The sequence below is a fragment of the Methyloglobulus sp. genome (assembly GCF_964779595.1).
Window position 1 is genome coordinate 1 of record NZ_CBAROL010000007.1, and the last position, 56,702, is coordinate 56,702.

Genomic DNA, 56,702 nt, shown 5'->3' on the forward strand with positions numbered 1-56,702 from the left:
ATCAATTTCCTGTTGACTACAACGGCATAATCGCGTCTAATGGCGCTCTTTTGTACAGCCGCCCAGGTAGCTCAGTCGGTAGAGCAAAGGATTGAAAATCCTTGTGTCGACGGTTCGATTCCGCCCCTGGGCACCATTGTATGATTCAACGAAATACATCAAACCCGCATGTTGCAAGACATAGCGGGTTTTTTATTGTTCTAATAATGTCTATTAGTAAGTAGGCAGCTAATGTGCAAACTGCTAAATCCAAATTTATTGCACTTTTATTGTCAAAGCCTCGCCATTAAAACGAATACCTTCCCAACCATAGCGCATAAAAGTTCTGATGTTTTGGTGGTCTGTGCCGCTGGGGTTAGGCAATACATCTGTGCGGTAATAATCACCAAACAGGTTTAGGGTTTGTTGCTGATTAAGATGGTGGAGTTTTGCAAAGGCAAAGATTTTACAAGAACCTTCATTCGTGCCAGCAGGGTTAACCACCAGGTCGTCATTTAATCCATTACTGAATTCAGTGGGTTGGTAGTGGTAGTTTTCGGTGATAACAATAATGGTTTCATGAAAACTGATAAGTTCGCCGTGTAAGGCTTTTTCAATAAATTTTTTTAATGTCATAAGCAACTATTTGGTTTTGTTGATTTAGCCGTGCTTCATGATGCGACCTTTCTCGCGTTGCCAGTCGCGGTCTTTGGAGGCGGCGCGTTTGTCGTGTAGCTGTTTGCCTTTTGCCAAGCCGATTTCGATTTTAGCGCGACCATTTTTCCAATACATAGACAGCGGAATGATGGTATAGCCTTTGCGCTCGACAGCACCAATCAACTTATTAATTTCATGGCGATTGAGCAGTAGTTTCTTGTTGCGGATAGCATCGGGATTAACATGGGTTGATGCCGACAATAATGGCGAAATATGGGCGCGGGATAACCAGGTTTCACCTCGTTTTATAACCACATAGCTTTCTTTAAGCTGGATTTTGCCATCTCGCAGGCTTTTGACCTCCCAACCTTCCAAAACTAGCCCTGCTTCAAAGCGTTCTTCGATATGGTATTCATGCGTTGCCTGACGGTTGACGGCAATGGTTGCATTCTGTGGCGGTTTTTTCTTGTTGGGCTTTTTATCGGCCATAATGGGATAGCGAAATTATTTTCCGGTGTATACAGTATAATCTTGCCATTTTACTCGATATACTAACGATAATGGCTATTTATTAAGGGCTTCAAACACATGGCAGACGAAAAAAAATCACAACACGGAGAATGGTCTTCGCGGTTTGCGTTTATTCTGGCGGCGACGGGTTCGGCGGTTGGTTTAGGCAATATTTGGAAGTTTCCTTATATTACCGGTGAGAATGGTGGCGGGGCATTCGTGCTGGTGTATTTGCTGTGTGTGCTGTTGATTGGCATTCCCCTGATGATGGCAGAAACTCTGTTAGGTCGGCGTAGCAAGGAAAATCCGATACACACGATGGAGATTCTGACCAAAGAGGCGGGTGCTGATAAAAACTGGCATTATCTTGGTTGGTTAGGCGTAGCTGCCGGATTTTTAATTCTGTCTTATTACAGTGTGATCGCGGGCTGGGCTTCAGCTTACGTGGTCAAAGCCTTTTTTGGCAGTTTTTCCGGTGCTAATCCCAGTGAAATCAAGGCAATATTCGACAATTTTGTCGCCAGCCCTATGCAATTAATCTTCTGGCACAGCCTGTTCATGTTGGCAACCATGTTGATTGTGGCGAGGGGGATTGAGAAAGGTTTTGAGAAATCAGTCAGATTTTTATTGCCGTGGTTGTTTGCCTTGATGATTTTGATGGTCGGTTATGCGATGACCACAGAGGGTTATTTTAAAGGGCTTAACTTCCTGTTCAGACCTGATTTCAGCAAGTTGACCGCCGATTCCATCCTCGTCGCAATGGGTCAGGCGTTTTTCAGCTTGAGCTTGGGCATGGGTTCCATCATGGTTTACGGCGCGTATCTGCCCAAAGAGGTATCCATAACCAAAGCATCAATGATAATTGCCGGAGCAGATACGATTATCGCTTTGCTAGCAGGCATCATCATCTTTCCTATTGTGTTCAGCAATGGCTTGCATCCCAATTCCGGCCCAGGCTTGGTGTTTGAGACTTTGCCGATTGCGTTTGGCAACATGTTTGGCGGTTGGCTGGTTGGGGTGTTGTTTTTTGTCGCTTTGGTGTTTGCGGCCTTATCTTCCTCCATTGCTTTGATTGAACCGGCGGTGGCTTGGTTGATTGAGAATAAGGGCTTTACGCGTGAAAAAGCCTGTTTGTGGGCGGGTTTAGTGGCATGGGTATTGGGTTTTGCCACTATTTTTTCATTCAATGTTTGGGCTAACGTTAAGCTGTTTGAACGCAATCTATTTGAATTGATTGATTATTTAACCGCCAATTTGATGTTGCCTATTGGCGGATTCTGCATTGCCGTGTTTGCAGGCTGGATCATGAAGCAGGAACACAGCAAACAGGAATTGGATTGTCCTGACGACTTAAGCTATCAAGTCTGGCACTTCTTGGTTAGGTATATTGCCCCTGCTGCCGTGTTTTTAGTATTTTTGAATGTAGTCGGGGTGCTTTAAGGCATGACGCTTGTCCAAAAAAGTGCATTGGTAAAATATTCTGCACAACAAATGTTTGATTTAGTTAATGATATTGAAGCGTATCCGCAGTTTTTGCCTTGGTGTTCAGGCAGTCGTATTATCAAGCGCGAAGACGATGTCGTCGAAGCGGAATTGATGATTTCCAAAGGTGGCTTTAAAAAGTCTTTTTCCACACGGAACACTATTGATATGGGTGGAAAAATTACCGTGTCTTTATTAGATGGGCCTTTTTCCCGTCTCGACGGCGTGTGGAATTTTATACCGCTGCGCGAAGATGCCAGCAAAATCTCCCTGGATTTGGAATTTGAAATGTCCAGCGTATTGGCAAACCTTGCCTTTGGCGCGGTGTTCAACCAGATTTGCAATACGATGGTGGCTTCTTTTACCAGTCGCGCTAAGGAAGTTTATGGTTAGAGAAGTGCTGAACAAGTTGATTCCGCGCATAGTTCGACCGTTCGACAAGCTCACGGCTCACCATGAACGGAATCAACCCATTGCCGTTCGTCCTGAGCTTGTCGAAGGACTTATTCAGAGATTCTTTCGAGATGGGTGACAACGACGAGACCTTGATTGAAATCGAAGTTGCTTATGCCACACCGGAAGAGCAGGTTATTGTTACGATTAACGTATTGCTAGGCACGACGATAGAACAAGCGGTAGAACTATCGGGTTTGCTGATGCGTTTTCCTGAAATAAGCAATTCAGAATTGAAAATTGGCGTTTTTGGGGGTTCATGCAAGCCAGATCAGTTTGTGAAACAAGGCGATAGGGTTGAAATCTATCGACCTTTAATTCACGATCCCAAAGAAGCAAGGCGGCAACGGGCGCTAAAGAACTGAGTCGCATTAAACCTTGTAGCTACGTTCACAACGGTGTCTTAATCTGCGATCCACTATCCGCAGGTTTCGCATCAGGGTCTTTCTTTGGTGCATCATCAATATTATCAAAGCCGAATAAGCCTTTAATCTTTTGCCACATGGTCAGTTCAATATCCCGTTTAGGGACATCGACCGTGGTTTCCTCGGACGGCTTGACGACGGGCGTTGAATTGGGTTTGAAGTCGCCTTGAATCCCAGAAACTAAGCCATCCGCATTAAACAGCACGGAAACCTTTTTTTGCTGGCGGTCTTCGCCGCTGGGCTGGTTGGAATACAGGTAATCCCAGCTTTTTTGGTGAAAAGTATTCACCAACATGGGCGATCCCAAAATGTACAAGACTTGCCGTTCTGTCATGTTAGGACGAAGTTGGTCGATCATCGCTTGGTCAACGATATTGCCTTGTTGGATGGGTATGGTATACACGCCCGGCAAGTTGTTGAGTATGTACGAACAGGAGGCGAGCAACAAGCTACTCACCAGGGTAATACAGAAAAAAACGCTTCTCATAGTCTAACGGGATAGAATCAAAAGTCAGAATCATACAGGATGTCAACCAATTATCCTAAATACAGTCATGCGCCAACTGCCAAAAACAGGCTACAATGTGCCAAACCCCACCCCGATTGTTTAACCGTTGCTTAAAGGAGATAACTGTGGAAACTCATGATCTACGGAACGCGGGTCTGAAAGTGACTTTGCCTAGGGTTAAAATCCTGCAAATCCTGGAAAATCAGGCTACCGACCGCCATCTTACCGCAGAACAAGTGTACAAAATCCTGCTCAGTGAAGATGAAGAAATCGGCTTGGCAACTGTGTATCGCGTGTTAACTCAGTTTGAAGCGGCGGGGTTGGTTACTCGGCATCATTTCGAGGGCGGTAATTCTGTGTTTGAACTGTCAGACGGCGATCATCACGACCACATCATGTGCATCAAATGCGGTAAAGTTGATGAATTTACGGATGAAATCATCGAAACCCAACAAAAGAAGATTGCTCACCGCTTAGACTACGAGTTAACCGCGCACGGTTTATATTTATACGGCTATTGCCCCAACTGCAAAAAATCCTGATCTTTCATTAACTTAAGTTCTTCATGTTTAAACCCCTAATTTTTTACATTGGCCTGCGCTACACGAGGGCAAAACGCCGCACCCAATTCATTTCCTTCATTACTTTAACCTCCGTCATGGGCATCGCGCTGGGTGTGACAGCACTGATTACCGTACTGTCGGTGATGAACGGCTTTGAAGCGGAATTGCGGGAACGTATTCTTGGTATGACATCCCACGCGACCTTGACGGGCAAATACGGACAGTTAGAAAACTGGCCGGAAGCTGAAAATCGCATCAAAAATCAGCCGCACATTCAGGGTTCAGCACCGTTCATTAGCGGTCAGGTCATGATAAATGCTGACCGCCGCGTGAGCGGCACCATGCTCAATGGCGTAATGCCAGAAAACGAACCCAAGGTGTCGGAGGTGGGTAATCGCATGGTTGAGGGCAAGCTGGCTGCTCTAGTGCCAGGTGAATACGGCATTATTTTAGGTGCAGAATTGGCTAAATACCTCGGCACTTTCATGGGTGACAAGATCACTATCATCAGTCCACAGGTCAATTCCACCCCAGCGGGTATCGTTCCCAGGATGCGTCGGTTTACCGTTGTGGGTATTTTCAAGGTTGGCATGTACGAGTATGATCGCAACATGGCACTCATCCATATCGACGATGCAGCCAAGCTATTCAGGCTGGAGTCGGCGGTTTCCGGCTTGCGGATAAAGCTGGATGACGTGTTCAACGCCCCCAAAATAACCCAAACGCTGAGTTCGCAGTTGTCTGACGAGTATCTGGTCAGCGACTGGACAATGGCGCACGAAAATTTCTTCAAGGCTATCAAGACCGAAAAAATGGTCATGTTCATCATTTTGCTGCTAATCGTCGCTGTTGCAGCCTTCAATATCGTCTCCACGTTGGTGATGGTGGTCACCGATAAGCGCGGCGACATTGCCATCCTTAAGACACAGGGGCTGACATCAGGCTCGGTGATGGGCATATTTATGGTGTTAGGTACGATAATCGGTGTGGTTGGCACAATCTTAGGAGCGATAGGCGGGATTTTGCTCGCACTCAATGCTGGGCATATCGTCAGCGACTTGGAGAAATTATTTAAAACCCGCTTTTTACCCGCAGATGTCTATTACATCAGTGACTTACCTTCAAAACTGATCTGGTCTGATGTTTACATGATAGCTGGAGTTGCTTTTGTATTATCTTTGCTTGCGACCATTTACCCCGCGTGGCAAGCCTCAAAAATCAACCCTGCGGAAGTGTTGCGCTATGAATAACGCCAGTATTTTGCAGTGCGAAAACCTGACTATGCGCTATGCCCAGGGCGGTCTGGATGTCGAGGTATTGAAAGGCGTTAATTTCAACATCAATAAGGGCGAATGTGTCGCCATCATGGGCGCATCAGGTTCTGGTAAAAGCACCTTATTGCATTTATTGGGCGGACTTGAGAAGCCTACAGGCGGTAAAGTATTACTGGATGGTATCGACTTGAATGATGTCAGCGGTAAACAATTAGCCAGCTTAAGAAACCGTTCCCTGGGTTTTATCTACCAATTCCACCATCTATTAGGCGAGTTCACCGTGCTGGAAAATGTCGCTATGCCTTTATTGATTGGCGGTCACTCGGTTGAAGAAGCTCGGCATCATGCGACAAAACTTTTGCAACGGGTTGGTCTAGGTCATCGAGTTGAACACAAACCCGGCGAAATATCCGGTGGTGAGCGGCAGCGGGCAGCAGTCGCCCGGGCGTTAATCAATAAACCGAGCGTGGTTTTGGCCGACGAGCCGACCGGAAACCTAGACAGCAAAACCGCCGAAGATGTCTTTCAGTTGATGTTGGAATTGAATCAGGAGCTGAATGTCAGCTTCCTCATCGTCACCCACGATCACGAACTGGCAGGAAAAATGGGCAGGGTATTGCACATGGAAGATGGGGTGATTGTTTGATTTTGTGTAGGAATTATTAAAAGTCCTTCGACAGGCTCAGGACTAACGGAATCAACCCGATACCTCTCGTCCTGAGTCCTTCGGCTTCGCTCAGGAGCGCCTTGCCGAAGGACTTGTTTAACAGTGCCTTAAAAAATATCATAATGAACCAAACTATAAAATTCTGGGCAGTCGTACCCGCCGCTGGCGTAGGCAAACGAATGAACGCCGACAGACCGAAACAATACCTGGAATTGGCTGGGTTTATGGTCATTGAGCAGACCTTAGGTCGTTTACTGCAAGCGGATGTTTTTTCCAAAATTGCGGTTGCCATTTCGGTCGAAGACCCTTACTGGCCTGAACTTGGCATTGCTAATCATGAGCTTATCATCACTGCACCGGGCGGAAAGGAGAGGGCGGATTCGGTGTTGTCGGGTTTAAAGTCGATACGCGATCAAGCTAACGATGACGATTGGGTGCTGGTACATGATGCCGCGCGGCCTTGCCTGACTGCCAGCGACATTCGGTTATTGATTGATACGCTGATTAATGATGATGTTGGCGGTATTTTGGCGCTATCTTCGCACGATACTTTAAAAAGCGTTCAGGATGGGAACATTCTTGATACCTTAGATAGACGCACAATATGGAAGGCGTTAACGCCACAAATGTTCCGTTACGGGATGTTAAAATCTGCACTGGAAGATACCGCTGGCAACCTTAGAGTCACCGACGAAGCCAGCGCATTGGAGTTAATGGGATTTACCCCGAAAATCGTCGAAGGTCGTCCAGACAATATCAAAATCACCCGACCTGAAGACTTAGCATTAGCGCAATTTTATATGGAGCAACAGTGATACGAGTAGGTCAAGGTTACGATGTACACCGCTTTAACGATGGCGAGCATATCATTTTAGGCGGCGTAACAATACCTTACGAACAAGGCTTGGAAGCGCATTCAGACGGTGATGTGGTGCTGCACGCGCTTTGCGATGCGTTGCTGGGTGCGGCGGCATTGGGTGATATTGGTAAACATTTTCCTGATACCGATCCTGAATTCAAGGGTGCGGATAGCCGTGTGTTATTGCGGCATGTCTATAGCATCGTCCAAGAACAAGGCTACAGCCTAGGTAACGCGGACATTACGATAGTCGCCCAAGCCCCCAAAATGGCACCATATATCGCCGACATGTGCGGGAATATTGCGGCTGATTTGCAAGTCGAAATCAACCAGGTCAACGTAAAAGCCACCACCACCGAAAAACTGGGTTTTGAAGGCCGCAAAGAAGGCATTGCCGTACATGCCATTGTGATAATCGAAAAATAACACGTCAGCGCGATATTCACCACCGCTTATATATCTGACTGATACATTAGTCGGATGCCGTTTTTATCTTTCTTCACTTGGTATGTACGACTAATGGATTCCGCATTAGCTAATGTGCCAATATTTCCGGCAGAAAAAATTCACTCACTAACATAGGTCGCTTTTGGATGGCGTAGACGGTTCGTCGTCCCCAGATATTTTGGTTGATGTGTGCTTTTTTTTGTGTTTGTGCCGTCCAATCAGTTGGGCTTATTGAAGTTAAATCCATCGTTACCCTTTCCAAATCAGGATACGAAAAAATCACTTCACCTAATGGACGAGTACCTAAATGCGCGAGGTTGCGGTGGGCGACCTTGATGGTTTCTTCAGGAATAATGGTTCTTGCCAGCAGCAATGGTTTACCTTTTAACTGTAACGCAACTTCGCGGATCAAGCAGTATCGGGATAACGGCAAATGGAGTTGCCTGCGCTCACTCAAGAACGGTGTGCGCCACTGGTGGAAAAGGATGTTCACGGTGATAGTGTTGCCATAATAGTCGCGTAGTCGCTGGGTCAACGAACCGGCTTCGTAAGTCCAGGACTGGACGGATTCGGGCAGGGTGTGATGGCTGCCTCGTCTGTGTTCATGCCAATCGGGTTCATGGTCGAACAAAATACTTTTGGTGGTCAATGGGGTTTAAACCTCGGAATAATCGGGATTGTGGCCTAACCAGCGGTCAATTAATGGCACTATGGCTTCGGGCATATCAACAAAAAGAGAATCGGCGATGGTCGGGATATTATCCAGCAAATCGGCATCCCTGACCAAATCGGCAACCCTAAAATTCACTTGTCCAGTCTGGCGGGTACCCATGACCTCACCTGGGCCACGTAACTGCAAATCCTTTTCGGCGATCAAGAAGCCGTCGTTGCTGTCCCGCAGGATACCTAATCGCTGACGGGCATTATCGGACAAGGGCGATTGGTACATTAGCAGGCAAAAACTGTCGTCATTGCCTCGCCCTACTCGTCCCCGTAATTGGTGCAGTTGTGACAAGCCTAGTCGTTCGGGATTTTCGATTATCATCAAGCTGGCGTTAGGCACATCAACGCCCACTTCTATGACGGTGGTGGCGACTAACAGGTCAATTTCATGGTTTTTGAAAGCCAGCATGATAGATTCTTTTTCTGATGCTTTCAGCCGTCCATGTAAGAGTGCGATACGTACGTCAGGCAAGGCCGCCGTTAATTTTTGTGCCGTTTTTTCGGCGGCTTCGCATTGGAGCATTTCCGATTCTTCGATCAGCGTACACACCCAATAGGCCTGCTTTTTGCTGTCTATCCAGTTATTGATCCGGCTAATGACCTCGTTGCGTCGTTCTCCCGGAATCACGCTGGTGGTGACTGGCTTCCTGCCGGGGGGTAGTTCATCAATGATAGAAATGTCCAGATCGGAATACTGCAACATCGCTAAGGTACGCGGGATAGGCGTGGCAGTCATCACCAATTGATGCGGTCTGATACTACCTTGCTGACCTTTAGCCCTTAATGCCAGTCGTTGATGCACACCGAAACGGTGCTGTTCGTCGATGATGATTAAGCCTAAGCGATGGAAAAATACCTCGTCCTGAAATAAGGCATGGGTGCCGATGATGATGCCTGCCGAGCCATTTTCCAACGTCAGTAAAATTTCTTTGCGTGGATTGCCTTTTACTTGCCCAGTGAGCAGAACGATTTGGGTACTGAAATCGTTAAACCATGCACTGAAATTGCGGTAATGCTGCTCTGCCAGTAATTCTGTTGGGGCCATGACGGCGACCTGATAATCAGCAGCCAAAGCCAGCAAGGCTGCATAAGCGGCGACTATGGTTTTACCGGAACCAACATCGCCTTGCACCAAGCGCATCATAGGATGGGGCTGTGTGCAATCTGCTGTAATTTCTACCATTACCCTAAGTTGGGCTTCGGTCAATTTGAAAGGCAATGCGTCAATGAATGGTTTTGTGGCAACGGAGTCGGTAGCAAAAAGAGGCGCTTGCCAGGCTTTTGCCTTATGTTTTGAGAGTTTGAGGCTTAGATGATGAGCTAACAGCTCTTCAAATGCCAACCGTTTAAGTGCGGGGACGCTGCCGTTTTGCAGGGCTTCGGTGGTTATTGTTGCATCTGGCGCATGTAAGGTCTTAATCGCTCCCGCTAATGACGGGTAATGGTGCTGCTTAAGGACGACATCGGGAAGCCAGTCCCTTAACGCTTGGGCTTTATCATCGCAAATGGCTAGTGCTTGCTTGACTGCTTTTCTGACAACATTCTGGTTAAGCCCTTCTGTTAATGGGTATACAGGGGTTAAATGGGATTCAGTGATTGCCTTGTTAGGTGATGAAATGACCGTGTATTCAGGATGAACCATTTCCAATCCAGCATAGCCAAACCTGACTTCCCCAAAGCAACTAATCGCTGCTCCCGGCTTGAGCGTATTGTGTTGCTGGGCGGTAAAATGGAAAAACCGTAGGTCGATAAAGCCCGTGCCATCGTTAATCCGGCAGATTAGGTTTTTGCGGCCTCGTGGTAGCACATCTATAAATTCAACCTTACCGCTGATGAGTGCAGACATTCCAGCCGAAAGTTTAGCTATTGGGTAAGTGCGGGTCCGGTCTTCGTAACGGATGGGCAGGTGAAACAACAGGTCTTGGATAATTGTTATTCCAAGTTTTTCCAGGTTAGCCGCAGTTCGGCTGCCTATTCCCGTCAAGGTTGTAACGGATTGCCTAAGAGTGTCCGGCACATTCATGATCGGCTACCAGATTCTTGCAAGAATAATGTTTGAACGGACGTTATATTTTATCAGTTTGAAAAATCTTGCTGATTGAGTACCATGATAGCATCCATTTCCACCTGTGCAGCTTTGGGTAAAGCAGCAACGCCAACGGCGGCACGCGCCGGGTAAGGTGCTTGAAAAAAGCCCCCCATGATCTCATTGACGATGGGGAAATGCGCTAAATCCACCAAAAAAACATTCAGTTTTACAATATCGGATAGATTGCCACCGGCGGCTTCTGCAACGGAATTCAAGTTGTTGAAAACTTGGGTAATTTGCGCGGAAATATCACCTTCAATCAACACCATTGTTTCAGGTACTAAAGGAATTTGCCCTGATAAATAAACCGTATCATTAACTTTAATTGCTTGAGAATACGTACCTATGGCTTGGGGAGCTAGTTCGGTATTGATGATGGTTTTAGTCATGTTAGCGTGGCACTAGGGTGGCGGGTATGTCGATTAAGTAGCAGACACGTAAGCATAGAAGGATTTAGGTTACGCTTTTACCCGTGTAATTTTTATCACAATCGGCAGTTCTTTCAGCTTCCGCATGATTTTAGCAAGATGAACACGATCTTTTACGCTGACGGTGATTAAATCGACGGAAAGGCGGGAATCTTGCTCGATTACGGTGACATTTTCAATATTGGAATCATGTTCTGAGATTGTGGATGCCACAGTTGCCAGCGATCCGCGCTGATTTAGGACTTCAAGCCGAAGTTCAGCCGGAAATTCGCCTGTTGCATCTTGACTCCATTCCACATCTAACCAACTGGTTTGTTTTTTCCTTACTTCATTGCTATTGCGGCATTCGTGATGATGCACGACGATGCCTTTGCCAGGATTAAAAAAACCAATAATGGAATCGCCAGGAATAGGACGGCAACATTTTGCCAAGGTTATTACCATACCTTCCGTACCTTTGATAACCAAGGGTGATCTCTGGATTTGATCGTTATCTTCCAGGCGTACCGCCGCGTTTACATCAGACTGGGTCAGTCGTTTGGCAATCAAGAATGGCATTTTATTGCCTAAGCCAATATCTTCTAGCAATTCATTCAAGGTCTGTTTGTCGCTAATTTTGAGTAAAGCGTTAATTCGAGACTTGTCGATATTTTCAAGCTGCACGTTCATGGCTTGCAACTCTTTATCTAATAGGTTACGACCTAAGCTGATGGCTTCTTGTTGTTTGAAATTTTTCAGATAATTACGAATGCCAGACCGCGCCTTGGCGGTGGTGACATAATTAAGCCACAGCGGATTTGGCCGTGCCCAAATTGCGGTAATAACTTCCACCGTCACCCCATTTTCGAGTTTGGTTTGCAATGGCACCAGTTTTCGATCAACTCTGGCAGAAACACAAGCATTACCAATATCCGTATGCACAGCGTAAGCAAAATCAATAATGCTTGCGCCTCTAGGCATTTTGATAATCTCGCCTTTGGGCGTAAACACGAAAACTTCCTGCGGGAACAGGTCGATCTTTAAGTTGTCGATGAACTCCAGAGAATCGCCAGCCGTTTGCTGGAGTTCCAGTAAATCGCGCAGCCATTCGTTAGCACGGTCTTGAAACTTATCATTTTTGTCATCATCAGATTTGTACAGCCAGTGCGCTGCAATACCGGATTCCGCCATGCGGTGCATTTCGTGCGTCCTAATCTGAATTTCGATAGGAAAGCCATAAGGTCCGATCAAGATGGTGTGTAAAGACTGATAACCATTGGCTTTGGGTAGGGCAATATAATCCTTGAATTTACCTGGTATCGGTTTATACAGGTTATGAACGATACCTAGAATGCGGTAGCAATCATCGACGGTATTACAGAAAATACGGAACGCATAGACATCAAAAACATCGGTAAGGGAAACTTTTTTGTGCAGCATTTTTTGATAAATGCTGTAGAGATTTTTTTCTCGACCCGATACGTCACAGCTTAAACTGTCTTGTGAAATGCGGCTTTTTAACGTGCTTTCGATAACATCAATAACTTTACGACGGTTACCACGGGCTTTTTTTAGGGCATTTTCTAGGATGTTATAGCGCCGTGGATACATCGCCTGAAAGCTCAATGCTTCCAGTTTATGTCGGATGTTGTTCATACCCAGCCGATTGGCAATCGGGGCGTAAATATCCAGGGTTTCCTTGGCGATACGACGTTTGGTTTCGGCTGGCATCGCCCCTAGGGTTTGCATGTTATGCAGCCGGTCAGCAAGCTTGACCATGATAACGCGCAAATCTTTGCCCATTGCCAGGAACATTTTGCGGACATTTTCGGCCTGCGTTTCGGCGTGGGATTTGCTGTCGATCTTAGTCAGCTTGGTGACGGCATCGACCAATTCAGCAACTTCAGGGTTAAAGATTTTTGCTATTTCTTTTTTACTTACCCCTGTGTCTTCGATGACATCATGCAAGATAGCCGCCATAATGCCGTTTGCATCCATCCGCATTTCAGCAAGGCTGATAGCAACTGCGACCGGATGGCAGATATAAGCTTCGCCGCTTTTGCGAAATTGACCGGAGTGGGCTTTTGCACCAAATTCGTAGGCGCGAACACAATCGTCAATCTGGGCTTTGTCCAGATAGTCGGACAATGTCGAACACAAGCGCCGTACCAGTTTGTCCTGGGGGCGTTCAAGTTCGATAGTGTCAGCGACTTCTAGCATGGTTACATTTAGAACATAGGGGGCTTATCGATTACTTCACCAGTACGGTGCAGTAGATTGATGTTTGCTTCAGTAACATGACCTTCTGCAATTTCGCGTAAGGCAAGCACGGTGTCTTTATCCTTGTTGCGCGGCAAAAATTCGGTTGCACCATGACTTAACTGGCGCGCCCTTGTGCCTGCCAGTAAAACCAATTTAAAACGGTTTTCTACATGTTCTAAACAATCTTCGATAGTGACTCTTGCCATTTTGTTTCCTTATATTTTGGGTAATGATGCTAAGACCATAGCTATGGTCAGTTGGTTCTAATCTAACACGTTTATCATTAAATCAACTAAAAAACAACGGTTTGTTAGGAGTAGCTTTAAATAAAAACCGTATTTTATTGATTATACTGCTAACTTCTCGATTCTAATATGGCAACCGCCGGCAACTCCTTGCCTTCCAGGAATTCGAGAAATGCCCCGCCACCGGTCGAGGTATAAGACACCTTATCCTCAATGTCATATTTGTCGATAGCGGCAAGGGTATCACCGCCGCCTGCAATTGAAAATGCAGGGCTTTCAGCAATCGCCATCGATAAGGTTTTAGTGCCGTTGCCGAATTGGTCGATTTCAAATACGCCGACTGGGCCGTTCCAGACTATCGTTCCGGCAGATTTCAGGATGTCAGCATACTGCTTGGCAGTATCGGGGCCGATGTCGAGTATCAAATCATCGGCTTCAACGTCGGCAACTTGTTTAACAGTAGCCACCGCATTTTCCGAAAATTCTTTTGCACAGACGACATCGGTAGGGATGGGGATATCAGAACCAGCACTTTTTGCAGCGGCTATCAAACGCTTGGCTTCTTCAATCAAGTCGGGTTCGTAAAGCGACTTTCCGACTGGAAAACCCATTGCTGCGATAAAAGTGTTGGCAATTCCGCCGCCGACAATGAGCTGATCGACCTTTTCTGACAAGGATTTAAGCACTGTCAATTTAGTGCTGACCTTAGAGCCTCCGACAATTGCAACCAGCGGTTTGGTTGGAGTTTCCAGCGCCTTACCTAAAGCATCGAGTTCGTTGCCAAGCAAAGGGCCAGCACATGCAATAGGGGCAAATTTGGCGACGCTGTGCGTGGATGCTTGTGCTCGGTGTGCAGTTCCGAAAGCATCCATAACAAACACATCACATAAAGCGGCCATTTTTTTGCCTAACTCATCGCTGTTTTTTTCTTCGCCAACATTAAAGCGTACGTTTTCGCACAACACGACTTCACCTGGATTGACAGTAATGCCGTCCAGCCAGTCGCGTTCGAGACGAACAGGTTTGCCCAGCAAGCTGGACAGACGTTCAGCGACGGGTTTCAATGAAGATTCTTCATCAAACTGTCCTTCAACCGGACGACCTAAATGGGACATCACCATCACAGCAGCACCCGCTGCCAAGGCTTTTTCAATGGTTGGCACGCTGGCCTGGATGCGAATATCGCTAGTCACTTTACCGTTTTTGACAGGCACGTTCAGGTCTTGACGGATCAATACCCGCTTGCCGGACAAATCCAGGTCAACCATTCTTTTTATCGACATATTTCTTACTCTCGTTTTTGTGTTGTTAAAGTGTTATTGGTTTGCGTCTTCTTTCCATTTGATTGAGCAGCCGAGACTTGCGATTTGATCTTGTGGGCCATGACCGGAATGAGCAACCAGTTTCATGGCTTCAAACAGGTCACGCCGCGTGCCATCGGGTGCGGTATCTTTGCGGCTGGCATCCAGACGACCACGGTATTGCAATTCAAAATCTGCGTTATATCCAAAGAAATCGGGGGTGCAAACTGCGCCATAAGCTTTAGCGACTTCCTGGGTTTCATCTATTAAATAAGGAAACGGGTAATTGTATTCCGCCGAGATAAGTTTCATATTTTCATAAGAATCTTCAGGATAGTTGACTGTGTCATTGGACATTATCGCAACCGATTCAATGCCATAGCCCTTTAATTCAAGGGCATCACGGAGGATACGTCCATGCACGGCTTTTACATAAGGGCAATGGTTGCAGATAAACATGACCAACAAGCCGTTCCTACCCATACAATCCTGTAAAGTCCAGGTTTTGCCGTCAACACCAAGTAGGTTGAAATCCGGTGCTTGCACGCCAAAATCGCAGACAGGGGGGTTAAGAGATACCATGATCGTTCCTCATTGATTAATAATGATTGGTTTTGTTGCGTTCTAATGCTGCTAATGTACTACAAAATAAGGCTATTTTATAGTAATAGCGGTATTGTGGTTTGCGGGTAAATAAGGAATTCCAACAAGATGCCGACTAATATTTTAACGGATTGACAACTAGATCTAACTTTCCTAGCGCATTAAAATCGCCAAACTAATCAAAATAGCACCAATGTAAATAGACCATAAGGTATTACGGTGCTGCATTTCCATTTGTTGGCGGAGTAGCACCAATTCACGTTGCTGGTTTTCTGCCCGTTTCTGGGCATTGGCGGCATTATCCAAGGTTTTAAACAGCAAGGTGGGGATTTCTGGGAAGTGTTCGGCGACTTCGGGAAATTGTTTGAATAACTTGGTGATTTTAGCTTTCGGACTCATCCGTTCCTTAAACCATTTTTCCAAGAAGGGCTTGGCGGTTTGCCACAAATCCAAATCAGGATAAAGCTGCCGCCCTAAACCTTCGATATTGAGCAAAGTCTTTTGCAGCAAAACCAGTTGCGGTTGTACGTGCATGTCAAAACGACGGGCGGTTTGGAACAGCCGCAGCAACAATTGCCCGAAGCTGATGTCTTTCAGCGGCTTTTCAAAAATCGGCTCACAGACGCTACGGATTGCGGATTCAAATTCCTCAATCCGGGTGGAACTGCCAACCCAGCCGGATTCGACGTGCATTTGCGCGACTTTCCGGTAATCTCGGTTGAAGAATGCCAGGAAGTTTTCCGCCAGATAATGCTGGTCAGTCAGTGACAAAGAACCGACAATGCCGAAATCGACTGCGATATATTTGGCTGGCAACTCGACAAAAATATTGCCTGGGTGCATGTCGGCATGGAAAAAATTGTCCCTGAACACCTGGGTAAAGAATATCTCCACGCCGCGTTCTGCCAATAATTTGAAATCCGCGCCTTCTTTCCTCAATCGCTCGATTTCGCCGATGGGGATGCCATGAATCCGCTCCATGACCATAATCTTGCGACGGGAAAAATCCCAATATATTTCAGGCACATAAAGAATGTCTGAATTCTCAAAATTACGGCGGAGTTTAGCCGCGTTGGCAGCTTCACGGAGTAGGTCAAGTTCATCTAACGTACTGCGTTCAAATTCCGCAACCACTTCCATAGGCCGCAACCGCCTTGCATCTGCCCAAAACTTTTCTGCAATCCGTGCCAATTCGTACAGTAAACCAATGTCGGATTGTATGCCTTCTTCTATATCTGGGCGTAATACTTTGACGATAACTTGTTTACCGTTATGTAATTCAGCAGCATGGACTTGCGCGACCGAAGCCGATGCCATCGGTTCGGACTCAAACTTGGCAAATGCCTGGGAAATACTCATGCCCAGCTCAGATTCAATGATTTTACGGGCGGTTTCGGCTGCGAACGGGGGAACCCTATCCTGTAGCTTGACCAGTTCGTCGGCAATATCTTCTGGCAGCAAGTCCTTCCGTGTCGATAAGGCTTGACCGAATTTTACATAGATAGGACCAAGATCTTCCAAAGCCCGCCTGATCCTTACCGCGCGAGGTTCGGTTTTGGGCTTAAGCCAATAACCAGGGGAAAGCACCGCAAAATAGCGTACTGGGCGGAACAAATGCGTTTTAAAAACGATTTCATCCAGGCCGTGGGAAACCAGCACCCAGTTGATGTGGATGAGGCGAAATATGATTCTCGGATAGAACACGGTTGACCTTTATTGTTAGTTGGTGCTGATGAAAAGCATTAGTCAATATTAATAGTATCTACAGATATTATTAGACTTGCATAAAACAGCTAGAATAGCCGCGATGCCGTTACTATTAAAAAACAATACATCAAGCCAAACCAATATATGGATAATGACAATGAGCCAAAAAATTACTTGAAAAGATGTTTTTTTATTTTTATGCCGAATAACGCGCTGAGTGATTAAAGCGCCAGGCCAGCCACCCAGTAATTCAAATAGATGCATCGTTTGTTCTGGAGTTCGCCATTCATTCTTATGTGCCTTAGTTTTATCGACAGCGTAAACAAAGAATGTTAGTAAACTCATGAGAAGATAAACAAAAAATGGATAAAAGATTTGTTTTTGTTGAATAAGAAGAGTAGAAGCTACAAATGGAAGAGCCGCTATTAGCAATATCGCCTTCATTCCTAACCGATCTTCCCGTTTTACATGAGTTTTAGGCTGATTTTTATCAAAGCTCTTTGTTCTAATTTGCTGACGGGTTATTTCTTGCCCTTTTATAAAAGCATCGTAAGCTCTTATTTTGCCATCCTTATCAGCAACAACCTTAAAGCAAACATTATCTCCTGTTTGGGGTTGATAATTTGAATGCTTTAAATCACGAATGTGAATAAATATATCTTTTCCTCCGCCATTAGGTTGGATAAAACCAAAACCTTTATCTATTTTCCACGATTTAATAATGCCTTCGTATAATTGCATAAACGATTTTCGGTAAACTTATAGAAGTTTTTCCAACCGTTCAATCCTACTTTCCACGCGGTCAGAAGCGTTTCGTAGCTCGTCAACTTGTTGATAAAAAATATCGACTTCCGGTTTGGCGGGTAAATCGCGGGTTTCTTCTTGCAGAAATTCGGCGGTGTTGAGTTTGAATGTCTCGATGGTTTCTTTGCCCCACTCTTGTCCAGAGCGAAAGAATTGGCTGATACGGCTTGCCAAGTCGTCCCCTGCGTATTGGGCAAGCAAGCCTTCAAGGTCAATATCCAATTTTTTGAACACCGCCTGAAATTGCTTTCCGGTCTGGACGTCGCCCTCGATTTTAATCTCGCCAGAAAACACCGAACGCATCGGGTTGGCACTTATGCCCATCAACCCTAATGCCCATACCGAACCACTGATGGTTGTATCAGGCTGGCCAGTAATTTGGTCGATTATCTGGATGGAATCGCTGGCTGGGCAAAGATAAAGAGTTTCATTAAAGGGCTGAATAGTCAGTGCGATGATTTTGCCTTTTAATGGGATAAGCAAATCTTCTTTGTTGTTATCCAGTGCCAGGTACCGATTGAGAGCGGTTTCTAGGGTGGCGATTAGGAGGGGTTTTATGAGCATGTAATGAAGAATACTTACTATTCGAATGGTACGTCTTTTTGACCATCCAAACGGAATGCGCTGGGGTTAAAACTGTCAACCAATTTTATTGCCCTAATATTCGAGCCACCAGAAACCCGCAGACGTTCGCAATATTTGTAAAGAGTAGCGGCATCTTCGGTAAGAATGAATGGGATGGCCTCATGAGAAGCTTGTGCCATGAGCTTTACGTCATCACGAACAACCGCTCGATTATCGCTGCTATCATGCTTGCCCAACAAATTCCATAACCGCGCAGCTTCTATTGAATGCGGTATGTTGAATGGGATAGCTCGAAAATTTTTGAGAGGTAAATCTGTAATCGGTTGCTTTATAGCAAACTCTGCCGCTACGATGGCTGAGAAATATAGGGGGTGCTGCTGTTCAAGTGACAGCTTGTAGTAACGCGCCGCAACTTCATGATTTGGTCTATTACGGTCAACCAAGGAAATCAGAAAGCTAGTGTCCAATAAAACAGATACTGTCATGCTTGTACACCTCGCAGTGTTTCCAACCAAGCTGTTGCATCAGGAACATCCATCCATGCCTTACTTCCTCGTTCTACCATGCGGTTAAATTCATCTTCGTCAAAAATGGGCTTATGCGCCTCAAACGCTAGCAGGCTCAAATTTTGCAACTCTCCGGTCAATAGATTCTCTTCTGCTGTGACATGCAGTAAGGCAGGTCGATATAAGCGGTTCTGTTCTTCTTGTGCCAACAAATCCTGAGTGGAAGCAATGGTCAATACTCCACCGCTTTCCAATTTAAGGTGAACATTGGCTTTAGAACTACCGCCAAGGTCAACCACGGTGCCATACAGATATTTTTCTACATGCGTCCAAGCATCTTCCTGTTTGCGGTAATTGCTTGTTGAATCCACCAAAAACGAAACTTGACCTGATGGGTCTGCAACCAAATATCGCCTATTGGAGTTTTTTAAGGCGGTTGTTTGCCAGCGTTCCACCACGCTAGCCCGTTTTGAGTCAATCAAATTTAGGGTATCTGCTGATTTCAAATGCTCGACATCAGTCCAAAGTGTACTTGCTGCGAGCAAGCCACTTGCCACCAATGCAAGCGAACCGTCTTCTAAAGACACCGAAATCTTACCTAGATCAACTTCACGGCTAGTTCCTTTTAAAAAATCGGCCACATCCTTTTGGAATTCGCCCAACAGCCCTAAAGAAACGTGCGACAGACTGACTTCCACATCATTAATGCGGTCACTGACAGCGAAACGTAACTGGTTGATGGTGTTCATGACTTATTAAACCTCAATTTAACCATTTATCTCTCATGATATTACATGACGGGCGTTCTTTGATATGCACTTGTAAAATTTAGAGTTTATATCCTCGATGCACCGCCACAATCCCCTGCGTCATATTAAAGTATTCACACCGCTCAAAGCCTGCCGTTTGCATCATGGTTTTCAGTTCATCCTGTTTGGGGTGCATACGGATGGATTCGGCCAGATAGCGGTAACTTTCTTCATCTTTTGCGACCCATTTGCCAATTTTTGGCAATAGATTAAACGAGTAAAAATCGTAAACTTTCTCGGTAATCGGGTCGATAGGGTGGGAGAATTCCAGCACAATGGCACGACCGCCAGGTTTTAAAACCCGGTACATGGAGTTCAAAGCCGCATCCTTGTCGGTTACGTTGCGCAAGCCAAACGCAATGCACACGCAATCGAAGGAGTCATCGGCAAACGGCAGACATTCGGCATTCACTTGGGTGTATTGCACATTGCCGATCAGGCCACGGTCGATCAAGCGGTTACGGCCCGTGCGTAACATTTGGGCGTTAATGTCGGCCAGGACAACATTGCCTTCTTCACCAACCCGTTTTTCAAATAAGGTGGTGAGGTCGCCCGTGCCGCCAGCTAGGTCAAGCACTTGCTCGCCTTTGCGGACGTTGCTCAATTGCACGGCAATCCGTTTCCAGATGCGGTGTACGCCCATCGACATCAGATCATTCATGATGTCGTAATGTTCCGCAACCGAATCAAATACGCCGCGCACCATACTGGCTTTTTCTTCGGCTGCGACGCGTTTAAAGCCGAAATGGGTGGTGTTTTCTGTCCTGCTGTTTTCTATCATGGCGATACCGTGTTGTCTGTAGGTTTGCGTTGATGTCCTGCCAGTTCAAGCCTGTGCAGATAATCTGCCCAAAGAGTTGGATATTCCGATCCCAGCTTATAAAGCAGATCCCAACTGTAAATGCCTGTGTTATGCTCATCGCTAAAAACAAATGCGACGGCGTAATTGCCGATGGGCTTGATTTCGTTAATCGTAACATTTTCTTTATCGACCTGGAGGATTTCCTGCCCAGCCCCATGACCTAGTGCTTCTGCCGACGGCGTATAAACCCGCAGGTATTCGCAGGGCAAGTTGAAGGCTTCACCATTATCAAAGTGGATTTCAAGGATGCCGGAAACTTGATGCAGCTTGATGTCGGTGGGCAAGGTGTTGCAGGGCTCAATTTTTAAGCGCATTTTTTGGCTTTAGTTTTCAAGGCTATTCAAGCGGTTTCTGGTAATGATAACCGATTTTCTCAAAGCCTTCCTGCTCCCAAAAGGTATTGCCCGTTTCATTGCTGACATAACAGTTGAGTTCGCTGGCGATACAGCCTTGTGATTTGCCGTATTCTTGCACCCATTCCAATAACTGTTTGCCAAAACCTAGGCGGCGGTATTTAGGCAAGATAAAGACATTATCCGGCTCGATATGTTTGCCGACGTAGAATTTGGTCATCATCCAAAACCCGCAAATGCCAATTAGACGGTCGGCAAGATACAATCCAGCGCATTGATAGCCTTGGACAACCATTTCCTCAAGCCGAGTTTTAAGCGTGGTCTCGGAGAGAGAAGGGTTAAGTTGTTGGATGATGGGGATGATTGAGATCAGATTATCGGATTGGATGAGTTTGATTTCCGTTGCCATTGCTAGGGTGATCGCTTTAGAAAACATGAACACGGGTGAGTATGCTTATCCCCAACAATTATAACTTCGAAGCGTTGGGCTACTTTATCCTCAACTAGGCTAAAATTTGTTCGGTTGGGGATAGTGTTTACAACATACCCTCTTCCAACAACTCCAAATACACAAATTCAGGTGCTTTCACACCGGCTTGTTTCCTGATTTCAACTAACTTATCCGATTCAAAAAATGCTTTGGCATCAGCAATAGATGTCCATTTAGAAAAATGGACGATCTTTTTGGCGTTATTGTCGTATTTTAAAACCTGATAGCTCAATTCACCTGCGTTTTTTCTGATAGCCTCAGCGTTATCAAATACGGCTTTCCAGGCTTTATAGTCTTCAACTTCATGGATGATGAGTACGTGTTCCATAAACAAAATATAACGGCGACTATAAGATATAGCGGCTCAAATCCTCATCTTCCACAAACTCCGCCAGATGATTGTCTACATAAGCCGCATCTATGACGATGGATTTATCCATCAGGTCTGGCGCATTGTAGGAAATATCTTCTAGCAAGCGTTCCAAAATGGTATGCAAGCGCCGTGCGCCGATGTTTTCGGTTTTTTCGTTCACCTGCCAGCCCATCTCGGCAATGCGCTTAATGCCATCTGTGGAAAAGCTCAGGTTAACGCCCTCAGTTGCCATCAAGGCGACATATTGTTCTGTCAGTGAGGCATTGGGTTCGGTCAGGATGCGGACAAAATCGTCTGCCGATAAGGCACTGAGTTCGACGCGGATAGGGAAACGGCCTTGCAGCTCCGGGATTAAGTCAGACGGCTTGGTCAGGTGAAACGCGCCTGAAGCAATAAATAAGATGTGGTCGGTCTTGATAACACCATATTTGGTGCTGACGATACTGCCTTCTACGATAGGCAATAAGTCACGCTGTACGCCTTCGCGCGAGACTTCGCCGCCACTGCCGTGATCGGATCGCTTGCAGATTTTGTCGATCTCGTCCAGGAAGACAATGCCGTTTTGCTCGACGGCTTCCACGGCCTTAACCTTAATGTCTTCATCATTGACCAGTTTAGCGGCTTCTTCTTCCTGCAAGACTTTCATGGCTTTCGCTATCTTCATCTTGCGGGGCTTGGTGCGCCCAGAACCCATGTTCTGGAACATGCCTTGTAATTGGCTGGTCATTTCTTCCATGCCCGGCGGTGCCATAATCTCAACGCCCATCGGCATCATGTTGACATCGACCTCGATTTCCTTGTCATCCAGATTGCCTTCACGCAATTTTTTACGCATCTTTTGGCGGGTGGACTGTGCGGTATCCGACATCATGCCGCCATCCGCTTCGGGCAGCAGAATGTCGAGGATTCGGTCTTCGGCGGCATCAAAAGCGCGGGTTTGGACTTTTTCCATTTCCGACATACGCATCATTTTGACTGCGGTATCGGCAAGATCGCGGATTATCGACTCGACATCGCGGCCCACATAGCCGACTTCGGTAAACTTGGTGGCTTCTATCTTAATGAACGGAGCATTCGCCAAACGCGCCAAACGACGGGCTATTTCAGTTTTACCTACACCCGTTGGGCCTATCAACAAGATATTTTTCGGCGTGATTTCGTCACGCATGGACGGGTCAACGTGTTGCCTGCGCCAGCGGTTTCTGAGGGCGATAGCCACAGAGCGTTTGGCATCGGCCTGACCAACAATGTGTTTATCCAGTTCGCTAACTATTTCTTTAGGGGTCATTGGGTTCATGCGCTTACTCGTTGGGTTCCGTGTCTAATTCTTCAATCCGTAGATTATGGTTGGTGTAAATGCAGATGTCGGCGGCTATCCTTAAGGATCGTTCGACGATTTCGCGTGCGCTAAGATCGGTGTTTTCCAATAACGCCCGTGCGGCGGCTTGGGCAAACGAGCCACCTGAGCCTATCGCCATCAAGTCAAACTCAGGTTCGATAACGTCGCCGGTTCCGGAAATAATGAGCGAGGTTTTGGCATCGGCAATAGTAAGCAGGGCTTCCAGTTTGCGTAACGCACGGTCAGTGCGCCAGTCTTTAGCCATTTCTACGGCGGCGCGGGTCAGGTTGCCCCTATGCTTTTCCAGTTTGCCTTCAAAGTGTTCAAATAAGGTAAAGGCATCGGCGGTTGCGCCAGCAAATCCGGCGATGACCTTGTCATGGTAAAGACGGCGCACCTTACGCGCGTTGCCTTTCATCACGGTATTACCCATGGTGACTTGACCGTCACCGCCGATGACGACCTTATCGCCACGGCGAACAGAGAGTATGGTTGTTCCTCTAAACACTTTATTTTCCTGCTAATTTTGCTTGATGGTTTAATTTTACCTTGTCTCCCTACATAATGTGGGAAAAAATCGAAAAGACAAGGGTGGTTTACAAGTTTTAATTATTTGCGAATTAGCCATGGTCGATGAATATTTGTAACTTACAACTTAGGACTGTTTGTGATGACCGTAAATCCCATAGAAGTTGATGTTCTTTGTGTAGGTCACGCCTCGTATGATCTCGTTTACTCTGTGCCACATCATCCCCGCGAAGATGAAAAAATGGTTGCTGATAGTTTTTTGAGTTGTGGCGGTGGGCCAGCAGCAAATGCGGCGGTAATGGTTGCAAAACTGGGTTTAAAGTCGGCTTTCGTAGGTTATTTAGGGTGTGATATTTATGGTGAAATACACCAGCAAGAGTTGATAGATCATTCAGTCAATGTAGAAAAAATCGTGCGGGGGACATCGCCAACACCGCAGTCAATGGTATTGGTGAAACCTGACGGCAAACGGGTGTTAATCAATTATAAAGGTGAAACTAAGGCGTTACCTGAAGCTGCGGTGGATTGCTCCACACTTAAAACTAAAGTTATCTTGTTCGATGGTCATGAACCACACATTTCTATACCACTTGCCAGATATGCGAAAGCACAGGGCATCCCGACGGTGCTGGATGCAGGTTCGGTGCATGAAGGCACTCTCGCCTTAATGGATAAGGTCGATTATCTGGTGTGCTCAGAAAAATTTGCCTTACAATTACACAATGACACTGAAATTGCTCTCAGCCAACTGGCAGAAATATCGTCCAATGTGGTAATAACACTGGGTGATATAGGTTTAATCTGGCAACAGGGGAGTACTCGCGGGGCGTTACCCGCATTTCCTGTTGATGTCGTCGATACGACGGGTGCAGGCGATGCCTTTCACGGCGCATTTGCGGCGGCAGTGGCGCTAGAGATGTCGTGGGATGAGATATTGCGCTATGCCAGCGTTGCTGGGACACTTTGTTGTACGAAAGTGGGAGCAAGGTTGGGCTTGCCATCATCTCAAGAGCATTGGGCGTTTTTTAAGCGAGATAAGTAGGCTGGGACGATGCTTTTCGTATTCCCACAAATCAAACCGGTGCTACGCGTGGTTAGAACGTGTTCAAGATCGTCACGAGCCGCAGCCAGTTGTGGGCGATTGGTGCGCGTCAACCGGAGTTTACTTGAAGTAAATGAGGATTTCGAGTACCGCCCAGCCGCAAATGGCGGTGGCGCAGTAGATATTGAACAGGTTCTTAGCAAAACCAACTGTCCATGAAGATAGTGTGCGTATCAGGCGACTGAGTTGATTTAGTTCAGCAACTTCAACGCTTCTGTTACCGCGCGAATATCTTGCATAACCCACGTCGGCTGGTATTCCGATGTTTTCAGGTCGGCTTCTGTCGAGACCCCGCCCAATACCATCAAGCTACGTATCCCAGTGCGTACAGCACCTAAAATGTCGGTTTCCAGTTTATCGCCGATGGCGATGGTTTCAGCTAAATCAGCACCTAATCGGCTTATTGCTTGCTGGTACATGATAGGTTCGGGCTTGCCGATAATCGTCGGGCTAACGCCGCTTGCGGTTTGCAATGCCGCCAGAATTGCACCATTACCATGTATCAAACCGAGTTCCGTGGGCAACGTGTTATCCCCATTAGTGCCGTAAAACTTCGCGCCAGCACGGAGATTAAGCGTCGCCGTCGCCAGTTTATCCCAGCTTATCGAATGATCCTTACCACAGACGACCACGTCAGCGCCTGTGCTGGTTGCACTATTGATTTCGTACAATCCGGTTAGGATAAAGCCTTGTTCTTGCAGCGCTTGGGTCGCACCGTCTTCACCCACCACAAAAACACGGGTTTGGGTGGGATCCATGATTTCAGCCAGATACATCGCCGTTGCCATTGCGGAGGTCATCACTTCTTTAAGATCAACGGTAACACCCATGCAGGCGAGTTTTTGCACATACTGCTGCGGCGTATGGCTGGCATTGTTGGTTGCCAGGATAAAACGGAGGTTTTTATCGCGCAAGGTTTGAAAAAACTCAGTTAATCCTGCGATTGCTTGGTTGCCATGCCACAACACGCCGTCCATGTCGATAATAAGGGCGCGGATATTGGTAAACGGGTTATTCATAGAGTGATTTTCCTAAAAGGGGTTTGTCGAAGTAACTGGGTTTAGCTTAAGAGCTATTAAGCACAAAAGTAACTGAAAACAGTGTGCGTTATAAACCAATACGGTCAACTATGGGTAACAATTGACCTTAATACGTTCAGCGTAGTGATGTTTTTTAGAAAAAACAACCGAGCGATAGCGCAACGGTAACAAATATTAAATTCATTATTTCCTATTCTTGTTAAATAAGGCAGAATAGTGCCTGAGTATACCGCCTGAAATTCCCCCGCTTATTTCCCGCCTATTACTTTAAGACAAAACTGTTTTCAGTTTTTATACTTATTTTAGGAATAGGATAACGCTAACCATGATTTTTATAGTTAATTTGCAGATTACGCGATTAAATCGTCGTTTTGGACAGCCATTGCACCCGATAAAGCCTAGCCACGTACACGCAACTCCAGGTTTTACGAATGTCACAGAAATTTAGCAGTCTCGAAGCCATGTCACCAAGCACTGAACAAAGCCAACCTAATCGAAAAGACCTGATCCAGGCTTTATCAATCTACGCACAACCGGATTATCGCAAGGCGTTAGTCCAAATATCCAATACCTTCATACCTTATGTTGGCTTATGGGCGTTGATGATATATACCGTCGTACAAGGCTTTTCTATTTGGATAACCTTATTAATATCAATAGCAGCATCGGCGTTTTTAGTGCGGCTGTTCGTGCTGTTCCATGATTGCTGTCACGGTGCTTTTTTGCCTTGGCGATTGGGTAATCGCTTGTTCGGCTATATTGCTGGGGTTTTAACTTTCACACCGTACGAAGATTGGCAGCGCAACCATGTCATTCATCATGCCAATTCTGGGGATTTGGATAATCGGGGAATAGGTGATGTTTGGACATTAACCGTGGCAGAATATTTGGCTGCACCCAGACCTAAACGTTTTGCTTATCGGATTTTTCGTAATCCCTTGGTATTGTTCAGTATTACGCCGCTTGTCTTGTTTGTGATTGTCCATCGCTTCCCCAGTTCGGGTGCTAAAAAGCGCGAAAATCACAGTGTCATGTTAACCAATGTCGCCCTTGCTACACTGATACTGGTGATGAGTTTGACGGTAGGATTCCAAAATTATCTTTTGATGCAGTTTCCGATTATCTTGTTGGCGGCAAGTATTGGTACGTGGTTGTTTTATGTTCAGCATCAATATGAAGATGTGTATTGGTCACGGAATGACAGTTGGGATTTGACCCGTTCTGGTTTGGAAGGCAGTTCGTACTATCAATTACCTGTGGTATTGCAGTGGATAGTCGGCAATATTGGCTTGCATCATATCCACCACGTCAGAGCCAATATCCCCAATTACAATCTGCAACGTTGTTTCAATGAAATACCGGCATTGCAAGCAGTCGCTCCGCTGACTTTACGGAAAAGTATGCAATCGCTTTGGCTAAACTTATGGGATGAAGACGCGCAAAAACTGGTGAGCTTCAAGTCGATAAAAGCCATGCCGCGTGTTAACAAATAGAACTACAGCTTCTTACGGGCAACGATAACGCCGTCACGGGTAGGATTAATGTAGCTATCAAAATCGGGATCGGCAAATATTTGCTCATTATGATCACGAATAGCTTCTGTCCAGCCTGGTACGACATCTTCGAACTCGACCATAGCCACGCGACCATGCCACAACACATTATCAGCAATGTATAGTCCGCCAGGGCGAATGCGGTCTTTTGCTATCTGCCAGATTTCAGGATAATCGCCCTTATCGACATCGTTATAACAGATGTCGAACACCCCATCGGTCTGTGCAAAAAGGGTTTGTGCTATTCCAGTGTGGAAATCAACTCTATCCCATAAATTAGCTTCGCTAAGAAATTGCTCGGCTTGCTCTTTATTGAGCGGATCGCCATCCGTGCATATCACTTGTCCTTGTTCGCCCACCGCCTTTGCAAACCAGTAGGCAGAGTATCCATATCCACTACCAAATTCAAAAATCCGCTTGGCATTGATAGATCTTGCTTGAGTTTCAAGAAAAGCACCGACCAAGCGGTCAACGATGGGGAAGTTACGCTCTCGCGCTAAGTTTTCCATTACAGTTAATATGGGATGATCGGTTTTACCAAGCAAGCCGCGCATATAACTCTCAATGGCGGGATTAACCGGAATAAGCAAAGTGGGATTAGGCAGGGTAGGGGATTGGATGTCAGTCATTTTGATATTCCTATTGGGGTTAAGCAGATGCCAAGGCAAGAAGCTAACAAAGATTGTTATAATGAAGAGAGTGTAAGCTCTAAAAAGTTTCTTACAACCTACTAAACGCCATTCAAGGAGTGCGTGCTTGACAGAAGTACAGGATATTACCAGCCCGATGACGGCATCGGAACGCCGGGCAACCTGGTCTTTAGCCAGTATTTATGCTTTGCGGATGTTGGGTTTGTTTTTGATTATGCCAGTAATGTCGCTATTTGCCGAGCAGATGGTGGGTTCTACGCCGTCGTTGATCGGATTGGCGATTGGCATTTATGGTATGAGTCAAGCCTTGTTGCAAATCCCTTTCGGTTTGGTGTCTGACCGAGTCGGGCGAAAAAAAATTATTGTTTTTGGGTTGCTGCTGTTTTGTTTAGGTAGCGTGATTGCCGCGCTTTCCACCAGTATTTACGGGGTTATTTTTGGTCGTGCCGTGCAAGGTTCCGGGGCAATTGCGGCTCCGGTGATGGCGTTGTTGGCTGATCTGACGCAGGAAGTGCATCGCACCAAGGCTATGGCCTTAATCGGTGCGAGTATTGGCGTATCCTTTGGCGTGGCGATTGCGGCAGGGCCTATTATTGCTGGATTCATCGGCATACATGGCATATTCTGGTTGATTGCCGTGCTGTCATTATTGGCGATTCTGGTGATTATCTTCTTAGTGCCGCAGCCGCAACAATCGAAAAAACACCGAGATGCCGAGCTGGATTCAGGTTCATTTTTTCAAGTATTAAAAAAACCTGAACTGCTACGATTAAATTACGGCATTTTTGTGTTACATGCCATCCTAATGGCAAGCTTTGTCGTCGTGCCGTTATTGATGCGTGATGCGGGTTTATTACCTGCCGAGCATTGGAAAGTTTATTTGCCAGTATTTGTCGCCTCGTTTGCAGTAATCATTCCGTTTGTGATCTTGGCGGAAAAAAAGCGCAAAATGAAGTCGGTATTTCTATCTGCGATCCTGATTTTGTTACTGGCAGAGTTGGGTTTAATGCAGTTTAGCACCTCATTATTTGGCATCATCGGTTTTCTGTGCTTATTTTTTAGCGGCTTTAATTTGCTGGAAGCCACACTGCCGTCCTTGATTTCCAAAACCGCGCCTGGCGATTTGCGAGGAACGGCGATGGGTATTTATTCGACCTTCCAGTTTTTGGGTGCTGGTATCGGTGGTAGTTTGGGTGGTTGGTGTTATGGCGAATATGGTGCAAAGGGCGTGTTCTTGTTTTGTGCTTTAGCCGCCCTAAGCTGGTTGATACTGTCATTTAGCATGACACCGCCGCGCTATTGGGCAAATCTGCTGATTTCACTGCAATCCGTTACTGAACAACGAGCGGATGAATTTGCCTCAGAAATGCTTAAACTTAAAGGTGTTGAGGACGTAACGCTACATTACCAGGAAGGAGTGGCTTATTTGAAGGTCGATAATCAGCAATTGGATCGACAGGAATTACAAGCGATGATTACAAAATATACCCATGTTTGAAATCAATAAATGAGGAAAACACATGCTAAATAAAGTCACGTTGATAGGAAACCTCGGTGCAGATCCCGAAGTTCGTTTGATGCCCAGTGGTGGTTCTATAACCAGCATCAGGCTCGCCACGACAAGTCGCTGGAAAGATAAACAATCGGGGGAGCGCAAAGAGGCAACAGAATGGCATAGGATTGTTTTTTTCAATCGTTTAGCGGAAATCGCCGGCGAATATTTGAAGAAAGGTAGCCAGGTCTATGTCGAAGGTCGTTTGCAAACCCGTAAATGGCAAGGACAAGATGGACAAGACCGTTACACGACCGAAATTTTAGCCCAAGAACTGCACATGTTGGGTAGCCGTAGCGGCGGAACAGGCAATTTTGGGGCTGAACAAGGGCAAAATACCAACTATCCTCCCGCTGCGGCACCGGCGAGTAATCCATATCAACCAGCAGCACCACAAAATAACCCAAGTGCAATGCCGTCGCCTCCACCGCCGGATTACGATGATTTTGACGACGATATTCCTTTCTAATATGTTGTAATATAAAGTATTAATATTGCCACCAGACATAAGTGGCTGTGCTTATCCCCGCAGTAAAACCGCTCTATACCTAAGCCTGTTTCAGTTAATGAATTGAAACAGGCCAGATTTGTTTCCTAAAGCTCTGCGCCACGCCGCCACATACTTGGACAAAAAAAGTCTTGTCCAAGTATGTGGCGATATAAATCCCTTTTCTTCACCTAACAATACACACAAAATAATTTTTTTTGAGAAACTCTCATGAAATCCATAAATATATTCTCAAGTAAAATCAATAGCTAATAAAATTTCTATCGGGGAAAATTGGTATTGTCTATGTTTTGTATAAATATTGTTTGACAACGATAAATAATGTCGATAATATTTACCTCGAATTCGAAATTAGTACTGCTTCAGAAAACTTATAAAACTAATACATTAATAACTTGTCCTAGCAAGGTGGTGATTAATCCATTTGTTTTTATATGATTTTCCGACGCAAATTTGACTACTCATGTTTGATATAAACAATGTTTGCGAGGATTTGGTGTCATGATACTATTAACTGAATATATGTCTGTACCGGAAGTCAACGGCACTGTTGTTGCTAACAACAATCCAGTTGATAAGAAGCCTGCATTAAGCAATAAAGAGGTAGAAAGTACCGAGAATAGAAACTTACAGCTTGCTCGGCGGGTTGAAGAGCAAAAAACTAAGTTAATAAACACGCTGTCCAAGTTTCCTATCACCGCGTTGTGGGTGCTTAACAAATATGAACAACAATGTGACAAAGCCGAACAAGAAGATGACGGTGCTGCTGTTGCGTCAACCGAATTTAGCGATTTCTTAAAAGATGTAAAAAAACATTATCAATTCGTTAGTCAGACGGCTGCTGAGAATGCTCAAAATGAAGAGGTTTACAGCAATGCAAAACGTCGATTAACCTTCGCTGTCCAGCAATTTCCTTTTGCTTTTGAAGATCTTGTGAAGCTGGTTGACATCGTTACCTACGCGTTCAAATTAAGAGGTCTCTCCGTTCAGGCAAGATCGCAAGAAAAGAAAGACTATGAAATCATCCTAAAACGCTTACATGGCGCTAGCCGCCGCGATACGCCAAGTATGGCCGATCAATTCAAAGCGATGGCCTTGCACGAGCATGAAGAACAGTTCTTGTTTTTATCTACTGAAGACATGAGCCAACTGCTGGCTGACGTGGTTTTGTCAGAACATTTCTGGTTAACGCACAGGCAACAACTCGCCACAGTCAATGCAAAGCTTGTGTTGTTTATCGCTAACCAATACAAAGGTAACTTCATGGACTTTGAAGATCTAGTCCAAGAAGGTCATACCGGTTTACTTAAGGCGGTAGATAGATTTAAGTATCGTTTGGGCTTCCAATTTTCAACTTATGCGGGTTATTGGATCAGGCAAGCTATTTCCCGCTCTTTGTCGCGCTCAGAACGCGTGGTACGGATACCTTGTGGGCAAATCGCTACTATTAATAAAGTGTTCCGTACCAAAGATGCGATCACACTGAAAACCGGTACAGAACCCAGCACTAAAGAGTTAGCTGAGCAAACTCAGTTATCTCAAGACGAAGTCAATACGCTGCTTTCCATATCGCAAAGCGCTGTTTCTTTGGAAGCTTTTGATGATGATGAAGATGAGCAATCTTTTGCACCAATCAATTTTATAGCGCAAAACGTTTTCCCGCATTCATACAATATGATTGCCGAATCTGAGCTGCAAGGTTTGGTTAAAAACGCCATCAAGACCTTAAACCCAAGAGAAGCAAAAATTCTATGTTCGCATTTTGGGGTAGGAACAGACCAGCAAATGACTTTGCAAGAAATTGGTTCGGAGCTTAATTTAACCAGGGAAAGAGTAAGACAGATTCAAGTAGTGGCATTGAATAAGATAAAAATGCGCTATGGCGATCAATTATTGAGTTTCTTGTAAGCCAAGATGCTGAAAAAATGACATTTTTTTACAGAGTAAAAGCTTAAAAAGTAAACGGTTTTGTAAAATATTAAGATAAGTGTTTATAAAAGCAATTAAAATGACAAGCTTTTTTGTATTTAGTGATGGGTTAACTCTAAAAGCATTAGGACAGCAATACGGCTAGGGTTTTACGGTTATTGGATATAGGTTTCAAAAAAGAACGGCGCAAATCAAAACTATAGACTTCAGTCAAATGGGGTCAGGAGAAAAGTAATCATGAAAAGATATATATTGAACACATTGCTCTGGAGTGTTGTGTTTACTGGCGCGTTTTTAATATACAACAGGATAAATGCAACCCCGCCTATACAAGACTCGCTTGCCTATTCGGAATTTATTGCCAAAGTTAAAGGTGGTCAGGTTGATCGGGTTGAGATTGCCGGAACATCAATCAAAGTTCGTACCTCTGATGGTCAAAACCTACAGACATTTAATCCTGGTGACAATCACTTGATTGATGATTTGTTAAGTGCCGACGTTCAAATCAGAACCACACCACCTGCACAACAGTCGATGGCAATGCAGATATTCATTGCTTGGTTTCCTATGTTCCTGCTGATTATCGTCTGGATAGTTTACATGCGTAGAACGCAAGGCGCGGGTGGTGCAGGTCAGTTCGGCAAAAGCAAAGCCAAAATGCTTGAAGAAGACAAGATGACGGTTAAATTTGCTGACGTTGCAGGTTGTGAAGAAGCCAAAGAAGAAGTCTCAGAATTAGTTGATTTTCTAAGGGATCCACAAAAATTCCAACGACTGGGCGGCATGATACCACGCGGTATTTTGATGGTAGGACCTCCAGGTACGGGTAAAACCCTGTTAGCGCGAGCCATCGCAGGTGAAGCAGGTGTTAAATTCTTTACTATTTCAGGTTCAGATTTCGTCGAAATGTTCGTCGGTGTCGGTGCATCGAGAGTACGGGATATGTTTGCACAGGCTAAAGAACATGCGCCTTGCATCATCTTTATCGACGAAATTGACGCAGTAGGTCGCCAAAGAGGTGGTGCTGGCATGGGCGGCGGCAATGACGAACGTGAACAAACACTTAACGCATTATTGGTAGAAATGGACGGTTTTACGGGTAACGAAGGTGTCATCATTATCGCTGCAACCAACCGCGCTGACGTACTTGATAAAGCCTTGCTACGTCCAGGTCGTTTTGATCGTCAAGTAACTGTCGGTTTACCTGATGTGAAAGGTAGAGAGCAAATCTTAAATGTCCACATCAAAAAAGTCCCAGTAAGTGATGATGTTGAATTGAAAAACATCGCTAGAGGTACCCCCGGATTTTCCGGTGCTGATCTAGCTAACATCATTAATGAAGCGGCACTGTTGGCGGCACGTACCAATAAGCTGAAAGTTGGCATGAACGAGCTGGAAAAAGCCAAAGACAAGATCTTGATGGGTGCTGAAAAGCACACGATGGTCATGACAGAAGACGACAAAAGGCTCACCGCCTATCATGAAGCAGGTCACTGTATTGTAGGACAAATGTCACCCGATCACGATCCCGTGTATAAAGTCAGCATCATGCCAAGAGGTAGGGCATTAGGTATCACCATGTTCTTGCCAGAACGCGATCAGTACAGTGCTAGCAAACGTAAATTGGAAAGCCAAATAGCCAGTTTGTTTGGTGGACGTATTGCTGAATTGATGATTTACGGTGGAGATCGTGTAACCACCGGTGCGTCTAACGACATCGAACGGGCAACCGAATTAGCACGTAACATGGTAACGCGTTGGGGCTTTTCCGACATCATGGGGCCGTTGGTCTACGGCGAAGAAGGTGGTCAACCGTTCATGGGTTACTCGGCTTCAGGTAGCAAAGTATCAAATGGCGTTCAAGACAAGATTGACGAAGAAATTCGGGCAGTCATCGACAAAAACTACAAAAGGGCTGAAAGCTTATTGCAAGATAACATCAGTATCTTACATAAAATGGCGGATGCCCTGATGAAATGGGAAACCATTGATAAAGCTCAAATTGATGATTTGATGGCTGGTAAAGATCCAAAGCCACCTGTTGATAGCAACGATTCATCAAACAAACCCGATATAACACCCAAGCAGGATACAACAATAACATCTGATTTCAAAAAACCTGCCGGACAAGTTTGAGGTGCGCTCATTAGGGGAGCTTCGGCTCCCCCTTTTTTTGCCTAAAATTTAGTGTGCCATATCAATACGTAGTTTTTTGTATTGCAATGGTGGTTTACACCCAAAGCTATTCACCATCAATTCCTTGCACAAATCTTCAATCGTTTATAATCCAGACTTAACAGCTTGTTGGTTTTTGAATAACGGCTTTATGAACTGTTCAAACTTATTTGGAGCTTAACCATGCTTATCGGTCTTCCCAAAGAAATCAAAGACGGCGAATTTCGTGTTGGCTTAACGCCGAGTGCAGTCAAAGCGTTAACTGCTAAAGGCCATCAGGTTTTGGTAGAAGCTGGAGCGGGGCAGGGTAGCTTCATCAGTGACGAAGAATATCATGTAGTGGGTGCACAAATTGTTGCTGATGCAGAAGCGACTTGGGCGGCGGATTTAGTCGTTAAAGTTAAAGAACCGATAATCTCAGAATATCCATATTTGCGGCAAGAGCTGATCTTGTTTACCTACCTGCATCTTGCTTCCAATGCAGCATTGACCAAGGCATTGCTCGCCAGCGGCACAACAGCAATTGCGTACGAAACCGTGCAGAATCAAGCAGGGCAATTGCCGCTATTAATACCGATGAGTGAAGTGGCTGGGCGCATGGCGACGCAAGTCGGAGCTGCCAATCTGCAAAAGCATCAAGGTGGACGCGGTGTGCTAATGGGCGGTGTTCCTGGTGTTGCACCCGCCGATGTCACTATTTTAGGCGGTGGCACTGTGGGTTTAAATGCGGCGCGTATCGCCGTCGGTATGGGCGCACAGGTGACGGTGTTAGATGTTAGCCATGATCGGCTGGCGTATTTTGACGACATTTATCATGGACGTATCCAAACCCGCAAAAGCAATCAGCATTCCATTGAAGAAGCCGTCTACCAAGCGGATTTGGTGATTGGTGCGGTGTTGATTCCAGGTGGCAAAGCACCGTGGTTGATAAGCCGTGACATGCTTGCCAGTATGCGTAAAGGCGCAGTGATTGTCGATGTCGCCGTCGATCAAGGCGGCTGCATAGAAACCACAAAGCCGACTACGCATAGCAATCCAACCTACGAAATTGATAGCATCGTCCATTACTGCGTCGCCAACATGCCCGGTGCAGTCCCACGCACCAGCACGTTTGCGCTCAATAATCAGACCACTGATTATGTTCTGCTACTCGCTAATCAAGGATTAAATGCGTTAATTGAAAATTCGGCATTGCAATCAGGCTTGAATACCTACCACGGACAAGTCACGCATCCAGGTGTTGCAGAGGCTTTCGGATTGGCGCATATAATGCCATTGAAAGTTCTATAAGTTAAAAGCCCATCAGGAAATTAGTGGATATTCAATATCCTGAAAATAAAGTGTTGAGGCTGCATTCGTTTAGCTTATTAAAACGGTTGCGAATTCAAGCAAAATATTCGATACTCCAGCACTTGTTATAGATTGTGTTTGCTGGATTTTACTAACGACGATTGGAGAATAAGTTTTTATGAATAAATCAATTATCCTAGGCCTAGCTGTTTGCGCTATTTCTTTGAATGCCATCAATACTTTGGCAGCGAGTGATGAAAAATATCCTGCTTCAAATTTTGAGCCTAGCGTGACCTATATCGATGAAAGTGCTGCTCAGTCGCAATCATCCGCTGCGGATGACAAGTATCCCGCCTCAAATTTTCAGCCTAAAGTGACATATATTGATGAGGACGCTGCGGGGCAAACGCAATTATCGAAAGCCCCCGTGATTGACGAGAAATATCCTGCGGCTAATTTTGAGTCAAAAGTGATTTATTCGGATGAAAGTGCAAATAGCCCATCATCAACAGTCGCACAAGAACAACCGGATCAGTTTGATCCCAATTATCCTGCGGCTTATTTTAAGCCCAAGGTTATTTATCCTTAAGCAAACCTTGATAAATCCTTCGACAAGACTCCTGAGTACGCTACCTGCCATTCTGAACGAACGGTAACTCGTTGATTATGTTAATTCAGCTTAAAAATCGCAATGGTGGGGTGTTTAACTGATTGTCCGTGGTTAGCTTGTCGAACCATTGATTTGTGAAGGCAGTATTTCCAAATATTTTGACAGGCAGGTGTTTTTATAACCAACTGAAAACATAGGGTAAGTGATTTAAGATTGCCGTAAAACATCGACCTTGATGTTAACCATGAGGATAGAAAACGCCATGTCCCAATTAAACTACACCATCAACGGTAACGATTTACAGTACATCAAGATTATCTTAGAGCCAGGTCAGGAAGCCATTGCCGAGCAAGGGGCAATGATGTACGTGGACAAGCACATTGTTGTCGATACGATCTTGGGCGATGGCAGTTCTTCACGGATGGGCGGAATTGGTCGGTTTTGGAATGCGCTCAAGCGATCATTCACAGGCGAGTCAATGTTCAGTTCCGTGTACCGGAATACCTCAAATAAGCCACAAACCATTGCCATTGCCGCACCTAGCCCTGGGGAAATCATCCCAATCAACTTATCAGAACACGGCGGCATGATTATTTGCCAGAAAGGGGCTTATATCGCGGGTGAGCTTGGGCAACGGATACAACTGGCATTCCAAAAACGCCTGCGGGTCGGTTTTTTCGGCGGTGAAGGCTTTATCATGCAGAAAATCAGTGGTCAGGGGGTCGTGTTTATTCATGCTTCTGGCACACTTAAAGAAGTCGTTTTAATGCCTGATGACGAACTCAAAATTGACACAGGCTGCTTGGTCGGCATGTCATCGACGGTTCGTTACGACATCAAATATACAGGTAAGCTGAAAAATAGCCTGTTTGGCGGTGAAGGTTTGTTTTACGCCACCGTTTCCGGCCCTGGTAAGGTGTGGATACAGTCCTTGCCCATGAATCGTTTAAGCAAAGTGTTGATGAGTGCGGCCTTAACCGGAAGCAGTAGCCGTTCATCCTGGATGGGCAAGTTTTACCTGCTCGCCGTGATTCTCGTTGCGATTGCCACTGTCTACAACAAACCTTGATATGAATAATGGTGTCAGCATTCTCCTGTTTGGTCCGGAACTGCCTAGTGCGGGAGAATTGACGACTTGCCTGATTGAGCAAGACCGGATTTATCTGCCCGCTTATAAGCAAAACGTCAACTTTTCCGAACTGGAAGCCAGGGTCGGCAGTTTCGACCACAACCAATTGCAATTGTTCTGGCAACATCAAGATCAAGGCTGGTTATTGATGCCTGCGAATCCAGACGCACAAAAAACACTGGTCAAGCTATTGCCTAAAAAAGAAGTAGCCGGATTGGGCAAGTGGAAACGTGCTACCTTAGGCCAAAGTCTGGTCTGGAAATCCATCGCTTATTCCTTATGCAGCCTTGCGTTGCTGGCGGTCTTGGTTATCTGGCAATATGATACTGCAGTTTCCTGGGTGGCTGGGCGCGTACCGCTGGCGACGGAATACAAGATTGGGGAATCGGTGTTGACCAGCTTGAAAACCCAAACTTCTCTAATTGACAAGGGTGTTGCAGTTGATGCCGTCAAAAAAATCGGCGACCGCCTGACTAATGGTTCACCTTATAAATACCAATGGCACCTCTCAAATGACCCGGCCATCAATGCCTTTGCCTTGCCGGGTGGTATAGTCATCGTCAATAAAGGCTTACTGGAGAAGGCGGATTCCGCTAATGAAGTGGCGGGCGTATTGGCGCATGAAATCCAACACGTCGAACAACGCCATGCTTTAAAGAACATGATTACCAGTTCCGGCATTGCGGCAGCGGTGTTGTTAGTGTTGGGCGATGCCAATGCCGTTATGATGATTATGGCGCATCAAGTGTCCGCCCAGTATTTCAGCCGTCAGGCCGAGTCCGATGCTGATATGAAAGGAATTGCCTTGCTGAATAAAAGCAAAATTGACACGCAAGGCATGGTCACTTTTTTCAAAAAAATGCAGGAAGCCTTTAAAGGCAAAGCAAATGGGCCTGAATGGATGTCATCTCATCCCGATACCGCCAACCGTATACAAGCGATTGAAAATTACATCAAAGATCATCCTTGTACAGATTGCGATAGGTTGAAATGGGATAAGAAAGTGATTTTGGCGAGTTTGGAGAAAAAAAAGCCAAGGTGAAATAGGCTTGCAATATGCAGATGTGTAGCCTGGATGCAGCGCAGTGGAATCCGGGGTTTCGCGGCTTTGATTTTCCGCATTACGTTTTACTTCATACAGGCTACGGTAATATTTCGGAAAATTATTGAATAACGCCCCTATAAATAGACTAACCTAGCCTAGTCAACTATTGAGGTATTCATGATGAAAACGGTTAACTTATTTCACGTAAAAACCCATCTGTCCAAGCTGGTCGACCAAATTGTATCTGTGGAAGAAAGCGAATTTGTGATTTCGCGTAACGGTAAGCCAGTTGCGCGGATGACGCCTATCATCCAGAAAAAAGATGTTTCGTGCCGCATCGGTATTGCCGAAGGCGAATTTACCGTGCCGGAAAATATCGATTCCGCTAACGATGAAATAACTAGGCTGTATTACGGGAATTCGTAAGGCGGGTCTCGACCCGCCCTACCGTGCTTGACTACTATCCATAACGACCCTTTCGACCGGTTGCTCGTTGCTCAAACCTTAAGCGAACCGATGCGTTTGGTGACCCATGACCGTGTTGTGGCAGGATATAATGACAGTACTATTTTGGTTTGAGATATTTTTTATGCCAGACTACTCGTTAGATATATATAATCAACAAACATTAATACTAATGTAGCAATGAAAAAAAAGATACACCAAATAGATGACTGAGTACATACCTGTTAATGGTGAAGTGTTGCGCTGGGCAAGGGAAACCGCGGGGCTTAGTGTTGATGATGTAATTGGGAAGCTTGATCGCAAAAGCATCACTTATGAAACTGTTTTAGCATGGGAAACTGAAATAGAGTCACCTACATTCGCGCAACTAGAGCGTTTGGCTTATGAAGTATATAAGCGTCCTCTTGCGCTGTTTTTTTTTCCTGAGCCGCCAGAAGAAAAAACACCTAAACAATCATTTCGTACTCTTCCTGATTATGAGATAGAAATAATGCCGCCAGCGATGAGAATGTTGCTGAGGAAGGCCAGTGCATTTCAATTAAATTTATATGAGCTTTACGAAAATGTAAATCCTGCTACGAAACCGATAGTTCAAGACCTATCGTTTGCCACAAATGTATCGGCAGTCGATATGGCAACAACTGTCAGAAGCTATTTATCTGTAACAATAGAGCAACAAAGCTTATTGAACAACACCGACAAGGCACTTAAGTTTTGGCGTACAAAATTGGAAGCACATGGCATTTTTGTTTTTAAGGATGCTTTCCATGCCGATCAATTTTCAGGCTTTTGCTTATATGATGAGTTTTTTCCCGTTATTTACGTAAATAATAGCAAGCCATTCACGCGGCAAATATTTACTCTTTTCCATGAGTTAGCGCATCTGTTATTTAAAACGGGTGGAATAGATACTCATATAGATGATTACATTGATTACCTAGAAGGCGATAGCAAAAAAATAGAAATTCTTTGTAACAAATTTGCTGGTGAGTTTTTAGTCCCTACCGAAGATTTTAATTTAAGACTTAAAAATGCACTTATTGATGAATCCAAGATTGAAGAACTTGCTAGATTTTATCATGTGAGCAGAGAAGTAATATTGAGGAAAGCTTTTGATAATAAATTAATTGACCAAAAATATTATGATGAGAAAGTATTCTCTTGGAAACGGGAGTCAGCCGCCAATAATTCAAGCAGCAAAGGTAGTGGCGGTAATTACTATCTGACTCAAGGAGTCTATTTAGGTGGGAAGTATATTGAAAAAGCTTTTAGTAGCTATTATCAACAACGAATAACTAGCGAGAGGCTAGCTGATTATCTAGGAGTTAAAGTGAAAAATCTAAGTGGCATGGAGTCTTTGTTATACAGCAAAGATAATGCCGCGTGAGGTATGTATTTGATAGCGGCCCATTAATATGGATGTTTAAGTATTATTATCCTGAAAGGTTTCCATCACTTTGGAAAAAATTTGATCAGTTAGTTGATGAGGAGCAAATTATTTCAGTAAAAGAAGTTTCGAGAGAGCTTGAAGGACAAGATGACTTGTTGTCTCAATGGGTAAAAGACAACAAATCATTTTTTCAACTACCTGCAACTGACGAGCTTCTAACAGTTACGGAAATTTTTAAAATTCCACACTTTCAAACTTTAATTAGGAAACAAGAACTCTTGGGGGGCAAGCCTGTGGCAGATCCTTTTGTGATTGCTAAAGCTAAGTCTATTGGTGGTTGCGTTATCACGACAGAAAAATATAAAGAAAATGCGGCACAAATTCCAAATGTTTGCAAACGGTTTAATATTCCTTGTATGGATTTAGAACGCTTCATGAAAGAAGAGGATTGGACTTTTTAATGTGCAAGTTCTTAAATTGAGTTGAATTTTTTTAAGCACAATAAAACAACAACACATTTATAGCCGGTGGGATTTGTACCCCACCTCAAAGATAATCTCCCCCAATCCTTATGCCAAAACAAGAAAAATACCTAACAATGACCGTCCTAATGACCCCGGATATGGCGAATTTCTCCGGCCATGTCCATGGCGGCTCCTTGCTTAAATTGCTGGATCAAGTCTCTTATGCTTGCGCTGCCAAATACTGTAAAAGCTATGTGGTCACGGCGGCGTTAGATCAGGTGTTTTTTATGCAGCAGGTGAATGTTGGCGAGCTGGTATCTTTTTATGCTCATGTTAACTACGTTGGGCGCTCGTCCATGGAAATTGGTGTAAAGGTGATAGCCGAGAATTTACGAACCCATGAAAAAAGGCATACTACCTCTTGTTATTTTACGATGGTCGCTTTAGATGAACACGGAAAAACAATAGAAGTATCTCGTTTGACTTTAGAAACTGAGGCAGAAAAACGGCGTTATGCCGGAGCGGAAATACGCAAAAAATTACGCCAGGAAAGCCTTGAAAAAGTCCGCGCATTGAACATCGATGTAACCGAGGAAGAGTTAAGATAATGAGTGTCGTACAAGAAAATTGTGAACGTTTGCCGTTAAAGGAATTCGCAGAAAAAGCCTACCTGGATTATTCCATGTACGTGATTTTGGATCGTGCCTTGCCGCATATTGCCGATGGCTTGAAGCCTGTGCAACGGCGGATCGTGTATGCGATGTCCGAACTGGGTTTAACTGCACTCGCCAAGTACAAGAAGTCCGCCAGGACAGTGGGCGATGTGTTGGGCAAATTCCATCCGCACGGCGATTCCGCTTGCTATGAGGCGATGGTGTTGATGGCGCAGGATTTTTCTCACCGCTATCCGCTGATTGATGGGCAAGGCAACTGGGGTTCGCCGGACGACCCTAAATCCTTCGCCGCTATGCGCTATACCGAATCGCGGTTGACGGCGTACGCGCAAACCTTGTTGAGTGAGTTAGGGCAGGGTACGGTTGAATGGTCAGATAATTTCGACGGTACTTTACAAGAACCCGTCATGTTGCCGGCAAGGTTGCCGAATCTGTTGCTCAACGGCACGATGGGTATCGCTGTGGGAATGGCGACCGATATTCCGCCGCATAATCTGGTGGAAGTCGCCGGTGCCTGTATCCATCTGCTCGATAAGCCCGATGCACCTCTGGAACAACTGCTTGAGCATATCAAAGGCCCGGATTACCCGACCGAAGCGGAAATCATCACGTCTGCCGATGACATCCAGAAAATGTATATCAGCGGTGGCGGATCGGTCAAAATGCGTGCTAAATACGAGCAGGAAGACGGCAATATCATCATTACCGCTTTGCCTTATCAGGTGTCCGGTGCAAAGTTGATGGAGCAGATTGCCGCGCAGATGCTGGCGAAAAAGCTGCCGATGATCGAGGATTTGCGCGACGAGTCGGATCATGAAAACCAGACGCGTCTGGTCATTATGCCGAAATCGAAACGGATTGATGTCGATGAGGTGATGTCGCATCTGTTTGCCACGACCGACCTTGAGAAAAGTTACCGCGTCAATATGAACATGATTGGCCTGGATGGACGGCCAAGGGTTAAAAATCTGCGGGAAATTCTGGTTGAGTGGTTGACTTTCCGTACCGAAACAGTTCGTAGACGTTTGCAATTCCGCCTTGATAAAGTGTTGGCACGATTGCATGTGTTAGAAGGTTTGCTGATTGCCTTTCTAAATATTGATGAAGTCATCGCCATTATTCGCTTTGAGGATAATCCCAAAGCGGTGATGATCGAACGTTTTGGAATAACGGATATTCAGGCAGAAGCCATCCTGGAATTGAAGTTAAGGCATCTCGCCAAACTGGAAGAAATCAAGATAAAGGGTGAACAAGCCGAATTAGAACAAGAGCGGCAACAACTAGAAGCCATTTTAGGTTCAAAAGAGTTGCTAAATAACCTGATTAAATCGGAATTAGAAGAAGATGCGGAAAAATACGGCGACAACCGCCGTTCACCCATCGTCGCACGGGAAGCCGCGCAAGCACTGGAAACGACAGCCTTAATCACCAACGAGCCACTGACCGTGATTCTCTCCGAGAAAGGCTGGATTAGGGCGGCAAAAGGTTATGATATTGATGTTGCAACCTTGGGTTACCGATCCGGTGACGGCTTCCTCGACTCCGCAAAATGCCGTTCGACCCAACCCGTTTATGTACTGGATTCAACTGGGCGCGTGTACAGCACCACCACGCATGATCTACCTTCCGCAAGAAGCCAAGGCGAACCATTGACCGGACGGCTAAATCCTGCGCCAGGTTCATTGTTCACCTACTTGCTGGCGGGTAATCCTGATGATTGGTATTTGTTAGCCAGTAACGCAGGTTATGGTTTCAGGGTGCAAGTCAACGAACTGGTCTGCAAAAATAAAGCGGGTAAATCGCTTATTTCCCTACCAACAGGCGCAAAAGTCGTGAAACCCGCACCAATCGCCAATCAGTCCGATTTACTGGCGGTCGTTACCTTGCAAGGTCGTTTACTGATTTTTCCTGTTATTGAATTGCCCGAATTGACAAAGGGCAAAGGCAATAAAATCATTCAGATACCGAGTAAAGATTTGGCATCAAGCAAAGACTATGTGGTCGCTATGGCTGCAATACCCGTCAACGGTCAATTGGTTGTTGTTGCTGGAAAGCGTCAATTAACGCTTAAAGCTATCGATATTGCCCATTATTCCGGCAATCGGGCGAACCGAGGCTTAAATTTGCCGAAAGGATTTCAGAAGGTGGATGGAGTGATGGCTGGTTAAGTTTTGTAAATTGTGCGGTTAATTTATATTGTTTCGATTTTTTAGGGATGGTGGATTAGGCGACTCCCATACCGTTTCTAATCGCTCGGATCTAAGTTGACTTGCTGGTGTTACTGTAATGCGTGACCACGGAATGCGCCCCATAAACCATAGCCGCCAAAACCACAGCGGCGTTTTGGGTTGGCTAGTCAGTAAGGCTTCAAATGATTCAAGTGTACCAATTTCAACGCCGAGTGCGTTCAAATAAGTTTCATAGACAAACTTTGAACAGAATTGACGCGATGATAAAAAATGGAAGCCAAGATGGTAAAGTTTACCCATTCGGCTATCACATTCTTTACGCAGTGATTCGATTTGATTGGAGGACAATCCGTCACCCATTCGACGAACAACAAGCCAGTCGTTATCTGAACGCGATACAAAATTGGCGAGGGTGACATACCTCACGGTTGGGACAGCACTTTCGGCTACCAGCCAGCCTATGTGTTGGTCATAAAATGCAATTCCTACATGCGAAGTTAATGAGCCAGTTGTTTGGGCGACGCGACGGTACAGAAAATTAGGGATGCTGGTGAAGAGAATATCGCCCTGTTTGAGACAATTTTCAGCAGGATGCTGTGTCATATCAATACCAAGTAGATCAAATTAACCCGCAGTGCATTGCCATCACGGTCAATTCCGCCAAATCCTCAGCTTGCATTTTTTCCATGATTTTGGCTCTGTGAACGTCAACGGTGCGGTTGCTGACATCTAGTTTTTTGGCGGCTTCTTTGTTGGATAAACCTTTGACGACTAAAACAAATACTTCATGTTCCCTAGGTGTTAGCTGACTTAAACGCTGTTTCAATTTGCGTTTTTCAGCATGGTAAACCCGCGTGTCCAAGTCTTTTTGGATCGCTTCTTCCATACGACTTAACAGTTTGTCGCTGTCAAAAGGCTTTTCCATATAATCGACAGCACCTGCCCTGAACGCCTTGGATGAATCGGGAACATCAGCATGTCCACTGATAAAAATAATGGGAATGGCGAAGTCTCTTCGTGCCAGTTCTTCTTGGAGTTCCAACCCCGTCATGCTGGGCATTCTGACATCCAGTATCAAGCAACCGGCTTGATCGGGATCGAAATTATTTAAAAATTCATCTGCGGATTCAAAACACCTGACGGCTTGTCCAGTCGATTCTATAAGCATACTTAACGAATCTCTTATAGAAAAATCATCATCAACCAAATAAACCAGCGTCTTAGCTTTTGTTTCAGCCATTGGGCTTCTCCGTAGGTATTGTGAAATAGAAGGTAGTACCTTTATCCTCTTTGCTATTGAAATGCAAAGTGCCGTGATGCGCTTCAACCAGTGATCGGCTGATCGATAAGCCCATACCCATACCAGAGGATTTGGTGGTAAAAAACGGTGTTAGTATTTTTTCTTGTTGCAGTGGCGTTAAACCAGGGCCGTTATCTTTGACCCTGACCACGATGTAATTCAATTCATTCAAACTGGTTTCGATGGACAGTTGCCGCTGGGTAAATTGCGGTAGATCTTTAAGGGCATCAATACTGTTTCTGATTAAATTGAGGAGGACTTGTTCAATTTGAACGCGGTCGATAAATACAATGGGCAAGCTTTTGGTCAACTCAAAACGCATGGCAACCAAGTGCTGCTTGAAGTCAGACTCAAACAGGCTGATGGCATCGTATACCAAGTCGTTGATATCTACTGTGGAACGTTGAATTTTCCGTTGTTTGACGAATTCCCGCATACTGTGGATGATCTGCCCAGCTTTGAGTGCTTGTTGATTGGCTTTCAGCATGACATCGCCAATTTTTTCCAAATCTGGTTTTTCATTCTGGAGAAACCGCAAGCAGACCTGGGTATAGTTAACGACGGCCGACAGAGGTTGGTTGACTTCATGGGCAATACCCGAAGCCATTTCACCCATCAGACCGAGACGGGTAACGTGCGCGAGCTTTTCCAGATGTTCTTTTTCTTGCAGTTCTTGATGCTTTCTGGTGCTGACATCGCGGACTATACCGCTGAAGTATTGCATACCATCGAGTGGAAACTCAGCGATGGACATATCCAAAGGCACTAGCGAGCCGTCTTTACGTAAGCCTTCTACTTCCCGAATTTGACCTATCGCCTTGGGGATAAAGATGCGTAGGTATTTTTCCAGGTAATAATCCTGTTTTTTTCGGATGGTTATTGGCATTAGTTGGATGACGCGTTGACCGATCAGTTCTTCTGCGCTATACCCGAAAATGCTTTCCACCGCCGCATTTACAGAGACAATAGTCCCTTTCGTGTCGATGACGATAATGCCTTCAATTGAGGCGTTTAATATAGAATTAAGTTTGGCTTCCCGTTCGAGCAATTGATGTCGAGAATAATTAAGTTAATCGACCGTTTTGCTTAAGGCATTGTCACTTTTGCTTAGGTGTTCGGTTTTGGTGCGGTTGTCATTAACAAGTTGAGCAACTTGCTCAGAAAGCACCTGATTCTGTTGTTCAAGCTCAACTTGCCGCGCTTGAAACTCAATCAGCCGATTTTGAAGTTCAGTGATGGATATTGGGTTAGTGTTATCGGGCTGGTTTAACATAAGTTTGGCTGTTTGTTATCGCTATTTTGCAACATGCGTATTAGCTTACGACCTTATCCAGAAATATTTTGACCTAAGCTTACACTACAAGCTAAATGTTGTGGATAAAATTTAAACCCAAATGTTTTGGTTAGAAATGATTAACAGTATAACTCGGCTAATTCACAAAAACTCATTGATAAGTCTAGGTTAATTATAGAAAACTGAAAACAATAGATGCACCTTGTCGAGCTTACATAAAAGCTAATAATTGTTCTAATATTGCCCCATTCGTTGCCAAAATTTGCTTTGGGAAAACACCTTTATTACCTTCAAAGTCGGTAATGGTTGCTCCCGCTTCCGCCGCGATTAATGCGCCTGCGGCTATATCGTAAAGATTCAGTTCCTGTTCCCAGAACGCATCAACTTGTCCATCGGCCACCATACATAAGTCCAAAGCGGCGGAACCAAACCGACGTTGCCCGGTTGTTTGCTCGGCAATTCTGCAAAATCGTTGCAGGTTATTGTCTTTCAGATAAGCGCGGACGCAAGCAAAACCCGTTGCAACCATAGCATTGGCAAGCACTTGTTCAGTAGAAACGGCGATGGGATTGCCATTTTTCCACACGCCCTTATTTTTTTCAGCACAGTAATAATCATTGAGGGCAGGGGCGTAAACTGCACCGACAAGCGTTTCTTGATTAACTTCTAAAGCCACGCTTATCGACCAAAAGTACTGGCCCTTTGAAAAAGAGTGCGTCCCGTCGATAGGATCGACTATCCAGCGGTTAGTCTGGTTTTCACTTTGTCCGCTTTCTTCACCCCAAAAGCCATACTGAGGATAGTGCTTGGAAAGCGTCTCTTTTAGATAAGACTCAACAGCAATGTCGGCTTCGGTCACAAAATCACGCGGACTTTTTTTGGTTACTTTGAGTAGCTCCAGGTTTTTATAATGTGAGAGTGCAATTGCGCCCGCTTCACGGACTATTTTTTCCAGATCGGTAAGGGATACAGTCATTTGCGGTATTGAAAGGGCAGGGTATACATTGGTAATAAATATAAGGTTTTATTGTGGAGTGCAATTTTAATATCCGCAGAGCTTCGCGTCCAGCAGCACGGCTGATAAAGCAAAAAGGCAGCGTAGATAACCTTCAAGGTGATAGTTGTGGATTGCTACAGCTTTGTCATGGGTTCAAAACGCTATAAGATTTTATCTCCTATCGAAACTGGTCTAAGCTTGTCGTATATTAAAAGCATAGGCTAACTCATGTCAGAAAAATCCAACATTCTTATCGGCTATCTTACAGAAGTCCGTGGCGACGGCATGGAGGCACGTGTCGCTGAGGAACATTCCGGCGACTTGCCCATTATCACCATTGATGGCGAAGATATGTTAGCGGGGCAAATTGGCTCGTACATTGTTATCAAACAAAAGAATATCAATGTGTTGGCGTTAATTTTTAAGACCTGGGGGAAAGACCGCTTTGATTCAGCAGGTAAGCGCTTGACGGATCGGTTTATTTCCTTGATTCCAGTCGGTGAGATTCAAGAAAATGGCACGTTTATTCGCGGTGTACGCCACTATCCCACACCAGGTGCAAATGTATATGCGGTCGGTCTTGAGGACATTAATGCGATTTTTTCTAAGTTTCGGGATTATAAATTCTTTATCGGTCAGTTGGCTTCGCATAAGGATTATCACTTAAGCCTGGATCCCAGAGCGTTATTTAGCAGGCATTTTGCGATTATTGGGCAGTCGGGTTCGGGTAAATCTTGGACAGTCACCAGCTTGATCCAAAACACTATCAAAGCCATGCCCAATGCCCATATCATTATGCTGGATTTGCACGGTGAATATTGCTGGAAAGATGATGATGGCACGGTGCATTCGGCTTTTCCTGACGATATGGTGCAATATGTTGATGCGATGGAAATGGAAATGCCGTATTGGATGATGTCTTATGCGGAACTGGTGGATTTGTTTATCGACCGTGACGACAAAGGTGCGACTTTGCAAATGTCGTTTATGCGTGAGATTTTACAACAACTTAAACGTAAAGAAGCCAAAGCAATCGGGATGCCCACGGTTTCTATCGACACGCCGATTTACTTTTCCCTAGCGGAAATGTACATGCAGTTTAAGAATGCTAATGAGGAACGCAAAGAGTTCGGAAAAATCACTGGTCCTTTATTCGGGCAATTCGATGAATTCTTGATTAGGATGCAAAGCCGGTTCAATGATGTTCGTTATGATTTTTTGCTGAAACCTAAAATTCGTAATAATTCAGCCAGCATGGCGGATTTATTGCGGCAATTTGTGGGCTTAGGTGCCAAAAAAGCCAATATCACCGTAATTGATTTAAGCTCCGTACCGACCGACATCAGGCCCGCCATTTCGGCACAGGTAGGTCGATTGGCTTACGAGTTCAACTATTGGAATCCACGGCGGCGTGAATTCCCAATTACCTTATTGTGCGAAGAAGCCCACGCCTACATCCCACGGGAAAAAGGCGGTCAGTTTGACGGCACCAAAAAAATGATGGAACGTATTGCAAAGGAGGGACGTAAATACGGCGTTTCTATCGGTGTGGTTAGCCAACGACCTACCGAACTGTCCGAAACCATGCTGGCACAATGCAGCTCATTTATTTGCTTACGCACCACCAATCCTGATGACCAAGCCTACATTAAAGGCTTAGTGCCAGAAGCAGAAGGCGATCTGACCGACATTTTGGCATCATTAGGTCGAGGTGAAGCTCTGGTGTTAGGCGAAGCTGCGCCGTTACCCACCCGTGTGCAAATTTATCGACCCAATCCAGAGCCGAAAAGTAATGATGTCGATTATTTCACCAGTTGGCGCGAAGGTCCAGAAGATCTGGACGTGGAAGAGATTGTTAATTTATGGCGGACGCAAACGAGGAAATGAGAACTTGAGTTAATGGGTGTGCGTCTAGTATAGAGCGGACATTCTAGGGCTATCTGTTTTGATACTTATACATGCTAGTTAATTTTTTACAGCATTTTGGAAATGTCGATAAAGTCAAATGATCCATAAAAAACATCCAAAACCACATAATGAAGGTATTACTGGTCATTCTCACGCGCATGATAGTGGTCACCACCACAGCACACCTATTAACTACGGTGGTGTCTTTATTATTGCGATTGTACTCAACACGGTTTTTGTTGGTGTTGAATTTACTTACGGCTTTATTGTTAATTCAACCGCTCTGATAGCTGATGCTGGACACAATTTATCCGATGTTTTGAGCCTGCTGTTAGCTTGGGGAGCAACTATCCTCGCTCGGAAAGTGCCTAGTGAGCGGTACACTTATGGATTACGCAGTACGTCCATTTTGGTCGCATTAGCAAATGCCATGTTCCTGCTTGTGGTATGCGGTGCGATTGCTTGGGAAGCTCTCCAGCGTTTCCAGCAGCCACCAACAGTGGCTGGGATCACGGTTATACAAGTCGCTATCGTTGGCATTTTTATAAACAGCCTGTCCGCGTGGTTGTTCATGAGAGGCAGTAAGGACGATTTGAATATCCGAGGTGCTTATCTGCACATGGCTACCGATGCGTTGGTGTCGCTGGGCGTGGTGATCGCGGGTGTGGCGATGCTCTTCACTGGCTGGTATTGGCTGGATCCGATGATTAGTTTAATCATCGTGGCAGTCATTGTTTTTGGCACTTGGGGCTTATTAAGCGAGTCGATGCACCTGGCGTTAAACGCCGTCCCCATAAACATTGATTTATCCGCAATTGACCGGTATTTACGTCAGCACCACGGGGTAACTGATATTCATGACTTGCACGTTTGGGGCATGAGTACGACAGAAAGTGCTTTAACCGTTCATCTGGTCATGCCTAATGGCTACCCTGGAGATGCAATTATGGATGAAATCATGCGCACGCTCAGAACGCAATTCTCAATCCATCACAGCACTTTGCAAATTGAACAGGGAACAACCGATCATTCGTGTTCCCTGCATCCAAGTAAATCAGAACAGCATCAGCACTGAGGAGCATGATGCCAAAAAGTTCGACCCTGCTTGCTAATTACAGTACTGAATTGTAGTTTTTTTACGATCTGTCTTCTCACAAAGTGTTAACTATTCTAAAAACTAATTGAACATTTTAGCTTTTGGCAGGAATCATAGTTAATAGTTTTTCGTTCAAATGCTGGTCTGGGCGATTAACTGTTTTAGCTAAAATTAACAGCCAATTTTATATAAATCGTGAGATTTGTAGTGTTATGATTCAAATCATGCTTTTGAAGTGTTTTAAAAGGTTAACTGGGTACTGCAATTTGAAGGTTCTGGTTAACGAAAAGATGAGGAGAGCAATTTGGCAAAAACGGTGGATGATGCGCTGGGGATAGCGTTACTCAAGCGCATAGCGGCGAAGGATCGCAAGGCATTCGAGGAATTTTATTACCTGTATGCAGAAGGATTTGGCAGATTCCTCATGAAAATGTTGAAACAGCAAGACTGGGTAGATGAGGCAGTCAATGATGTGATGTTGACAATCTGGCAATCGGCAGAACGCTACGATCCTGAACGGGGACGACTGTCCACTTGGTTGTTTGGTATTGCCCATAACAAAGGGCTGAAAATACTGGAACGGAATGGGCGACATCGTGAACAATCGCTGGAGGACTATGCTGGTGAGGTTGATAATGACGGAGACGATGCACCTGAGCATTATCATGCAGCCATATCCGCAAGCTCAGAACCAGAACGAATGGTTATGGGATGGGAGCTGGGTGATGCGATGACGTGGGCGTTTTCCAGACTGTCTGCCGATCATCTGGCGGTGATTGACTTGTGCTTTGGCGAGGATTACTCCTATCAGGAAATTGCCGATATTGTGGGTTGCCCAATCAACACCGTGAAAACCCGCTTGTTTCATGCACGTAAGCATTTGGCGGAACTACTGGCACGTAAGGGTTTCTCACTGCCTGAACAAGGTAAGGTAATGATATGACTGAAAATAAACCAAGCAATACAATAGCTACCGAGCATACCGAGTTGGAAGGCTTAATACCTTGGTACGTCAATGGTACGCTTTCTACCGAGGAAAGTGCGGCGGTGAAACAACATATAGCGGTGTGCGAACAATGCCAAAGCGAAGCATTACGATGCCAAAGTTTGGTGGGTCAACTTCCAGCAGCACAAGAAATTTGGAAGCCTTCGGCAGCGCACTTTACCGGCATTCTTGCCAATGTAGATAAGCTTGAGGCTGCGACAGCTAAACCGGATACCAGTCGTACGAAAACTACGTTGGGGCTTTTCCAACGTATTTGCGCTTGCTTATCGCAAACACCTAGTCCAGTGCGTTGGACACTGGCATTTGAAACCCTGGCTTTTGCGGCACTGGCCTTATTTTTGGTGTTACCAAATTCACCCATTCCGAAGACGGGCGGGGTATTTGAGACGCTCTCCAATGCGGAATCGTCGACCACAAAAGGCAAATCCATTCGGCTGGTGTTCTCCGAAGACATGACGACACGGGAATTGTTCGACTTACTGAAACAGGCCAAGGCGCAGATTCGCCAAGGTCCATCTGAGGTTGGAAGTTATACGATTGAAGTAGCTTCTAAGGATGAGGCACAATCACTGTCCGTCTTACGTGCAAATCCCAAAGTGAGGCTAGCGCAGGCGGTCGAATAGCGTTCTGCTAGCTCATGACAACAACAAGACTTAGCTTGTGTTTGTGCATTGCCACATCGTTGTGGCTACTCGGCTGTGCTGAGTTACCTCCACATTTCTTCGAGGGCATTAACGAGCTACCCAAGCAGATGGTAAGCCGCCAAGTGTTGGTGACGTTGCCGGAAAATCTCAAATCAGAATGGGCAACAATACAAGAGGAACTGGCAAGACGCAATGACATACTGACATCCGGTGAATTTCCGCTACCTTCCATCGGCGTGGATTGCCTGGTTTACCAAGTGCCGGAGCAAGAAAATCTGGAACAAGTCATTCAGCAACTACAAGCGGATTCCCGCGTGGTACTCGCGCAAGAAAACCAAGTGTTTGAAGGTATACAAAGCAGTGAAAGCGATGAATTTGCCGCGATTAGCTATGCCCCAAAGCTTGTTCATGCAGATACCGCCCATCAACTCGCCACAGGTAAAGGAATCCGTATAGCCGTGGTGGATACAGGGGCAGAAAAAGACCATCCCGACTTCAAAGATCAGCATTTGGAAACCGCCAATTTTGTAGATGGCAGCGATTATGCTTTTGCTCATGATCGCCACGGTACTGCAATAACGGGTGTGATTGCCGCAAAAGCAAACGATGGAATCGGTATTTATGGCATAGCACCGGATGCCGAAGTCAGCGTTTTAAAAGCCTGTTGGTATCCAGAAACCTCAGATGCCAAGGCACAATGCAGCAGTTGGTCGCTGGCAAAAGCATTGGATGCGGCGATTAGCAGTGGGGTACGTATCATCAATTTAAGTTTGGCGGGGTCACATGATGAATTACTGGGCAAACTTCTCGAAACCGCCCATCAGCGCGGTATAAGCATTGTCGCAGCAAGTCTGGAAAAACAAGCGCAGCCAGGATTCCCCGCAGAACTGCCATTTGTGATTCCGGTGATTTCCACTGGTCCAGACGGGCAGGTAGCGCAACCCGCTTGGTTAGCGCGATTTCCTGGCGTTGTGGTTGCGCCAGGCGTAGAAATTTTGACGACTGTACCTAACGATGGCTACGATTTTGTGTCCGGCAGCTCTCTGGCAGCCGCTCATGTCAGTGGCATTATTGCGTTATTGCTTGAGGTAAAGCCCCAGCTTTCGCCTGAGCAGATCAAAGCATTGCTCCTGCGTAATGGTAAGCAGCAATCGGCTGCACCGCTACATTCATTGGATGTGTGGGCTATTTTGCAAGCACTTGATACTGAAAAGTAGAGACTTCCCTCTGAATTAGCTAGATCGCTTGCCCCGCGTTTTCATATAAACTCTCCTAAGTATAGCTATTCAAGTAATTGATTTAATAGAAATATTGTATTTTTAATAGCGTTTTCAAAAAAATCTGTAGAAACTATTAAAAATAATTTGAACAAATTTGATACATGACCGGAATCATGAGTCAGGGAGGGATAAAAACTTCCTGATCACAAATCTTATTATTTATTACGGGAGATTCCATCATGAAAAAGCAATATTCATTTAAAGTTATTGCAGGTTTGGCATTGGTTAATTCGATGCTGCTATGTACTCAGGCAAGTGCTACTGATTTGGAAAGCATCAGATTTCCACTGGTACGTCCTGCGGTTTTAGGCCAAACCTGCGCGCTTGAGGCTAAAGGTAAAGTGAAGGTCACTACATTAGGCAATGTAGAAGTCATGGATGTCAAAATTGAAGGCTTACCAAGCAATACTGGGTTCGATGCCTTTGTTATTCAAGTGCCTAATTTTCCATTCGGCATGTCTTGGTATCAAGGCGACATTCAAACCAATGGTCGCGGGAAAGGCTATGCTCGATTTGTAGGTCGGTTCAATGAAGAAACCTTTATCGTAGCACCCGGTACGCCGACTGTTGCGCCGCTAACACACACTGGCGATGCGGGTGAGAACCCTGTTACCAAGCCCATTCATACTTACCATATCGGTATTTGGTTTAATTCACCTGCTGATGCAGTAAAAGCTGGCTGTCCAGGTGCTACAACCCCATTCAATGGTGAACACAACGCCGGCATACAGATATTGAATACCAGCACTTTTGTCGATGAAGAAGGTCCATTACTGAAACTTAAACCTTAATTACATCAGCAAGCTAAGTTGCAAGTATGTTTTCTTACAGGTACTTAGTAACGTTGTTAAGTGTGCATTTGATGAGTTGGACGGTGTGTGCCAACTCATCAAAACGGTAGCTATATTGGATTAGACAGAGTTAATCAGTATCACGTTTAAAAATGGCTAGGTTAATCGGTGAGCCACTTAATTTTCATATCTTTAGTTTAGGTGACAACGATGAACACCTTGAATATCTGTAAATTATGGGTATTTGCTTTTATCTTCGCTAGTTCTAAGCACGATGTAAGCATAAACACCCACGAATCATCAAAGAACAAGCTGTCAGATAAATATTATCGGGATTTTAGCCAGTCAGAATTTGCTTTATACAGCGGAGTTGAATCTGAATGCGAGCTTGAAAGCTGGTTTGATGAGGATCAGAAAGCCCCTTTGTATGAAATGAGTACAGAAGACAATTCTGCATTGTATTGATTTTATTATGTTTCCGAGAAAGGGAGCGCGGTAATCAGCGAGCTGATGGCAGTCTTAATTTTTTGAGATCCGTAGGGCTTCTAAAATCAGAAAAAATACCCTGGGGATAAATTTCCTTAAACCTGACAAATTCGGTAGAATTCGCCGCTTTTAGTTGAGTTGTAAGCAATCCTGAGTGAATAATTAGGTATTAACAACACCTACGCTCCCAGTTCATCAACTTACAACTTCATAAGCAATATGTACCTCAATTAAAGTACATATTTTTCATAAGATTATGTCAGAAACAGAAATAACTTCAGAATCAAAACGGCGACGTACGTTTGCCATTATCTCCCATCCTGATGCGGGTAAAACCACCATTACGGAAAAATTATTGCTGTTTGGCGGGGCGATACAGCTTGCGGGTTCGGTTAAGGGGCGGAAAGCAGCGCGTCACGCGACCTCTGATTGGATGGAAATGGAAAAGGAGCGGGGCATCTCCGTGACGACCTCGGTTATGCAGTTTGAGCATAAAGATTGTGTTATCAATCTGTTAGATACTCCAGGTCATGAGGATTTTTCTGAAGACACGTATCGCACCTTAACGGCGGTCGATTCGGCGTTGATGGTGATTGACGTTGCCAAAGGTGTCGAAGAGCGGACGATAAACCTGATGGAGGTATGTCGATTGCGTACCACTCCAATCCTTACCTTCATCAATAAACTGGATAGGGAAGGTAAAGAACCGATTGAGTTGATGGACGAAGTGGAAAATGTACTGAACATTAAATGTGCGCCGATGACTTGGCCTATCGGCATGGGCAAGCGATTTAAGGGTGTTTATCATTTATATAAGGATGAAATTCATTTGTTCAGCGCCCAACATGGCGGAAAAATCGCGGCTGCTGAGGTCATCAAAGGTTTGTATAATCCCAAACTGGATGAATTGTTAAAAGACCAGGCCGACGAGCTAAGGGAGGAAATCGATTTGGTCAAAGGCGCAAGCCATGACTATGATTATTCTGAATATATGTCAGGTAAGCTGACACCGGTGTTTTTTGGCTCTGCAATCAATAACTTCGGCATTTTGGAATTGCTGGATGCGTTTGCTGAATTTGCGCCGTCACCCAGGCCAAGACAAGCAGAACAACGCCTAGTTGCGCCAGAAGAAGACAAATTCACCGGATTCGTATTCAAAGTTCAGGCCAATATGGATCCCGCGCATCGTGATAGGGTAGCGTTTTTGCGGGTGTGTTCGGGCAAATTCGATAAGGGCATGAAGGTTAACCATGTCCGTATCGGCAAGCAAGTTCAAGTCAGCAATGCCATTACCTTTCAAGCGGATACGCGCAAGAATGTTGAAGAAGCGTACCCTGGCGATATTATCGGCCTGCATAATCACGGTACGATTCAGGTTGGCGATACCTTTACCCAAGGCGAAACCTTAAAATATGGTGGTATTCCGTATTTTGCGCCGGAATTATTCCGGCGCGTTGTGCTAAAAGACCCACTACGGGCGAAAGCACTCCAAAAAGGGCTGGTGCAATTGACTGAAGAGGGTGCGACGCAATTATTCAAACCATTGAAAAATAATGACCTTATCTTAGGTGCGGTCGGTATTTTACAGTTTGATGTGACGGCGTATCGCCTTAAAGGTGAATACAATGTGGAATGCGTTTACGATAACGTACCCATTTCTACAGTACGTTGGGTAAGTTCAGATAAACCTTCAAAATTGGAAGAATTCAAGACTAGGGCTTTCGAGAATTTGGCAGAGGATGGCGGTGGCTACTTGGTCTACCTTGCTACGAGCAGAGTCAATCTGCAACTTACTGAGGAACGTTGGCCGGACATTAAATTCAGTGCCACACGGGAATTATAACCCTCAAAGTAGGTGATAAATGAGACTACCTCCATTTTGTTATATAATGGAGTAGTAATCTTTAGCGGTTTGAGGAAATTATCGCTATTTTCATCTAGTCTTGACCGGATGCGGGTAGTGGCTAGTCGTAAGCCCCTCTTTATCTCAACAAGCAGAAGCATTTTCAGTTATTGAATATGCGTTTATTTTGTTTTTTGGGTTAGCGTCTTTACTGCTGCGTCGTAGCGGTATTGAGCATTGGGCATTGACATGCGTCCCCTTTGTACTTTAAAGTTACCGCCGCATAACGAATATGTAAGCAACAATTATTATAACCTTCGGAGCACATACCATGGCAAAACCATTAATTCAAATGGCATTAGATTCTTTAGATTTCGACGCAACCGTAGGGCTTGCTACCCAAGTAGCTCCTTACGTTGATATTTTTGAAATCGGAACTCCTTGCATTAAACACAACGGCGTTAATCTGGTAAGAGAATTGA

Annotated in this window: 61 protein-coding genes and 1 tRNA gene (1 of these 62 running past the window's edge); 34 read left to right on the forward strand and 28 right to left on the reverse strand. The window is 45.2% G+C overall.

Annotated features, from left to right (window positions below):
• The first annotated feature begins 60 nt into the window (after positions 1-60).
• Positions 61-136, forward strand: a tRNA-Phe gene (locus tag AC1YY3_RS04250).
• 119 nt (positions 137-255) lie between these two features.
• Here AC1YY3_RS04250 and AC1YY3_RS04255 read toward each other — a convergent pair.
• Both AC1YY3_RS04255 and smpB read right to left on the reverse strand, forming a co-directional pair.
• A complete protein-coding gene (locus tag AC1YY3_RS04255; RefSeq protein ID WP_481823588.1) occupies positions 256-615 on the reverse strand; it encodes a HopJ type III effector protein in 360 nt (119 codons plus the stop codon).
• A 24-nt stretch (positions 616-639) separates the two neighbouring features.
• Positions 640-1,125 carry an SsrA-binding protein SmpB gene (smpB, locus tag AC1YY3_RS04260; RefSeq protein WP_481823589.1) on the reverse strand — a complete coding sequence of 162 codons (486 nt, stop codon included), beginning with the start codon at positions 1,123-1,125 and terminating at the stop codon, positions 640-642.
• A gap of 99 nt (positions 1,126-1,224) precedes the next feature.
• Here smpB and AC1YY3_RS04265 point away from each other — a divergent pair, with 99 nt between their 5' ends.
• The 3 genes from AC1YY3_RS04265 to AC1YY3_RS04275 all read left to right on the forward strand — a co-directional run bounded on the left by AC1YY3_RS04265 (position 1,225) and on the right by AC1YY3_RS04275 (position 3,446).
• Positions 1,225-2,586 carry a sodium-dependent transporter gene (locus AC1YY3_RS04265; protein WP_481823590.1) on the forward strand — a complete coding sequence of 454 codons (1,362 nt, stop codon included), beginning with the start codon at positions 1,225-1,227 and terminating at the stop codon, positions 2,584-2,586.
• Between the two features lie 3 nt (positions 2,587-2,589).
• The gene (locus AC1YY3_RS04270; RefSeq protein ID WP_481823591.1) at positions 2,590-3,021 is read left to right on the forward strand and encodes a type II toxin-antitoxin system RatA family toxin; all 432 of its coding nucleotides are present in this window, start codon (positions 2,590-2,592) and stop codon (positions 3,019-3,021) included.
• A gap of 62 nt (positions 3,022-3,083) precedes the next feature.
• Positions 3,084-3,446, forward strand: a complete 363-nt coding sequence (locus AC1YY3_RS04275; protein WP_481823592.1) for an RnfH family protein — start codon at positions 3,084-3,086, stop codon at positions 3,444-3,446.
• 25 nt (positions 3,447-3,471) lie between these two features.
• On the opposite strand, the gene AC1YY3_RS04280 is transcribed toward AC1YY3_RS04275, so the two are convergent.
• Entirely contained in the window at positions 3,472-3,993 is a 522-nt protein-coding gene (locus AC1YY3_RS04280) for an outer membrane protein assembly factor BamE (RefSeq protein WP_482194334.1), read from the reverse strand.
• A 146-nt stretch (positions 3,994-4,139) separates the two neighbouring features.
• Here AC1YY3_RS04280 and fur point away from each other — a divergent pair, with 146 nt between their 5' ends.
• The 5 genes from fur to ispF all read left to right on the forward strand — a co-directional run bounded on the left by fur (position 4,140) and on the right by ispF (position 7,803).
• A complete protein-coding gene (gene fur / locus AC1YY3_RS04285) occupies positions 4,140-4,556 on the forward strand; it encodes a ferric iron uptake transcriptional regulator (RefSeq protein WP_481823594.1) in 417 nt (138 codons plus the stop codon).
• 23 nt (positions 4,557-4,579) lie between these two features.
• The gene (locus AC1YY3_RS04290; RefSeq protein ID WP_481823595.1) at positions 4,580-5,827 is read left to right on the forward strand and encodes a lipoprotein-releasing ABC transporter permease subunit; all 1,248 of its coding nucleotides are present in this window, start codon (positions 4,580-4,582) and stop codon (positions 5,825-5,827) included.
• Positions 5,820-6,497, forward strand: a complete 678-nt coding sequence (gene lolD, locus AC1YY3_RS04295; RefSeq protein WP_481823596.1) for a lipoprotein-releasing ABC transporter ATP-binding protein LolD — start codon at positions 5,820-5,822, stop codon at positions 6,495-6,497. Before AC1YY3_RS04290 ends, lolD begins: the two co-directional genes overlap by 8 nt.
• Positions 6,498-6,640: 143 nt before the next feature.
• Positions 6,641-7,333 carry a 2-C-methyl-D-erythritol 4-phosphate cytidylyltransferase gene (gene ispD, locus AC1YY3_RS04300; RefSeq protein ID WP_481823597.1) on the forward strand — a complete coding sequence of 231 codons (693 nt, stop codon included), beginning with the start codon at positions 6,641-6,643 and terminating at the stop codon, positions 7,331-7,333.
• A complete protein-coding gene (ispF, locus tag AC1YY3_RS04305) occupies positions 7,330-7,803 on the forward strand; it encodes a 2-C-methyl-D-erythritol 2,4-cyclodiphosphate synthase (RefSeq protein ID WP_481823598.1) in 474 nt (157 codons plus the stop codon). The genes ispD and ispF overlap by 4 nt, the downstream gene beginning before the upstream one ends.
• Positions 7,804-7,912: 109 nt before the next feature.
• Here ispF and AC1YY3_RS04310 read toward each other — a convergent pair whose 3' ends face one another.
• The 18 genes from AC1YY3_RS04310 to hslV all read right to left on the reverse strand — a co-directional run bounded on the left by AC1YY3_RS04310 (position 7,913) and on the right by hslV (position 23,790).
• The gene (locus AC1YY3_RS04310; RefSeq protein WP_481823599.1) at positions 7,913-8,473 is read right to left on the reverse strand and encodes a chorismate--pyruvate lyase family protein; all 561 of its coding nucleotides are present in this window, start codon (positions 8,471-8,473) and stop codon (positions 7,913-7,915) included.
• A gap of 6 nt (positions 8,474-8,479) precedes the next feature.
• Positions 8,480-10,570, reverse strand: coding sequence for an ATP-dependent DNA helicase RecG (gene recG, locus AC1YY3_RS04315; protein ID WP_481823600.1), 2,091 nt, complete (start codon positions 10,568-10,570; stop codon positions 8,480-8,482).
• Between the two features lie 53 nt (positions 10,571-10,623).
• Positions 10,624-11,025 carry a RidA family protein gene (locus AC1YY3_RS04320; RefSeq protein ID WP_481823601.1) on the reverse strand — a complete coding sequence of 134 codons (402 nt, stop codon included), beginning with the start codon at positions 11,023-11,025 and terminating at the stop codon, positions 10,624-10,626.
• 69 nt (positions 11,026-11,094) lie between these two features.
• Positions 11,095-13,263: a RelA/SpoT family protein gene (locus AC1YY3_RS04325; RefSeq protein ID WP_481823602.1), complete on the reverse strand. Its 2,169-nt coding sequence runs from the start codon at positions 13,261-13,263 to the stop codon at positions 11,095-11,097.
• An 8-nt stretch (positions 13,264-13,271) separates the two neighbouring features.
• A complete protein-coding gene (gene rpoZ / locus AC1YY3_RS04330) occupies positions 13,272-13,511 on the reverse strand; it encodes a DNA-directed RNA polymerase subunit omega (RefSeq protein WP_481823603.1) in 240 nt (79 codons plus the stop codon).
• Between the two features lie 149 nt (positions 13,512-13,660).
• Positions 13,661-14,833: a phosphoglycerate kinase gene (locus AC1YY3_RS04335; RefSeq protein WP_481823604.1), complete on the reverse strand. Its 1,173-nt coding sequence runs from the start codon at positions 14,831-14,833 to the stop codon at positions 13,661-13,663.
• Between the two features lie 33 nt (positions 14,834-14,866).
• On the reverse strand, positions 14,867-15,433 hold the full coding sequence (locus AC1YY3_RS04340; RefSeq protein ID WP_481823605.1) for a thioredoxin family protein: 567 nt from the start codon (positions 15,431-15,433) through the stop codon (positions 14,867-14,869).
• A gap of 174 nt (positions 15,434-15,607) precedes the next feature.
• Positions 15,608-17,158 carry a ubiquinone biosynthesis regulatory protein kinase UbiB gene (ubiB, locus tag AC1YY3_RS04345; protein ID WP_481823606.1) on the reverse strand — a complete coding sequence of 517 codons (1,551 nt, stop codon included), beginning with the start codon at positions 17,156-17,158 and terminating at the stop codon, positions 15,608-15,610.
• 48 nt (positions 17,159-17,206) lie between these two features.
• Positions 17,207-17,902, reverse strand: a complete 696-nt coding sequence (locus AC1YY3_RS04350; RefSeq protein ID WP_481823607.1) for a DUF1294 domain-containing protein — start codon at positions 17,900-17,902, stop codon at positions 17,207-17,209.
• An 18-nt stretch (positions 17,903-17,920) separates the two neighbouring features.
• Complete coding sequence (locus AC1YY3_RS04355) at positions 17,921-18,529, reverse strand: ubiquinone biosynthesis accessory factor UbiJ (RefSeq protein WP_481823608.1); 609 nt, start codon at positions 18,527-18,529, stop codon at positions 17,921-17,923.
• 17 nt (positions 18,530-18,546) lie between these two features.
• The gene (locus AC1YY3_RS04360) at positions 18,547-19,035 is read right to left on the reverse strand and encodes a type II toxin-antitoxin system VapC family toxin (RefSeq protein ID WP_481823609.1); all 489 of its coding nucleotides are present in this window, start codon (positions 19,033-19,035) and stop codon (positions 18,547-18,549) included.
• Positions 19,032-19,805 (reverse strand): hypothetical protein, encoded by a 774-nt coding sequence (locus AC1YY3_RS04365; RefSeq protein ID WP_481823610.1) that lies wholly within the window; start codon positions 19,803-19,805, stop codon positions 19,032-19,034. Before AC1YY3_RS04365 ends, AC1YY3_RS04360 begins: the two co-directional genes overlap by 4 nt.
• 79 nt (positions 19,806-19,884) lie before the next feature.
• Positions 19,885-20,646, reverse strand: coding sequence for a bifunctional demethylmenaquinone methyltransferase/2-methoxy-6-polyprenyl-1,4-benzoquinol methylase UbiE (ubiE, locus tag AC1YY3_RS04370; protein ID WP_481823611.1), 762 nt, complete (start codon positions 20,644-20,646; stop codon positions 19,885-19,887).
• A complete protein-coding gene (locus AC1YY3_RS04375; protein ID WP_481823612.1) occupies positions 20,643-21,041 on the reverse strand; it encodes a gamma-butyrobetaine hydroxylase family protein in 399 nt (132 codons plus the stop codon). The genes ubiE and AC1YY3_RS04375 overlap by 4 nt, the downstream gene beginning before the upstream one ends.
• Before the next feature lie 22 nt (positions 21,042-21,063).
• The gene (locus AC1YY3_RS04380; RefSeq protein WP_482194335.1) at positions 21,064-21,516 is read right to left on the reverse strand and encodes a GNAT family N-acetyltransferase; all 453 of its coding nucleotides are present in this window, start codon (positions 21,514-21,516) and stop codon (positions 21,064-21,066) included.
• Positions 21,517-21,616: 100 nt separating this feature from the next.
• Positions 21,617-21,898: an antibiotic biosynthesis monooxygenase gene (locus AC1YY3_RS04385; RefSeq protein WP_481823614.1), complete on the reverse strand. Its 282-nt coding sequence runs from the start codon at positions 21,896-21,898 to the stop codon at positions 21,617-21,619.
• A 19-nt stretch (positions 21,899-21,917) separates the two neighbouring features.
• Entirely contained in the window at positions 21,918-23,240 is a 1,323-nt protein-coding gene (gene hslU / locus AC1YY3_RS04390; protein WP_481823615.1) for an ATP-dependent protease ATPase subunit HslU, read from the reverse strand.
• 4 nt (positions 23,241-23,244) lie between these two features.
• A complete protein-coding gene (hslV, locus tag AC1YY3_RS04395) occupies positions 23,245-23,790 on the reverse strand; it encodes an ATP-dependent protease subunit HslV (protein ID WP_349025853.1) in 546 nt (181 codons plus the stop codon).
• Positions 23,791-23,952: 162 nt separating this feature from the next.
• Here hslV and AC1YY3_RS04400 point away from each other — a divergent pair, with 162 nt between their 5' ends.
• Both AC1YY3_RS04400 and AC1YY3_RS04405 read left to right on the forward strand, forming a co-directional pair.
• A complete protein-coding gene (locus AC1YY3_RS04400; RefSeq protein WP_481823616.1) occupies positions 23,953-24,852 on the forward strand; it encodes a carbohydrate kinase family protein in 900 nt (299 codons plus the stop codon).
• Positions 24,853-24,861: 9 nt separating this feature from the next.
• The gene (locus AC1YY3_RS04405; protein WP_481823617.1) at positions 24,862-25,071 is read left to right on the forward strand and encodes a hypothetical protein; all 210 of its coding nucleotides are present in this window, start codon (positions 24,862-24,864) and stop codon (positions 25,069-25,071) included.
• A gap of 32 nt (positions 25,072-25,103) precedes the next feature.
• On the opposite strand, the gene AC1YY3_RS04410 is transcribed toward AC1YY3_RS04405, so the two are convergent.
• Complete coding sequence (locus AC1YY3_RS04410) at positions 25,104-25,931, reverse strand: HAD-IIA family hydrolase (RefSeq protein WP_481823618.1); 828 nt, start codon at positions 25,929-25,931, stop codon at positions 25,104-25,106.
• Positions 25,932-26,383: 452 nt separating this feature from the next.
• Between AC1YY3_RS04410 and AC1YY3_RS04415 the strand changes: the two genes are divergently transcribed.
• Positions 26,384-27,445, forward strand: coding sequence for a fatty acid desaturase (locus AC1YY3_RS04415; RefSeq protein WP_481823619.1), 1,062 nt, complete (start codon positions 26,384-26,386; stop codon positions 27,443-27,445).
• Between the two features lie 2 nt (positions 27,446-27,447).
• Here AC1YY3_RS04415 and AC1YY3_RS04420 read toward each other — a convergent pair whose 3' ends face one another.
• Complete coding sequence (locus tag AC1YY3_RS04420) at positions 27,448-28,134, reverse strand: O-methyltransferase (protein WP_481823620.1); 687 nt, start codon at positions 28,132-28,134, stop codon at positions 27,448-27,450.
• 157 nt (positions 28,135-28,291) lie between these two features.
• Between AC1YY3_RS04420 and AC1YY3_RS04425 the strand changes: the two genes are divergently transcribed.
• The 13 genes from AC1YY3_RS04425 (at position 28,292) to parC (ending at position 43,554) form a co-directional block, all read left to right on the forward strand.
• A complete protein-coding gene (locus AC1YY3_RS04425; protein ID WP_481823655.1) occupies positions 28,292-29,653 on the forward strand; it encodes an MFS transporter in 1,362 nt (453 codons plus the stop codon).
• A gap of 22 nt (positions 29,654-29,675) precedes the next feature.
• Positions 29,676-30,176 (forward strand): single-stranded DNA-binding protein, encoded by a 501-nt coding sequence (gene ssb / locus AC1YY3_RS04430; RefSeq protein ID WP_481823621.1) that lies wholly within the window; start codon positions 29,676-29,678, stop codon positions 30,174-30,176.
• 540 nt (positions 30,177-30,716) lie between these two features.
• Positions 30,717-32,123, forward strand: coding sequence for a sigma-70 family RNA polymerase sigma factor (locus AC1YY3_RS04435; RefSeq protein ID WP_481823622.1), 1,407 nt, complete (start codon positions 30,717-30,719; stop codon positions 32,121-32,123).
• A gap of 258 nt (positions 32,124-32,381) precedes the next feature.
• Positions 32,382-34,280 (forward strand): ATP-dependent zinc metalloprotease FtsH, encoded by a 1,899-nt coding sequence (gene ftsH / locus AC1YY3_RS04440; RefSeq protein WP_481823623.1) that lies wholly within the window; start codon positions 32,382-32,384, stop codon positions 34,278-34,280.
• 222 nt (positions 34,281-34,502) lie between these two features.
• Positions 34,503-35,609 (forward strand): alanine dehydrogenase, encoded by a 1,107-nt coding sequence (gene ald / locus AC1YY3_RS04445; protein ID WP_481823624.1) that lies wholly within the window; start codon positions 34,503-34,505, stop codon positions 35,607-35,609.
• Between the two features lie 178 nt (positions 35,610-35,787).
• Positions 35,788-36,198 (forward strand): hypothetical protein, encoded by a 411-nt coding sequence (locus AC1YY3_RS04450; RefSeq protein ID WP_481823625.1) that lies wholly within the window; start codon positions 35,788-35,790, stop codon positions 36,196-36,198.
• A gap of 283 nt (positions 36,199-36,481) precedes the next feature.
• Positions 36,482-37,288 carry a TIGR00266 family protein gene (locus AC1YY3_RS04455; RefSeq protein WP_481823626.1) on the forward strand — a complete coding sequence of 269 codons (807 nt, stop codon included), beginning with the start codon at positions 36,482-36,484 and terminating at the stop codon, positions 37,286-37,288.
• Position 37,289: 1 nt separating this feature from the next.
• Complete coding sequence (locus AC1YY3_RS04460; RefSeq protein ID WP_481823627.1) at positions 37,290-38,390, forward strand: M48 family metallopeptidase; 1,101 nt, start codon at positions 37,290-37,292, stop codon at positions 38,388-38,390.
• 180 nt (positions 38,391-38,570) lie between these two features.
• Positions 38,571-38,819 (forward strand): type II toxin-antitoxin system Phd/YefM family antitoxin, encoded by a 249-nt coding sequence (locus AC1YY3_RS04465; protein ID WP_482194336.1) that lies wholly within the window; start codon positions 38,571-38,573, stop codon positions 38,817-38,819.
• A gap of 244 nt (positions 38,820-39,063) precedes the next feature.
• The gene (locus tag AC1YY3_RS04470; RefSeq protein WP_481823629.1) at positions 39,064-40,245 is read left to right on the forward strand and encodes a helix-turn-helix domain-containing protein; all 1,182 of its coding nucleotides are present in this window, start codon (positions 39,064-39,066) and stop codon (positions 40,243-40,245) included.
• Entirely contained in the window at positions 40,242-40,709 is a 468-nt protein-coding gene (locus AC1YY3_RS04475) for a PIN domain-containing protein (protein ID WP_481823630.1), read from the forward strand. Before AC1YY3_RS04470 ends, AC1YY3_RS04475 begins: the two co-directional genes overlap by 4 nt.
• 110 nt (positions 40,710-40,819) lie before the next feature.
• The gene (locus AC1YY3_RS04480; protein WP_481823631.1) at positions 40,820-41,320 is read left to right on the forward strand and encodes an acyl-CoA thioesterase; all 501 of its coding nucleotides are present in this window, start codon (positions 40,820-40,822) and stop codon (positions 41,318-41,320) included.
• Entirely contained in the window at positions 41,320-43,554 is a 2,235-nt protein-coding gene (gene parC, locus AC1YY3_RS04485) for a DNA topoisomerase IV subunit A (RefSeq protein WP_481823632.1), read from the forward strand. Before AC1YY3_RS04480 ends, parC begins: the two co-directional genes overlap by 1 nt.
• An 18-nt stretch (positions 43,555-43,572) precedes the next feature.
• Here parC and AC1YY3_RS04490 read toward each other — a convergent pair whose 3' ends face one another.
• The 5 genes from AC1YY3_RS04490 to AC1YY3_RS04510 all read right to left on the reverse strand — a co-directional run bounded on the left by AC1YY3_RS04490 (position 43,573) and on the right by AC1YY3_RS04510 (position 47,145).
• The gene (locus AC1YY3_RS04490; protein ID WP_481823633.1) at positions 43,573-44,178 is read right to left on the reverse strand and encodes a YiiX/YebB-like N1pC/P60 family cysteine hydrolase; all 606 of its coding nucleotides are present in this window, start codon (positions 44,176-44,178) and stop codon (positions 43,573-43,575) included.
• A 16-nt stretch (positions 44,179-44,194) separates the two neighbouring features.
• Entirely contained in the window at positions 44,195-44,815 is a 621-nt protein-coding gene (locus AC1YY3_RS04495; RefSeq protein WP_481823634.1) for a response regulator transcription factor, read from the reverse strand.
• A complete protein-coding gene (locus AC1YY3_RS04500) occupies positions 44,808-45,923 on the reverse strand; it encodes a two-component system sensor histidine kinase NtrB (protein WP_482194337.1) in 1,116 nt (371 codons plus the stop codon). Before AC1YY3_RS04500 ends, AC1YY3_RS04495 begins: the two co-directional genes overlap by 8 nt.
• 21 nt (positions 45,924-45,944) lie before the next feature.
• Complete coding sequence (locus AC1YY3_RS04505; protein ID WP_482194338.1) at positions 45,945-46,148, reverse strand: hypothetical protein; 204 nt, start codon at positions 46,146-46,148, stop codon at positions 45,945-45,947.
• Between the two features lie 232 nt (positions 46,149-46,380).
• On the reverse strand, positions 46,381-47,145 hold the full coding sequence (locus AC1YY3_RS04510; RefSeq protein WP_481823636.1) for an inositol monophosphatase family protein: 765 nt from the start codon (positions 47,143-47,145) through the stop codon (positions 46,381-46,383).
• 249 nt (positions 47,146-47,394) lie between these two features.
• Between AC1YY3_RS04510 and AC1YY3_RS04515 the strand changes: the two genes are divergently transcribed.
• The 9 genes from AC1YY3_RS04515 to hxlA form a co-directional block, all read left to right on the forward strand.
• Positions 47,395-49,053, forward strand: coding sequence for an ATP-binding protein (locus AC1YY3_RS04515; RefSeq protein ID WP_481823637.1), 1,659 nt, complete (start codon positions 47,395-47,397; stop codon positions 49,051-49,053).
• 118 nt (positions 49,054-49,171) lie between these two features.
• Positions 49,172-50,149 carry a cation diffusion facilitator family transporter gene (locus tag AC1YY3_RS04520; protein ID WP_481823638.1) on the forward strand — a complete coding sequence of 326 codons (978 nt, stop codon included), beginning with the start codon at positions 49,172-49,174 and terminating at the stop codon, positions 50,147-50,149.
• Between the two features lie 325 nt (positions 50,150-50,474).
• Positions 50,475-51,113 carry an RNA polymerase sigma factor gene (locus AC1YY3_RS04525; RefSeq protein WP_481823639.1) on the forward strand — a complete coding sequence of 213 codons (639 nt, stop codon included), beginning with the start codon at positions 50,475-50,477 and terminating at the stop codon, positions 51,111-51,113.
• A complete protein-coding gene (locus AC1YY3_RS04530) occupies positions 51,110-51,799 on the forward strand; it encodes a zf-HC2 domain-containing protein (protein ID WP_481823640.1) in 690 nt (229 codons plus the stop codon). Before AC1YY3_RS04525 ends, AC1YY3_RS04530 begins: the two co-directional genes overlap by 4 nt.
• Positions 51,800-51,813: 14 nt before the next feature.
• Positions 51,814-53,037 (forward strand): S8 family peptidase, encoded by a 1,224-nt coding sequence (locus AC1YY3_RS04535; protein WP_481823641.1) that lies wholly within the window; start codon positions 51,814-51,816, stop codon positions 53,035-53,037.
• 242 nt (positions 53,038-53,279) lie between these two features.
• Entirely contained in the window at positions 53,280-53,891 is a 612-nt protein-coding gene (locus AC1YY3_RS04540) for a hypothetical protein (protein WP_481823642.1), read from the forward strand.
• Positions 53,892-54,101: 210 nt separating this feature from the next.
• Positions 54,102-54,356 (forward strand): hypothetical protein, encoded by a 255-nt coding sequence (locus AC1YY3_RS04545; RefSeq protein WP_481823643.1) that lies wholly within the window; start codon positions 54,102-54,104, stop codon positions 54,354-54,356.
• Between the two features lie 277 nt (positions 54,357-54,633).
• Complete coding sequence (locus tag AC1YY3_RS04550) at positions 54,634-56,220, forward strand: peptide chain release factor 3 (RefSeq protein ID WP_481823644.1); 1,587 nt, start codon at positions 54,634-54,636, stop codon at positions 56,218-56,220.
• 331 nt (positions 56,221-56,551) lie between these two features.
• Positions 56,552-56,702, forward strand: partial view of a 3-hexulose-6-phosphate synthase gene (hxlA, locus tag AC1YY3_RS04555; RefSeq protein ID WP_349026754.1) — the start only. It continues 491 nt past the right edge of the window; the window shows 151 of its 642 coding nt (coding positions 1-151); its start codon is at positions 56,552-56,554; its stop codon lies off the right edge, out of view.

Coding starts and splice junctions, on each gene's coding strand:
- AC1YY3_RS04255 (WP_481823588.1), bottom strand. CDS start 615: ATGACATTAAAAAAATTTATTGAAAAAGCCTTACACGGCGAACTTATC.
- smpB (WP_481823589.1), bottom strand. CDS start 1,125: ATGGCCGATAAAAAGCCCAACAAGAAAAAACCGCCACAGAATGCAACC.
- AC1YY3_RS04265 (WP_481823590.1), top strand. CDS start 1,225: ATGGCAGACGAAAAAAAATCACAACACGGAGAATGGTCTTCGCGGTTT.
- AC1YY3_RS04270 (WP_481823591.1), top strand. CDS start 2,590: ATGACGCTTGTCCAAAAAAGTGCATTGGTAAAATATTCTGCACAACAA.
- AC1YY3_RS04275 (WP_481823592.1), top strand. CDS start 3,084: ATGAACGGAATCAACCCATTGCCGTTCGTCCTGAGCTTGTCGAAGGAC.
- AC1YY3_RS04280 (WP_482194334.1), bottom strand. CDS start 3,993: ATGAGAAGCGTTTTTTTCTGTATTACCCTGGTGAGTAGCTTGTTGCTC.
- AC1YY3_RS04290 (WP_481823595.1), top strand. CDS start 4,580: ATGTTTAAACCCCTAATTTTTTACATTGGCCTGCGCTACACGAGGGCA.
- lolD (WP_481823596.1), top strand. CDS start 5,820: ATGAATAACGCCAGTATTTTGCAGTGCGAAAACCTGACTATGCGCTAT.
- ispD (WP_481823597.1), top strand. CDS start 6,641: ATGAACCAAACTATAAAATTCTGGGCAGTCGTACCCGCCGCTGGCGTA.
- recG (WP_481823600.1), bottom strand. CDS start 10,570: ATGAATGTGCCGGACACTCTTAGGCAATCCGTTACAACCTTGACGGGA.
- AC1YY3_RS04320 (WP_481823601.1), bottom strand. CDS start 11,025: ATGACTAAAACCATCATCAATACCGAACTAGCTCCCCAAGCCATAGGT.
- AC1YY3_RS04325 (WP_481823602.1), bottom strand. CDS start 13,263: ATGCTAGAAGTCGCTGACACTATCGAACTTGAACGCCCCCAGGACAAA.
- rpoZ (WP_481823603.1), bottom strand. CDS start 13,511: ATGGCAAGAGTCACTATCGAAGATTGTTTAGAACATGTAGAAAACCGT.
- AC1YY3_RS04335 (WP_481823604.1), bottom strand. CDS start 14,833: ATGTCGATAAAAAGAATGGTTGACCTGGATTTGTCCGGCAAGCGGGTA.
- AC1YY3_RS04340 (WP_481823605.1), bottom strand. CDS start 15,433: ATGGTATCTCTTAACCCCCCTGTCTGCGATTTTGGCGTGCAAGCACCG.
- AC1YY3_RS04350 (WP_481823607.1), bottom strand. CDS start 17,902: ATGCAATTATACGAAGGCATTATTAAATCGTGGAAAATAGATAAAGGT.
- AC1YY3_RS04355 (WP_481823608.1), bottom strand. CDS start 18,529: ATGCTCATAAAACCCCTCCTAATCGCCACCCTAGAAACCGCTCTCAAT.
- AC1YY3_RS04360 (WP_481823609.1), bottom strand. CDS start 19,035: ATGACAGTATCTGTTTTATTGGACACTAGCTTTCTGATTTCCTTGGTT.
- AC1YY3_RS04365 (WP_481823610.1), bottom strand. CDS start 19,805: ATGAACACCATCAACCAGTTACGTTTCGCTGTCAGTGACCGCATTAAT.
- ubiE (WP_481823611.1), bottom strand. CDS start 20,646: ATGATAGAAAACAGCAGGACAGAAAACACCACCCATTTCGGCTTTAAA.
- AC1YY3_RS04375 (WP_481823612.1), bottom strand. CDS start 21,041: ATGCGCTTAAAAATTGAGCCCTGCAACACCTTGCCCACCGACATCAAG.
- AC1YY3_RS04380 (WP_482194335.1), bottom strand. CDS start 21,516: ATGTTTTCTAAAGCGATCACCCTAGCAATGGCAACGGAAATCAAACTC.
- AC1YY3_RS04385 (WP_481823614.1), bottom strand. CDS start 21,898: ATGGAACACGTACTCATCATCCATGAAGTTGAAGACTATAAAGCCTGG.
- hslU (WP_481823615.1), bottom strand. CDS start 23,240: ATGAACCCAATGACCCCTAAAGAAATAGTTAGCGAACTGGATAAACAC.
- AC1YY3_RS04400 (WP_481823616.1), top strand. CDS start 23,953: ATGACCGTAAATCCCATAGAAGTTGATGTTCTTTGTGTAGGTCACGCC.
- AC1YY3_RS04405 (WP_481823617.1), top strand. CDS start 24,862: ATGCTTTTCGTATTCCCACAAATCAAACCGGTGCTACGCGTGGTTAGA.
- AC1YY3_RS04410 (WP_481823618.1), bottom strand. CDS start 25,931: ATGAATAACCCGTTTACCAATATCCGCGCCCTTATTATCGACATGGAC.
- AC1YY3_RS04415 (WP_481823619.1), top strand. CDS start 26,384: ATGTCACAGAAATTTAGCAGTCTCGAAGCCATGTCACCAAGCACTGAA.
- AC1YY3_RS04420 (WP_481823620.1), bottom strand. CDS start 28,134: ATGACTGACATCCAATCCCCTACCCTGCCTAATCCCACTTTGCTTATT.
- AC1YY3_RS04425 (WP_481823655.1), top strand. CDS start 28,292: ATGACGGCATCGGAACGCCGGGCAACCTGGTCTTTAGCCAGTATTTAT.
- ssb (WP_481823621.1), top strand. CDS start 29,676: ATGCTAAATAAAGTCACGTTGATAGGAAACCTCGGTGCAGATCCCGAA.
- AC1YY3_RS04435 (WP_481823622.1), top strand. CDS start 30,717: ATGATACTATTAACTGAATATATGTCTGTACCGGAAGTCAACGGCACT.
- ftsH (WP_481823623.1), top strand. CDS start 32,382: ATGAAAAGATATATATTGAACACATTGCTCTGGAGTGTTGTGTTTACT.
- ald (WP_481823624.1), top strand. CDS start 34,503: ATGCTTATCGGTCTTCCCAAAGAAATCAAAGACGGCGAATTTCGTGTT.
- AC1YY3_RS04450 (WP_481823625.1), top strand. CDS start 35,788: ATGAATAAATCAATTATCCTAGGCCTAGCTGTTTGCGCTATTTCTTTG.
- AC1YY3_RS04455 (WP_481823626.1), top strand. CDS start 36,482: ATGTCCCAATTAAACTACACCATCAACGGTAACGATTTACAGTACATC.
- AC1YY3_RS04460 (WP_481823627.1), top strand. CDS start 37,290: ATGAATAATGGTGTCAGCATTCTCCTGTTTGGTCCGGAACTGCCTAGT.
- AC1YY3_RS04465 (WP_482194336.1), top strand. CDS start 38,571: ATGATGAAAACGGTTAACTTATTTCACGTAAAAACCCATCTGTCCAAG.
- AC1YY3_RS04470 (WP_481823629.1), top strand. CDS start 39,064: ATGACTGAGTACATACCTGTTAATGGTGAAGTGTTGCGCTGGGCAAGG.
- AC1YY3_RS04480 (WP_481823631.1), top strand. CDS start 40,820: ATGCCAAAACAAGAAAAATACCTAACAATGACCGTCCTAATGACCCCG.
- parC (WP_481823632.1), top strand. CDS start 41,320: ATGAGTGTCGTACAAGAAAATTGTGAACGTTTGCCGTTAAAGGAATTC.
- AC1YY3_RS04490 (WP_481823633.1), bottom strand. CDS start 44,178: ATGACACAGCATCCTGCTGAAAATTGTCTCAAACAGGGCGATATTCTC.
- AC1YY3_RS04495 (WP_481823634.1), bottom strand. CDS start 44,815: ATGGCTGAAACAAAAGCTAAGACGCTGGTTTATTTGGTTGATGATGAT.
- AC1YY3_RS04505 (WP_482194338.1), bottom strand. CDS start 46,148: ATGTTAAACCAGCCCGATAACACTAACCCAATATCCATCACTGAACTT.
- AC1YY3_RS04510 (WP_481823636.1), bottom strand. CDS start 47,145: ATGACTGTATCCCTTACCGATCTGGAAAAAATAGTCCGTGAAGCGGGC.
- AC1YY3_RS04515 (WP_481823637.1), top strand. CDS start 47,395: ATGTCAGAAAAATCCAACATTCTTATCGGCTATCTTACAGAAGTCCGT.
- AC1YY3_RS04520 (WP_481823638.1), top strand. CDS start 49,172: ATGATCCATAAAAAACATCCAAAACCACATAATGAAGGTATTACTGGT.
- AC1YY3_RS04530 (WP_481823640.1), top strand. CDS start 51,110: ATGACTGAAAATAAACCAAGCAATACAATAGCTACCGAGCATACCGAG.
- AC1YY3_RS04535 (WP_481823641.1), top strand. CDS start 51,814: ATGACAACAACAAGACTTAGCTTGTGTTTGTGCATTGCCACATCGTTG.
- AC1YY3_RS04540 (WP_481823642.1), top strand. CDS start 53,280: ATGAAAAAGCAATATTCATTTAAAGTTATTGCAGGTTTGGCATTGGTT.
- AC1YY3_RS04545 (WP_481823643.1), top strand. CDS start 54,102: ATGAACACCTTGAATATCTGTAAATTATGGGTATTTGCTTTTATCTTC.
- AC1YY3_RS04550 (WP_481823644.1), top strand. CDS start 54,634: ATGTCAGAAACAGAAATAACTTCAGAATCAAAACGGCGACGTACGTTT.